General features: G+C 70.7%; 65 protein-coding genes (2 of these 65 running past the window's edge). 19 read left to right on the top strand and 46 right to left on the bottom strand.

The window, feature by feature from the left end; translation table 11 throughout:
• From BR70_RS19990 to BR70_RS0107290, 10 genes are all read right to left on the bottom strand, one after another.
• Positions 1–1057: the 5' portion of an EscU/YscU/HrcU family type III secretion system export apparatus switch protein gene (locus BR70_RS19990; RefSeq protein ID WP_035808276.1), read on the bottom strand. The gene continues 137 nt to the left of window position 1, outside the view; 1057 of the gene's 1194 nt are visible here — the first part of the coding sequence; the start codon lies at positions 1055–1057; its stop codon lies beyond the left edge, outside the window.
• A 4-nt stretch (positions 1058–1061) separates the two neighbouring features.
• Positions 1062–1820, bottom strand: coding sequence for a flagellar biosynthetic protein FliR (locus BR70_RS0107330; RefSeq protein WP_027465542.1), 759 nt, complete (start codon positions 1818–1820; stop codon positions 1062–1064).
• Positions 1820–2095, bottom strand: coding sequence for a flagellar biosynthetic protein FliQ (locus BR70_RS0107325; RefSeq protein WP_027465541.1), 276 nt, complete (start codon positions 2093–2095; stop codon positions 1820–1822). Before BR70_RS0107325 ends, BR70_RS0107330 begins: the two co-directional genes overlap by 1 nt.
• A 9-nt stretch (positions 2096–2104) precedes the next feature.
• Positions 2105–2941 (bottom strand): flagellar type III secretion system pore protein FliP, encoded by an 837-nt coding sequence (gene fliP / locus BR70_RS0107320; protein ID WP_027465540.1) that lies wholly within the window; start codon positions 2939–2941, stop codon positions 2105–2107.
• Positions 2938–3498: a FliO/MopB family protein gene (locus tag BR70_RS0107315; RefSeq protein ID WP_027465539.1), complete on the bottom strand. Its 561-nt coding sequence runs from the start codon at positions 3496–3498 to the stop codon at positions 2938–2940. Before BR70_RS0107315 ends, fliP begins: the two co-directional genes overlap by 4 nt.
• A 9-nt stretch (positions 3499–3507) precedes the next feature.
• A complete protein-coding gene (gene fliN, locus BR70_RS0107310) occupies positions 3508–4212 on the bottom strand; it encodes a flagellar motor switch protein FliN (protein WP_027465538.1) in 705 nt (234 codons plus the stop codon).
• A complete protein-coding gene (locus tag BR70_RS0107305) occupies positions 4212–5090 on the bottom strand; it encodes a flagellar motor switch protein FliM (protein WP_027465537.1) in 879 nt (292 codons plus the stop codon). The genes fliN and BR70_RS0107305 overlap by 1 nt, the downstream gene beginning before the upstream one ends.
• 143 nt (positions 5091–5233) lie before the next feature.
• Positions 5234–6163 (bottom strand): OmpA/MotB family protein, encoded by a 930-nt coding sequence (locus tag BR70_RS0107300; protein WP_027465536.1) that lies wholly within the window; start codon positions 6161–6163, stop codon positions 5234–5236.
• 2 nt (positions 6164–6165) lie between these two features.
• Entirely contained in the window at positions 6166–6990 is an 825-nt protein-coding gene (locus tag BR70_RS0107295; RefSeq protein WP_027465535.1) for a motility protein A, read from the bottom strand.
• A 1-nt stretch (position 6991) separates the two neighbouring features.
• On the bottom strand, positions 6992–7288 hold the full coding sequence (locus BR70_RS0107290; RefSeq protein WP_027465534.1) for a flagellar FlbD family protein: 297 nt from the start codon (positions 7286–7288) through the stop codon (positions 6992–6994).
• Between the two features lie 128 nt (positions 7289–7416).
• Here BR70_RS0107290 and BR70_RS0107285 point away from each other — a divergent pair, with 128 nt between their 5' ends.
• From BR70_RS0107285 to BR70_RS0107245, 8 genes are all read left to right on the top strand, one after another.
• Positions 7417–8496, top strand: a complete 1080-nt coding sequence (locus BR70_RS0107285) for a hypothetical protein (protein ID WP_027465533.1) — start codon at positions 7417–7419, stop codon at positions 8494–8496.
• A gap of 109 nt (positions 8497–8605) precedes the next feature.
• The gene (locus BR70_RS0107280) at positions 8606–9445 is read left to right on the top strand and encodes a DUF4397 domain-containing protein (RefSeq protein ID WP_027465532.1); all 840 of its coding nucleotides are present in this window, start codon (positions 8606–8608) and stop codon (positions 9443–9445) included.
• 29 nt (positions 9446–9474) lie between these two features.
• Positions 9475–10092 carry a class F sortase gene (locus BR70_RS0107275; protein ID WP_027465531.1) on the top strand — a complete coding sequence of 206 codons (618 nt, stop codon included), beginning with the start codon at positions 9475–9477 and terminating at the stop codon, positions 10090–10092.
• 68 nt (positions 10093–10160) lie between these two features.
• Positions 10161–10706: an RNA polymerase sigma factor gene (locus BR70_RS0107270; RefSeq protein ID WP_027465530.1), complete on the top strand. Its 546-nt coding sequence runs from the start codon at positions 10161–10163 to the stop codon at positions 10704–10706.
• Positions 10703–11497, top strand: coding sequence for an anti-sigma factor (locus tag BR70_RS0107265; protein WP_027465529.1), 795 nt, complete (start codon positions 10703–10705; stop codon positions 11495–11497). Before BR70_RS0107270 ends, BR70_RS0107265 begins: the two co-directional genes overlap by 4 nt.
• Positions 11498–11607: 110 nt before the next feature.
• Entirely contained in the window at positions 11608–13176 is a 1569-nt protein-coding gene (locus BR70_RS0107260) for a helix-turn-helix domain-containing protein (RefSeq protein WP_027465528.1), read from the top strand.
• A gap of 214 nt (positions 13177–13390) precedes the next feature.
• Positions 13391–14524 (top strand): DUF475 domain-containing protein, encoded by a 1134-nt coding sequence (locus BR70_RS0107255; RefSeq protein ID WP_027465527.1) that lies wholly within the window; start codon positions 13391–13393, stop codon positions 14522–14524.
• A 137-nt stretch (positions 14525–14661) separates the two neighbouring features.
• On the top strand, positions 14662–16263 hold the full coding sequence (locus BR70_RS0107245; RefSeq protein WP_027465526.1) for a Na+/H+ antiporter: 1602 nt from the start codon (positions 14662–14664) through the stop codon (positions 16261–16263).
• Between the two features lie 121 nt (positions 16264–16384).
• Here BR70_RS0107245 and BR70_RS19985 read toward each other — a convergent pair whose 3' ends face one another.
• Positions 16385–17038: a GlxA family transcriptional regulator gene (locus BR70_RS19985; RefSeq protein WP_197019640.1), complete on the bottom strand. Its 654-nt coding sequence runs from the start codon at positions 17036–17038 to the stop codon at positions 16385–16387.
• Positions 17039–17096: 58 nt separating this feature from the next.
• Here BR70_RS19985 and BR70_RS23195 point away from each other — a divergent pair, with 58 nt between their 5' ends.
• The 3 genes from BR70_RS23195 (at position 17097) to BR70_RS0107225 (ending at position 18148) form a co-directional block, all read left to right on the top strand.
• Positions 17097–17492 carry an isochorismatase family protein gene (locus BR70_RS23195; protein WP_051596715.1) on the top strand — a complete coding sequence of 132 codons (396 nt, stop codon included), beginning with the start codon at positions 17097–17099 and terminating at the stop codon, positions 17490–17492.
• 89 nt (positions 17493–17581) lie between these two features.
• Positions 17582–17737, top strand: a complete 156-nt coding sequence (locus tag BR70_RS19975) for a hypothetical protein (RefSeq protein WP_017887460.1) — start codon at positions 17582–17584, stop codon at positions 17735–17737.
• A 120-nt stretch (positions 17738–17857) separates the two neighbouring features.
• Positions 17858–18148, top strand: coding sequence for an ArsR/SmtB family transcription factor (locus BR70_RS0107225; RefSeq protein ID WP_027465525.1), 291 nt, complete (start codon positions 17858–17860; stop codon positions 18146–18148).
• Between the two features lie 25 nt (positions 18149–18173).
• Here BR70_RS0107225 and BR70_RS0107220 read toward each other — a convergent pair whose 3' ends face one another.
• From BR70_RS0107220 to BR70_RS0107125, 20 genes are all read right to left on the bottom strand, one after another.
• Positions 18174–18863 (bottom strand): cation efflux transmembrane domain-containing protein, encoded by a 690-nt coding sequence (locus tag BR70_RS0107220; protein ID WP_027465524.1) that lies wholly within the window; start codon positions 18861–18863, stop codon positions 18174–18176.
• Positions 18845–19171 (bottom strand): Cd(II)/Pb(II)-sensing metalloregulatory transcriptional regulator CmtR, encoded by a 327-nt coding sequence (cmtR, locus tag BR70_RS0107215; protein WP_027465523.1) that lies wholly within the window; start codon positions 19169–19171, stop codon positions 18845–18847. Before cmtR ends, BR70_RS0107220 begins: the two co-directional genes overlap by 19 nt.
• Before the next feature lie 23 nt (positions 19172–19194).
• A complete protein-coding gene (locus BR70_RS23190) occupies positions 19195–19368 on the bottom strand; it encodes a hypothetical protein (RefSeq protein WP_155896813.1) in 174 nt (57 codons plus the stop codon).
• Between the two features lie 172 nt (positions 19369–19540).
• Positions 19541–20716, bottom strand: coding sequence for a flagellar hook protein FlgE (locus BR70_RS0107205; RefSeq protein ID WP_027465522.1), 1176 nt, complete (start codon positions 20714–20716; stop codon positions 19541–19543).
• A 90-nt stretch (positions 20717–20806) separates the two neighbouring features.
• Entirely contained in the window at positions 20807–21250 is a 444-nt protein-coding gene (locus BR70_RS0107200) for a flagellar hook assembly protein FlgD (RefSeq protein WP_027465521.1), read from the bottom strand.
• Positions 21251–21275: 25 nt separating this feature from the next.
• Positions 21276–22697 (bottom strand): flagellar hook-length control protein FliK, encoded by a 1422-nt coding sequence (locus tag BR70_RS0107195; RefSeq protein WP_027465520.1) that lies wholly within the window; start codon positions 22695–22697, stop codon positions 21276–21278.
• Positions 22694–23431, bottom strand: a complete 738-nt coding sequence (locus BR70_RS23850) for a C40 family peptidase (RefSeq protein WP_027465519.1) — start codon at positions 23429–23431, stop codon at positions 22694–22696. The genes BR70_RS0107195 and BR70_RS23850 overlap by 4 nt, the downstream gene beginning before the upstream one ends.
• Positions 23428–23859, bottom strand: a complete 432-nt coding sequence (locus tag BR70_RS0107185) for a flagellar FliJ family protein (RefSeq protein ID WP_027465518.1) — start codon at positions 23857–23859, stop codon at positions 23428–23430. The genes BR70_RS23850 and BR70_RS0107185 overlap by 4 nt, the downstream gene beginning before the upstream one ends.
• Positions 23859–25202, bottom strand: coding sequence for a FliI/YscN family ATPase (locus BR70_RS0107180; protein ID WP_027465517.1), 1344 nt, complete (start codon positions 25200–25202; stop codon positions 23859–23861). Before BR70_RS0107180 ends, BR70_RS0107185 begins: the two co-directional genes overlap by 1 nt.
• Positions 25199–25870, bottom strand: a complete 672-nt coding sequence (locus BR70_RS0107175; protein ID WP_027465516.1) for a FliH/SctL family protein — start codon at positions 25868–25870, stop codon at positions 25199–25201. The genes BR70_RS0107180 and BR70_RS0107175 overlap by 4 nt, the downstream gene beginning before the upstream one ends.
• Positions 25863–26903, bottom strand: a complete 1041-nt coding sequence (fliG, locus tag BR70_RS0107170) for a flagellar motor switch protein FliG (protein ID WP_051596782.1) — start codon at positions 26901–26903, stop codon at positions 25863–25865. The genes BR70_RS0107175 and fliG overlap by 8 nt, the downstream gene beginning before the upstream one ends.
• An 8-nt stretch (positions 26904–26911) precedes the next feature.
• Positions 26912–28582 carry a flagellar basal-body MS-ring/collar protein FliF gene (fliF, locus tag BR70_RS0107165; protein WP_027465514.1) on the bottom strand — a complete coding sequence of 557 codons (1671 nt, stop codon included), beginning with the start codon at positions 28580–28582 and terminating at the stop codon, positions 26912–26914.
• Complete coding sequence (gene fliE / locus BR70_RS0107160) at positions 28582–28923, bottom strand: flagellar hook-basal body complex protein FliE (RefSeq protein WP_027465513.1); 342 nt, start codon at positions 28921–28923, stop codon at positions 28582–28584. The genes fliF and fliE overlap by 1 nt, the downstream gene beginning before the upstream one ends.
• A complete protein-coding gene (locus BR70_RS0107155) occupies positions 28923–29318 on the bottom strand; it encodes a flagellar basal body rod protein FlgC (protein ID WP_027465512.1) in 396 nt (131 codons plus the stop codon). Before BR70_RS0107155 ends, fliE begins: the two co-directional genes overlap by 1 nt.
• Positions 29315–29659: a flagellar basal body protein gene (locus tag BR70_RS0107150; protein WP_017886135.1), complete on the bottom strand. Its 345-nt coding sequence runs from the start codon at positions 29657–29659 to the stop codon at positions 29315–29317. Before BR70_RS0107150 ends, BR70_RS0107155 begins: the two co-directional genes overlap by 4 nt.
• 503 nt (positions 29660–30162) lie before the next feature.
• The gene (locus tag BR70_RS0107145) at positions 30163–30489 is read right to left on the bottom strand and encodes a hypothetical protein (RefSeq protein ID WP_027465511.1); all 327 of its coding nucleotides are present in this window, start codon (positions 30487–30489) and stop codon (positions 30163–30165) included.
• Positions 30479–30952 carry a flagellar export chaperone FliS gene (gene fliS / locus BR70_RS0107140; RefSeq protein WP_027465510.1) on the bottom strand — a complete coding sequence of 158 codons (474 nt, stop codon included), beginning with the start codon at positions 30950–30952 and terminating at the stop codon, positions 30479–30481. Before fliS ends, BR70_RS0107145 begins: the two co-directional genes overlap by 11 nt.
• A gap of 11 nt (positions 30953–30963) precedes the next feature.
• Positions 30964–32352: a flagellar filament capping protein FliD gene (gene fliD, locus BR70_RS0107135; protein ID WP_231495661.1), complete on the bottom strand. Its 1389-nt coding sequence runs from the start codon at positions 32350–32352 to the stop codon at positions 30964–30966.
• Positions 32353–32458: 106 nt separating this feature from the next.
• Complete coding sequence (locus BR70_RS0107130) at positions 32459–33316, bottom strand: flagellin N-terminal helical domain-containing protein (RefSeq protein WP_027465508.1); 858 nt, start codon at positions 33314–33316, stop codon at positions 32459–32461.
• Positions 33317–33434: 118 nt separating this feature from the next.
• On the bottom strand, positions 33435–34250 hold the full coding sequence (locus BR70_RS0107125; RefSeq protein WP_027465507.1) for a sigma-70 family RNA polymerase sigma factor: 816 nt from the start codon (positions 34248–34250) through the stop codon (positions 33435–33437).
• A gap of 443 nt (positions 34251–34693) precedes the next feature.
• Here BR70_RS0107125 and BR70_RS0107120 point away from each other — a divergent pair, with 443 nt between their 5' ends.
• The 5 genes from BR70_RS0107120 to BR70_RS19970 all read left to right on the top strand — a co-directional run bounded on the left by BR70_RS0107120 (position 34694) and on the right by BR70_RS19970 (position 39080).
• A complete protein-coding gene (locus BR70_RS0107120) occupies positions 34694–35179 on the top strand; it encodes a flagellar protein FlgN (RefSeq protein ID WP_027465506.1) in 486 nt (161 codons plus the stop codon).
• Positions 35180–35183: 4 nt separating this feature from the next.
• Positions 35184–36605 (top strand): flagellar hook-associated protein FlgK, encoded by a 1422-nt coding sequence (flgK, locus tag BR70_RS0107115; RefSeq protein WP_027465505.1) that lies wholly within the window; start codon positions 35184–35186, stop codon positions 36603–36605.
• A 2-nt stretch (positions 36606–36607) separates the two neighbouring features.
• Positions 36608–37489 (top strand): flagellin N-terminal helical domain-containing protein, encoded by an 882-nt coding sequence (locus tag BR70_RS0107110; RefSeq protein ID WP_027465504.1) that lies wholly within the window; start codon positions 36608–36610, stop codon positions 37487–37489.
• Positions 37486–37854, top strand: a complete 369-nt coding sequence (gene fliW, locus BR70_RS0107105) for a flagellar assembly protein FliW (RefSeq protein ID WP_027465503.1) — start codon at positions 37486–37488, stop codon at positions 37852–37854. The genes BR70_RS0107110 and fliW overlap by 4 nt, the downstream gene beginning before the upstream one ends.
• A 698-nt stretch (positions 37855–38552) precedes the next feature.
• On the top strand, positions 38553–39080 hold the full coding sequence (locus BR70_RS19970) for a hypothetical protein (protein WP_051596714.1): 528 nt from the start codon (positions 38553–38555) through the stop codon (positions 39078–39080).
• A gap of 17 nt (positions 39081–39097) precedes the next feature.
• Here the strand turns inward: BR70_RS19970 and BR70_RS19965 are convergent, their stop codons facing one another.
• A complete protein-coding gene (locus BR70_RS19965; protein ID WP_035808267.1) occupies positions 39098–39745 on the bottom strand; it encodes a hypothetical protein in 648 nt (215 codons plus the stop codon).
• Between the two features lie 38 nt (positions 39746–39783).
• Here BR70_RS19965 and BR70_RS0107090 point away from each other — a divergent pair, with 38 nt between their 5' ends.
• Positions 39784–40656: a hypothetical protein gene (locus BR70_RS0107090; protein ID WP_197019625.1), complete on the top strand. Its 873-nt coding sequence runs from the start codon at positions 39784–39786 to the stop codon at positions 40654–40656.
• A 70-nt stretch (positions 40657–40726) separates the two neighbouring features.
• Here the strand turns inward: BR70_RS0107090 and BR70_RS0107085 are convergent, their stop codons facing one another.
• Both BR70_RS0107085 and BR70_RS0107080 read right to left on the bottom strand, forming a co-directional pair.
• Positions 40727–41695: a beta-ketoacyl-ACP synthase III gene (locus BR70_RS0107085; RefSeq protein ID WP_027465501.1), complete on the bottom strand. Its 969-nt coding sequence runs from the start codon at positions 41693–41695 to the stop codon at positions 40727–40729.
• A gap of 62 nt (positions 41696–41757) precedes the next feature.
• Complete coding sequence (locus BR70_RS0107080; protein WP_027465500.1) at positions 41758–42165, bottom strand: ChaB family protein; 408 nt, start codon at positions 42163–42165, stop codon at positions 41758–41760.
• 99 nt (positions 42166–42264) lie between these two features.
• Between BR70_RS0107080 and BR70_RS0107075 the strand changes: the two genes are divergently transcribed.
• Positions 42265–43236, top strand: a complete 972-nt coding sequence (locus BR70_RS0107075) for an aldo/keto reductase (protein WP_027465499.1) — start codon at positions 42265–42267, stop codon at positions 43234–43236.
• Positions 43237–43355: 119 nt separating this feature from the next.
• On the opposite strand, the gene BR70_RS0107070 is transcribed toward BR70_RS0107075, so the two are convergent.
• On the bottom strand, positions 43356–44012 hold the full coding sequence (locus BR70_RS0107070; RefSeq protein ID WP_027465498.1) for a tyrosine-protein phosphatase: 657 nt from the start codon (positions 44010–44012) through the stop codon (positions 43356–43358).
• 43 nt (positions 44013–44055) lie between these two features.
• Between BR70_RS0107070 and BR70_RS0107065 the strand changes: the two genes are divergently transcribed.
• Entirely contained in the window at positions 44056–44583 is a 528-nt protein-coding gene (locus BR70_RS0107065; RefSeq protein WP_027465497.1) for a hypothetical protein, read from the top strand.
• Positions 44584–44766: 183 nt separating this feature from the next.
• On the opposite strand, the gene BR70_RS0107060 is transcribed toward BR70_RS0107065, so the two are convergent.
• The 11 genes from BR70_RS0107060 to zapE form a co-directional block, all read right to left on the bottom strand.
• A complete protein-coding gene (locus BR70_RS0107060) occupies positions 44767–45114 on the bottom strand; it encodes a hypothetical protein (RefSeq protein ID WP_027465496.1) in 348 nt (115 codons plus the stop codon).
• A 321-nt stretch (positions 45115–45435) separates the two neighbouring features.
• Positions 45436–46260: a hypothetical protein gene (locus tag BR70_RS0107055; RefSeq protein ID WP_027465495.1), complete on the bottom strand. Its 825-nt coding sequence runs from the start codon at positions 46258–46260 to the stop codon at positions 45436–45438.
• A gap of 216 nt (positions 46261–46476) precedes the next feature.
• A complete protein-coding gene (locus BR70_RS0107045; RefSeq protein WP_155896812.1) occupies positions 46477–47352 on the bottom strand; it encodes a hypothetical protein in 876 nt (291 codons plus the stop codon).
• 264 nt (positions 47353–47616) lie between these two features.
• Complete coding sequence (locus tag BR70_RS0107040) at positions 47617–48456, bottom strand: hypothetical protein (RefSeq protein WP_155896811.1); 840 nt, start codon at positions 48454–48456, stop codon at positions 47617–47619.
• A gap of 436 nt (positions 48457–48892) precedes the next feature.
• Positions 48893–49381, bottom strand: coding sequence for a hypothetical protein (locus tag BR70_RS23185; protein ID WP_155896810.1), 489 nt, complete (start codon positions 49379–49381; stop codon positions 48893–48895).
• Between the two features lie 2 nt (positions 49382–49383).
• Positions 49384–51516 carry a hypothetical protein gene (locus tag BR70_RS0107030; RefSeq protein WP_027465490.1) on the bottom strand — a complete coding sequence of 711 codons (2133 nt, stop codon included), beginning with the start codon at positions 51514–51516 and terminating at the stop codon, positions 49384–49386.
• Entirely contained in the window at positions 51513–51872 is a 360-nt protein-coding gene (locus BR70_RS0107025; protein WP_027465489.1) for a DUF6507 family protein, read from the bottom strand. Before BR70_RS0107025 ends, BR70_RS0107030 begins: the two co-directional genes overlap by 4 nt.
• A 45-nt stretch (positions 51873–51917) precedes the next feature.
• Entirely contained in the window at positions 51918–52274 is a 357-nt protein-coding gene (locus tag BR70_RS0107020) for a hypothetical protein (RefSeq protein WP_027465488.1), read from the bottom strand.
• The gene (locus tag BR70_RS22220) at positions 52271–53332 is read right to left on the bottom strand and encodes a DUF6177 family protein (protein WP_027465487.1); all 1062 of its coding nucleotides are present in this window, start codon (positions 53330–53332) and stop codon (positions 52271–52273) included. Before BR70_RS22220 ends, BR70_RS0107020 begins: the two co-directional genes overlap by 4 nt.
• Positions 53333–53429: 97 nt before the next feature.
• Positions 53430–54704: an ammonium transporter gene (locus tag BR70_RS0107010; RefSeq protein ID WP_027465486.1), complete on the bottom strand. Its 1275-nt coding sequence runs from the start codon at positions 54702–54704 to the stop codon at positions 53430–53432.
• Between the two features lie 210 nt (positions 54705–54914).
• Positions 54915–55579 carry the 3' portion of a cell division protein ZapE gene (zapE, locus tag BR70_RS0107005; RefSeq protein WP_035808265.1) on the bottom strand. Its footprint extends 358 nt past the window's final position, so the window shows 665 of its 1023 coding nt (coding positions 359–1023); the start codon falls outside the window, past its right edge; its stop codon occupies positions 54915–54917.

Raw genomic sequence — 55579 nt, 5'->3', positions numbered from 1 at the left:
GCGTGCCGGCCGCGGTGCCGCGCGCCTTGAGCGCCATCACGAAGGACAGGACGCGGGCCACGGGCGTGTACAGGTCGACGGGGATCTCGTGCCCGAGCTCGCACGTGGCGTGCAGTGCCCGGGTGAGCGGGACGTCGCGGACGATCGGCACCCGCTCTTCCTCGGCACGGGCGCGGATCACGTCGGCGACCGGGCCGGCCCCCTTCGCCACCACCCGGGGCGCGGACTTCCCCGGCTCGTACTTGATCGCGACGGCGTAGTGGGTCGGGTTCGTCATCACGACGTCCGCGGTGCCGATGGCCTGGATCATCCGGTTGCGGCTCATCGCGAGCTGACGGGAGCGGCGCTGTGACTTCACCAGCGGGTCGCCGTCGCTCCGCTTGTTCTCGTCCTTGACCTCGCGCTTGGTCATCATCGTGCGCTTCCGGTTGCGGCGGATCACCACGAACACGTCGAGGGCTGCGAGGACGAGCCCGGCGACGATCGCGGCGCGCAGCAGGGTGCCGGACCCGGCGGCGGCGGCCTCGAGCACAGCCGAAAGCGGCAGCGAGCCGCTCGTCATCAGGACCGGCATGAGCCCCTGCACCGCGAACCACAGGACGAGCCCGACGACGGCGGTCTTCAGCAGCGCCTTCGCCCCGTTCCAGAGCGCCTGGGTGCCGAACACGCGCTTCAGTCCGGCGATCGGATCGAAGTGGTCGGGCTGCGGCGTCATCTTGCGGAAGTGCACCCCGCCCTGGGTGACGGCGGCGGCGAGCACCGCGACCGCGACGACCGCGAGCATCGGGCCGAGGGTCGCACCCATCGAACCGAGGGCATCGGCGAGCAGGGCCTGCACGGCACCGAGCTCGGGGTCCTCGATGACGCGCTGCACGGCGAGGAGCTGGTCCTGCCCGGCGGCCGCGGCGTTGCCGATCGCGGCCGGGATCATGAGCGCCGCGACGGCGATCCCGATCCACGCGCCGAGGTCCTGCGAGCGACCGATCTGGCCCTTCTCGTGGACCTCGCGCATCCGCTGCTGGGTTGCCTGTTCGGAACGTTCTCCGCTGTCGGACACGTCGTCACCCCCGTCCCGTGATCGCCTCGACGGCGTCGCCGGTCAGCGACGACACCACCGAGGGCAGGGCCATGAAGAGCGCTCCGGCGAACAGGACGGTCAGGCCGATCTTGATCGGGAAGCCCATCTGGAACGCGTTGAGCGCCGGTGCCACGCGGGTCAGCAGCCCGAGGCCGACGTCGGCCAGGAACAGCACGACGACGAGCGGACCGGCGATCTGCAGGGTGGCGAGGAACATCTGCGACATCGCGGTCACGAGCATCGACGCGAGCCCGTCCACCGCGAAGGTGCCGGTGAGCGGCACGGCGTCGAACGACCGCACCAGGCCGCCGACGATGAGCTGGTAGCCGCCCGAGGTGAAGAGCAGCGCGAGCGCGGTCATCTGGAACAGGCGGGTGAACTGGGCGCCGTTGACCTGGGACTGCGGGTCGAACGCCTGCGCGAGCGTGAACCCGCCGAACAGGTCGATGAGCGCACCCGCCGACTGCACGGCGGCGAACACCAGGAACACCAGGAACCCGAGGGACAGCCCGACGACGAGCTGGGTGAGCAGGGCGAGCAGGAACGGCCCCGTGTCGAGCTGCTCGTAGCCGACGGCGACGCGCGGGGCGACGCCGACGGCGAGCCCCAGCCCGAGGATCACCTTCACCGTGCCGGGGAACGCCCGGTACGAGAACGGCGGCGCGATGACGAAGAACGCGACGAGCCGGACGCCGGCGAGCATGGTCGCCTCCAGACGGTCGGCGTCGATGCTGAGCTCCATCAACCGGCCCCGAGCAGCTTCGGGATCATGTCGAAGGCGACGTGCGTGAACGCGATCATCTCCGAGATCATCCAGTTGCCGCAGACCACCAGGGCGATCGCGACGGCGACCGCCTTCGGCACGAACGAGAGCGTGACCTCCTGGATCTGCGTCACCGACTGGAACAGCGAGATCGCGAAGCCGACGACGAGCGAGGTGATGAGCACCGGGGCGGCGAGCTTGCCGGACACCAGGAGCGCCTGGAGCACGAGGTCGATGACGGCCTGCTGGTTCATGCGTGCCCCCTAGACAACGTGGTAGCTCTCGATGAGCGACGTGATGATGAGGCCCCAGCCGTCGACCAGCACGAAGAGCAGGATCTTGAACGGCAGCGAGATCATGACCGGCGGGAGCATCATCATGCCCATCGACATCAGGGCCGCGGAGACGACGAGGTCGATCACCAGGAACGGGATGAAGATGACGAACCCGATGATGAACGCGCTGCGGAGCTCCGAGATGATGAACGCCGGGATCACCGTCGTCATCGGCACGTCCGCCATCGACTTCGGGTTGTCGAGCCCGGCGGCTCGGGTGATCAGAGCGACGTCCTCGTCGCGGGTCTGGTGGAGCATGAAGGTGCGCAGCGGCTTCGTGCCGATCTCGACGGCTTGGTTGAAGTCGAGGTGCCCGGCCAGGTAGGGCTGCAGGGCGTCGTCGTTGATGTGCCCGAGCACCGGCGCCATCACGAACAGCGACAGGAACAGTGCCAGTCCGGCGATCACCTGGTTCGGCGGGATCGACTGCAGCCCGAGCGCGTTCCGGGTCATCGCGAGCACGACGAAGATCTTCGTGAACGACGTCATCATGAGCATCAGCGCGGGTGCGACGCTCAGCAGCGTGATGCCGATGAGCGTCACCACGGCGGACGACGGGGTGCCGTCCGGGCCGTTCACGCTGACGCTGAAGTCACCGGTCGCGGGGGCGGTCGGGGTCGCCGGGGCGGTGGGTTCGACGACACCGGCGGCGTGCGCACCGGTCGTCGTGAGCATCAGGAACCCGGCCACGACCGCCAGGCCGAGCAGGACGAGGGCGACGAGTCGACCCGACCGTGCCAGACGGTGCGGCCCTGCCGCGGTCACCCGGCCCGCCGGTTCCGCAGCGCGGCCGCGGCCTGGCGCCAGGTGTCGACCGACAGGATCGAGCCCTGCAGCTGCTGGGCGCTCGGCACGGCGCGCTGCGGGCGACGGTTGCGCGGGCGCATCGGCAACGGCGCGACGGCGCTGGTCGCGTCGGTCGCCCGGGTCACGTCGTCCGTGCCTGCCGGGAGGCCCGTGGTGGCGTCCGACTGCTGCGCGAGTTCCCGACCGAACGCGTCGGCCGACGGGGCGGGACGCACCGGCAGCGCCACCGGTCCGGTCACGATGGTGAGTTCCGGCGCGGGCGCCTGCCCGCTGGTGAGCAGGTTGACCCCGTGCTCGGACACCCCGAGGACGAGCCGCTCCCCCTCGACGTCGACCACGACGACGCTCGCCTTGCCACCGATGCCCTGCCGACCGACGACCTCGACGGTCGCGGCACGACGGCCCGACGGCTTGCCCGAGAAGCGCTTGCGGCTCGCGCGGTGCAGCACCCACATGAGGGCGAGCACGACGCCGAGCGAGAGCGCGACGCGGAGGGTGACGACGAGGGTGTCCACGTGCGGGTCTCAGACGCTCTCGGCGACGTCGAGGATGCGGGTGATCCGGACCGCGTAGTCCTGGTCGACGACGACGACCTCGCCGTGCGCGATGAGGCGGCCGTTCAGCAGGACGTCGGCGGGGGCGCCGGCACTGCGGTCGAGCTCGACGACGGCGCCGGGCTCCATGCCGAGCACGTCGCGGACCGACATCCGGGTGCGGCCGATCTCGACCGTCAGGGTCATCTCGACGTTGTTGATCCGGCCGAGGTTGCCGGCGGGCAGGTTCGCCACGACGGGCGCCGACACCGTGCCGTTCTCGCGGATCCGGATGCCGAACCACCCGGCGGGCAGGCCACCGGCGGTGAGTTCGAACACGACGGTGTCCGGGTCGGCCAGCAGTGACGCGGCCGACTCGCGGTGCGCCTCGCCGAGCACCCCGACGCCGAGGACCCCGGCCGCGGCCTCGAGCGACGGACGCAGCACGTCGGTGACGGCCACGATGCCGTGGTCGGTGCCTCCGGCGGCCGTGATCGACTCGAGGTCGGTGAGCACGAGCGCCAGGTCGGCCGACAGGCCGCCGACGAACGAGGCGACCACGGCGTCCGTCGCCGCGTCGAGCACGACCGGTGTCGCGCCTCCCGGCAGGAGCACCGCGGTCAAGGGGGCGGCCGTCGGGAGCTGCGCCGCGAGCGACTCGGCCGCTGCGGTGTGGAGGGTGGTCGATTCGGTCATCAGTGCTGCTCCGTGCTCGTGGTGGTGACGACGATGCCGGCGAGGCGCGAGCCGTTCGCGCCGACCGCGGCGGTGCCGACGGGTTCGCCGTCGACCGCGATGGTGAGGGGCCGGTGCTGCGGGTGCGGCAGCGGCAGGACATCGCCGACGGCGAGCCGCAGGACCTGCGTCGGCAGGACCGCGGCCGGGGCGAAGCGCAGGCTGACGCCCACGGGCACGCTCTCGAGCTGCGCGTCCAGCAGGGCTCGGGCGTCGGCCGGCGACACGTGCGCTGCAGCCTCGCCGAGCTGCGGCAGGACGGCCTCGGCCGGCAGGGCCAGCGTGCCGGGGGCGATGCGGTCGCCGACCCGGATCGAGAACGAGGCGACGATCATCAGGTCGCCCTTCTGCGCGGCCTGGGCGAACTGGCTGTTGAACTGGAACCCGCCGACCGCGACGTCCTGCGCGAGCAGCCCGCCGAACGAGTAGCGGAGGTCGTCGAGGGCGTCCTCGACGATCTTGCGGACCAGGGCCTGCTCGATGGGCGTGAAGGTGCGGTCCGGCGTCGGCAGCGGCTTCGAGGCGCCCAGTGCGTGCGACACCCACGTGAGCGCGGCGTCGAGCGGGACCTGCAGCACGCCCTTCGGGGTCAGGCCGGTGATCGGCAGCAGCACCATGCCGGTGAGCGCGGGCAGCGACGCGGCGTACTCGTCGTACGTCGTCATCTCCACCTGCTCGCAGGTGACCTGGCTGACCGCGCGGACCTTCGCCGTCAGCTGCGTACCCCACTGGCGCGCGAACGTCTCGAAGGCGAGCTCGAGGACCCGGGCGTGCTCACGGGCCAGCGTCGACGGGCGCGCGAAGTCGTACACCTCGGGCGCTGGCAGGGTCTCGGTCACGGGTGCGTCTATCGGTCACCTGTGGGGCGCCCGTCAGTGCTGTACCCCGTAGTGGGGCGGTGGCGTCAGCGCTGGTGCGCTCCGCGCGGTGCGTGCCTCAGCCCTGCTGCGCTCCGTGTCCCGGCCCCGCTGCGCTCGGTGTCTCAGCCCTGCTGCGCTCCGTCCTGTGCCTTCGCCAGCGCCGGCATCAGCGCGCTGACGTCCTGGTCGGCGTTCGACAGCACCACGATGTCGACCCGGCGGTTCAGGGCGAGGTCCCGGTCCGTGCCACCTTTCGCCAGTGGCCGGCTCGACCCGAACCCGACGCTCTGCACGTGCTCGCCGGGCATCCCGCCGCGCTCGACCAGGTCGCGCAGGACCCCGGTCGCCCGAGCCGCGCTGAGCTCCCAGTTGGTCGCGTACGGCGCCGTCGAGTTCCGCTGGTCGGCGTGCCCCTCGACGCTGACGTCGTGGTCGGAGGTCTTCAGCACCGGCGCGATGGCGTCCATGATCGACCGCGCCTGGTCGGACAGGTCCGCGCTGTTCGTGCCGAAGTACGTCTCGCTGCCGATCAACCGGACGATCAGGCCGCGGGCGTCCACGGTGAACTGGACGTTCTCGCTCTGGCCCGCCTTCGCCAGGTTGTGCTGGATCGCACGCTCGAGCTTCGTCAGGTCGTCGAGCTCGCGCTTCGCCTCGGCGAGGTCCTGCTTCGTCGCCGTCGTCGGCACCACCGTCGACGCGGGGTCGACGTTGGTGTCCTTCGTGCCCGACGAGGCGGTCGAGTGGTCGGCCTGGGACTTGTCCGTCGAGTAGCCGGAGCCGTCCTCGACCTGGTCCTTCGTCACGACGGTGCCGCTCGCGGTGTCGATCTTCTGCGAGTCGACCTCGCCGAAGCCGGTGGCGAGCGACTGCTTCAGCTGGATGTACTTCTCCTGGTCGACGGTGGACATCGCGAAGAGCACGAGGAACATGCACATCAGCACCGTGATCATGTCCATGTAGGACGCCATCCAGCGCTCGTCGGGGTGCTCGGCCTCGTCGTGGGACTTCTTCGCGCGACCGCGGCCGCGGCCCCGGGGGTTGGCGCTCACGGTCAGGCCGCCAGCTGCTGGTCGTCGGCCGCGTCGGCCTTCTTGCCGGCCTTGCCGGCCTTGCCGCCCGTGTCGGCGCGGGCGGCGGGCGGGACCATGGCCTTCAGCCGCTCACCGAGCAGACGGGGCTGGCTGCCGGCCTGCACCGCGAGCAGCCCCTCCATCAGGAGCGTCTGGCGGTCCGACTCGAGCTGGGCGAGCTTGCGGAGCTTCCCGCCGATCGGCAGCCACATGAAGTTCGCGGTCAGCAGGCCCCACAGGGTGGCGACGAACGCGCTGGCGATCAGCGGTCCGAGCTCGTCGGGCTTGCCGAGGTTCGCGAGCACGTGGGTCAGCGAGACCACGGTGCCGATGATGCCGACGGTCGGGGCGAAGCCGCCGAGGCCCATGAAGAACGCACTCGCGCTCCGGGTCGGGGCCGCGTTCGACTCGATCTCGTCCTCGAGCAGGATCCGCAGCTCGTCGCCGTCGGTGCCGTCCGCGATGTTCTGCAGCGCCTTCTTCATGAACGGGTCGTCGTGCTTGTCGGCCTCCTGCTCGAGGGCGAGCAGGCCGTTCGCGCGGGCGGTCTCGGCGAGCCCGACGACGTCGTCGATGACCGACGCCGGCGGGGTGACCTTGCCGGTGAACGCCTTCGGGACCGCCTTGAAGCTGGCGATCGCGTCCTTCAGCGTGGTGCTGGCGATGCCACAGCCGATGGTGGCACCGAACACGAGCAGCATCGGGGCGGGCAGGAAGAGTCCACCGAGCTCGACGTGCTCCATCTGGACCATGCCGAACAGGGCGCCGAAGGCGAGCAGGATGCCGATGATCGTTGCGATGTCCACGTCAGCGACCCCCGTCCAGCGCGCGACCGTGCTGCGTGGAGCGGAGCGCGGCGACCGGGGCGAGCGTCGGCTGCGGGCCGGTGTTCGTGCGGGGGGCCTGGTCGGTGCCGTAGGCCATGCCGACGATGCGTGCGCGGTACGCGGCGATCAGGTCGATGACGTCGGCCATCGACTCCCGCACGATGTACTTCGCACCGTCGACCATGATGAGCGTCGTGTCCGGCGTCTCCTGGATGCGCTCCACGAGATCGGGGTTCACAGCGAATCCGCTGCCGTTCAGTCGTGTGACGACGATCATGGCCCGTCCTGGTTCTCGATCGTCCCGCCGCCGTCCGTGGGGCGGGATGCGGGCCCGTCCGTGGGCCTGCACGGAGGACTATCGGCGGGTGCGACGGGTGCGTTAGCGGCCGTCACTAGCCTGGTTCGGTGATCGATGCCTCGGACCTGCTCGCCCACCCGCGTGGCCGGCGCTTCTGCCTGGAGCTCGTCAGCGGTGTCCAGGACCCCGACGACCCGGCCGCCCTACAACTCGGCGACCTGCTCTTCTGGGCGGAGCACCACCTCGGCGTCGAACGCGGCGACGACCGAACGCTCTTCGGCATCGGTGGTGCGGTCGAACCCGATCCGGCTCCGAACCTGGCAGCGGTGGCGAGCGCACTCGCGGCGGTGTCCCTGCCGTCCGTGGGCGAGGACGACGTCGTGGTCGCACTCGAGTCGACTGCGGAGAGCGCGCTGTGGTGGCAGCAGCCCGATGCGCTGGACGCGCTCCTCGCTCGGACGGAACTGCTGGCCGCGCTCCGGCGGCTCGCTCAGTGGGCGGTCGACAGCCCGGTCGTGCGCCGGCTCTCCGACCCGCAGGGCGGAGCATGGAGCGTCGAGTTCGACGAGGGCGACCAGCCCCGTCGTCCGAGCGCGGAAGCGGCACTGGCCGACTGGGCGCTGGAGCTGCGGGACGAGATCTCCGAGGGAAGTCCGGGGACCGGCAGCGGGGTGTGGTGGACGACGCCGCCGTGGCCGCTCGCGCAGCACACGCGAGCGCCGTTCCCGTCCGCCGGGCCGCTGGCGCTCTGGGCGGTCGAGGACTCCTTCGGGCAGGAACGCGCCGTCGTCTCGGCGGTGCCGGCCGATGCCACGGCGCGCGTGTGCACCGTCGAGGGTCCCGCCGACTGGGCCGCGCTGTGCCGGCGCTGGCCGCTCGACGTGACGGGGACGACCCGAAGGAACGACTGGGCCGTGGCGACCGGACGGCAGGGCGACTGGGTGCTGCCGGACTGGTCCGCGGCGGCCACCGAGTACGACGTCGTGCACCTGACCGTCGCGGGCTGGTTCCGCACTTCCGGGCTCGCCGTGCCGGTCGACGGCAGCCGCGCGAGCGTCGTCGCCGGGTGGACGCCGGACTCCGCGTACCGGCTCACCGACCTGGGAGCCGGGGACGAGGCCGTCACGGGCGATCCGGAGACCTGGTCGCGTCCGGGCAACGCAGGGGTCTGGCGCCGTCTCAGCTGATCCCCAGGAAATCGCTGCATCCGATCGGGGTGCTCCGGCGGTAGTGGGGGTACGACGTCGAGGACGACGTCGTCCGCACCGGCCCGGACAGGCCCGAAGGAGACACGTCATGCGCAAGACACTCGCCACCGGCCTCAGCGCCGGTGTCCTGTTCGCCGCCGCCGCGGCCGTACTGCCCGCGACCGCTGCGACCGCCGCCACCGGCGAGGCGACGCTCTCGGTCCTCCACGCCGTGCCGGACGTCACCGTCGACGTCTACCTCGACGGCGAACGTGCCATCGACGACTTCACCCCGGGCACCCTTGCCGGCCCCATGATGGTGCCGGCCGGTGCGCACCAGCTCGCGATCACCGCCTCGGACGCCACCGATGCGTCGAAGCCGATCATCGGCCCGGCGGACGTCTCGTTCGACGCCGGGGGCAACTACACCGCCGTCGCCCACGACGCCACGGACGGGTCACCCACCGCCACGGTGTTCACCAACGACACCTCGGCCGTCGCGGCCGGCCAGGGACGCCTGGTCGTCCGGCACGTCGCCGCCGCACCGGCCGTCGACGTCCTCGCCGGTGGGAAGCCCGTCGTGTCGAACCTGTCGAACCCCGACGAGCAGGCTCTCGAGCTGCCGGCCGGCACCGTGTCGGCGACCGTCGCCGCCACCGGGACCACCGACCCCGTGATCGGCCCGGCGGACGTCGCGGTCACCGCGGGCTCGTCGACCATCGTCTACGCCTGGGGCAGCCTGGACGACGACAACCTCGCCCTCGCCACGCAGACGATCGCAGACCTCGGCGGCACGCCGAACGGCGTCCCTGCCGGGAACGCCGGTCTCGTGGCCACGAACGACCAGGACCCCCTGTCCCTGGTCGGCGCAGCGGCGGCCGCACTGGCCGCCGCTGCCGCGATCGGGGCCGTGGTGCTCCGCCGCCGGCACACAGCGACCCGCCGCTGAACGTGCCACGCCCAGTGCGGTCCGCCACGGTGACGCTCGTCGTCGCCGTGGCGGCCGCCGCCCTGACCGGGTGCTCGTCGGCCGGGACCACCCCCGGCGGGCAGCCGTCCGTCCTGACGACCACCACCCCCACACCGGTCCCGTCGGCGTTCTCGACCGAGGTGCCACAGCAGGCCGCCACGATCCCCCCGGTCCGGGACGCCCCCGCCCCGACCACCATCACCGTCGACCACGCCGGCATCAGCGCGCCGGTCCGTCCGGAGGGGGTCGACGAGGACGGCGCGATGGCGCTCCCGCCCGACCCGGCCGCCGCGGGCTGGTACCGGTTCGGTGCCGCACCGTCGTCCACCGAGGGCACCGTCGTCATCGCGGCCCACGTCGACGCGGTCGGCTACGGCATCGGCCCGTTCTCCCGGCTCGGCGACGCCCCGTCCGGCACCCGGGTCACCCTGACCGACGCGGACGGTGCCGAGACCGCGTGGCGGATCGACTCCGTCAGCATGCTCGAGAAGCAGGGACTCCCCTGGGGTGAGGTGTTCCGTGACGACGGGCCCCGACGGCTCGTCCTGGTGACCTGCGGCGGGACGTTCGACACAGCCACCGGACACTACGAGAGCAACCTCGTCGTCACCGCGGTCCCGGCCTGACCGTGGCGACGATCCGCCCCCTACGATCGGACCGTGGTCGACGACGACCGCGCCAGCGACAGGAAGACGTGACGACCATCCTCCCGGACGACAGCGAGCTCTCGGACGCGTTCCGCGCCGGGGGCGAGCACGCCCTGCGAGCCGTCTACGAACGGTGGTCGTCGCTCGTGTACTCGCTGGCCCTGCGCGCCCTGGCCGACGCGGCCGCCGCGGAGGACGTCACGCAGCAGGTCTTCGTGAAGGCCTGGCAGCGCAGCACGAGCTACGACCCCGGCCGCGCCCCGCTCGGCGCGTGGCTGGTCGGCATCACCCGGAACTGCATCGCCGACGCGCAGAACGAGCGCCGACGGCACGCCAGCGCCGCCGACCCGGACGTGGTCGAGGAGACCACTCCGGCGCCGGAACCGGCCTTCGACCTGGCCGAACGCGCACTCGTCGCCGGCGAGCTCGAGCGGCTCGACGAGGTCCCACGGCGCGTGATGCGACTGGCGTTCTACGACGACCTCAGCCATCGTGAGATCGCCGACCGGCTCGAACTGCCGCTGGGCACCGTCAAGAGCCACATCCACCGAAGTCTGGCTCGGCTCCGAACACGTCTGGAGGTGATCGAATGAAGCACGTCGACGACGAGACGCTGGCGATGCTCGCGGTCTCCGACCAGGTCGCGACCGACGACGTCGCCGAGCACCTGGCGTCCTGCGACCGGTGCCGCGACGAGGTGGCCGCGCTGCAGCGGGTCGCCGCGGTGACCCGGGCGTCCGAGGACGTCACGCTGGCCGCGCCCCCGGAGCACGTTTGGGACCGGATCGCGGCCGAGATCGCCCGGACGCCACAGGCCGCGGCGCCGGCGACCGATCCAGGACGAGCGGCTGAACGCGCGTCCGCCGCCACGCCGTCCGACGGGCAGCACCACGCCGTGGCACGCCGACACCGATCCCGTCCGCGTCGTCGCCGTGTCCTGGCGCTGGTGATCGCCGGCGTCGGTGTCCTCGCCGTCGTCCTCGGCATCGGTGTGGCGTCGGGGGTCGTCCCCGGACTCCCCCGCGGCGACACCGAGACCGTCCTGGCGAACACCGAGCTCGCCGCACTGCCCGGTTGGTCGGGGACGACCGGCCGCGCCGAACTCGAACGTGACCAGGACGGTCGGGTGACCCTGCTCGTCGACCTGCACGGAGAGCGCGGTCGCTCCGGCACCGGTCCGCTGCGCGAAGTCTGGATGATGCGGTCGGACCTCGGCGGACTCGTGAGCGTCGGCTACCTCGACGGTGACCAGGGCCGCTTCACGGTGCCCGACGGCGTCGACACCGCGGAGTTCCCGGTCGTGGACGTCTCTGCCGAGGCCGACGACGGCGACCCGGCGCACTCCGGCGACTCGATCGTCCGGGGCACCCTGACCGATCCCTGAGCAGTTTCGTCCCCCGAAATTCCCAACTGTGACGTATTCGAGACCTCAGGACGCGCAACGGGTGTCGATCTTCCATCGGTTTATCTCATGAGCGTGTTAGCGTGGCGCGCATGACCGACACCACCACCGTCGTCTCGCCGGCATCTCCGGCGACCGCAGCACCCCTCCGTGAGGTCGGCGCCCTGATCCGGGGCGCCCGCAAGGGCCGCAGCATGACGCAGGCCCAGCTCGCCGAACGCGTCGGCACCAGCCAGAGCGCGATCAACCGCATCGAGCAGGGTGGGCAGAACCTGTCCCTCGAGATGCTCACCCGCATCAGCGACGCCCTCGACCAGCAGATCGTCTCGATCGGCGGCGCCCCGCAGCGCGCCCACCTGCGCGTGCAGGGCGGCCGGAAGCTCAGCGGCTCCATCGCGGTGAACTCGAGCAAGAACGCCGCCGTGGCGCTGCTCTGCGCCTCGCTGCTCAACCGCGGCGTGACCCGTCTGCACAAGGTCGCCCGGATCGTCGAGGTCGACCGCATCATCGACGTGCTCCGCAGCCTCGGCGCGAGCGTCACCTGGTCGGAAGACGGCGAGACCCTCGAGATCGTCGCCCCCGACGACCTGCACCTCGACGCGATCGACGCGGACGCCGCCCGCCGCACCCGCAGCGTGCTCATGTTCCTCGGCCCGCTCAGCGGCCGGTACGAGTCCTTCCGCCTGCCCTACGCCGGCGGCTGCGACCTCGGCACCCGCACGGTCGAGCCGCACCTCATCGCGCTGCGTCCGTTCGGCGTGGACGTCGAGGCGACCTCCGGCTGGTACGAGGTCGACGTCGCGAACCAGGCCGTCCCCACCAAGTCGGTCGTGCTCACCGAACGCGGCGACACCGTGACCGAGAACGCGATCCTGGCCGCCGCCGCCCGCGACGGCGAGACCGTCATCCGGAACGCCAGCCCCAACTACATGGTGCAGGACCTCTGCTTCTTCCTCGAGCTGCTCGGGGTGCAGATCGAGGGCATCGGCACCACCACGCTTCGCATCACCGGCAAGAGCAAGATCGACGAGGTCGTGGACTACTGGCCGAGCGAGGACCCGGTCGAGGCGATGAGTCTGCTGACCGCCGGCATCGTCACCGCGTCGACCCTCACCGTGACGCGTGCGCCGATCGAGTTCCTCGAGATCGAGCTCGCGACCCTGGCCGAGATGGGCCTGCGCTTCGACGTCAGCGAGGAGTACGCAGCCGCCAACGGCCGTACCCGCCTCGTCGACATCACGGTGCACCCGTCCGAGCTGCACGCGCCGATCGACAAGATCCACGCGATGCCGTTCCCCGGCCTGAACATCGACAACCTGCCGTTCTTCGTCGTGATCGCGGCCATGGCCGAGGGCACCACGCTCGTGCACGACTGGGTCTACGAGGGCCGGGCGATCCACCTGCTCGACCTCACCCGCCTGGGCGCGAGCGTCACCTTGCGTGACCCGCACCGCCTCGACGTCACCGGCCCGACGCACTTCTCCGGGGCCGAGATCAGCTGCCCGCCGGCACTGCGGCCTGCCGTGGTGATCCTGCTGGCGATGCTCGCGGCGAAGGGCGAGAGCGTCCTGCGCAACGTCGGCATCATCGCCCGTGGCTACGAGCAGCTGCAGGAGCGGCTCAACTCGCTCGGTGCGTCCATCGAGACGTTCCACGACTGACGCTGAACCCCCGCTAGACACCGGTGTTCGCCGGTTGAACACGCGCAGACCGCGGTTCTACACGCGAACACCGGTGTTTTGCGTTTCCCCCGACCGGCCCGTCCCCGCAAGTGGGGACGGGCCGTCACCCGTTCTGCGGAGTCCCCACGGGCCTCCAGGCCGATGCCCAGGAGCGCTCCATGCGCCGCCCAGCCCGACCGTGCTGGATGGGCAGATGGCCACGAGATCACTCCTGACCGTCCCCCTTCTCATCACCGTCGCGGCCGCCGCGGCGGCCTGGCTGGTGCTCGGCCCCGCCGCAGCGCTCGCCTTCGTGGCCCTCGCGTTCCTCGAGATCGCGATGGCCGCGGACTCGTCCGTGCCGATGGCCGGCATCGCCGGCCGGCTGCACTCCCCCGCCCGGCGGCTGTTCCTGTCGCTCGGCATCGTCGCGGGCGTGCTCGCGATGCGCCTGCTCCTGCCGCCGGCCGCCGTCGCGGTCGGCGACGCGACCGACCCGGCCAGCTCGGTCGAGGAAGCCGTCTTCGCGCCCGGCTCGTTCTCCGCGCACCTGGCCGAGGTGCGTCCCGCCCTCGCCGCCTTCGGCGCCGCGTTCATCTGGCAGGTCTTCGCCGAGTACCTGTTCAACACCGACCGCGCGTCCCGCAGGTCGTGGCTGGGCAGCCTGGAGGCGCGGCTCGCCTCCGTCGCGCGACCCCGCGTCTGGTCGCTGGTCACCGCTGCGACAGGGGTCGTGGTGACCTCCGTGCTCGTCGGGTCGCGTTCCGGGTGGGCCGCCGGTGCGCTGCTGCCGGTCGCGCTCGGCGGGGTGGCCGGCATCGCCGCGTACCTCGTGTCGAAGCGGACCGCGTCGTGGGCGCTGCGCAGCGGCCCCGTCGGCGGCGCGTCGGACACGGCGTCGATCGGGGTCGGCCGCGGTGCCTGGCGCATCCACCTCTACGCGTCGACCGTCGTGTTCGAGCGGGGGCTCGTCGTGTTCATGCTGTTCGAGATCCTCGACGGCGTGTACAGCCTGTCGGGGTCCGGGCCGCTCGGATCGGACGGGCTCGGGGCCCTCGAGCAGGCCGCCGTCGCCATCGGGGCGATCGGGGTGGGCGCGGTGTTCCTGGCCCGCCTGACCTCGCGGGTCGACCAGGCTGCGGGGCTCAAGCGGCTGCGGTACCTGAAGGCCGGGGCGGCGTACGTGCTCGGGGTGCTGTCAGTGCTGCTGTGGGCGAGTCTGCTCGTGCCGATCCCGGGCGTCGTCGTGGGGTGGTTCGGGACCGTCGTGATCGGGTCGGCGCTGGTGAGCTCCCTGCCGTGGCGCGCGTGGTGGCGGCGGGTGGTGCGGCGGCCGCGGGCGGTGTGATGCTGCGGCTCGTGACGGGTCGTGCGGCGTGGTGCGGCGCGTCGTCCGGGTGTGGTGCGGCGCGTCGTCCGGCTGTTCTGGAAGGATCCACCGTGGATCGGCGTTGACTGGCGGGTCGGACGACGATCGGAGTGCACGTGCTGGGACCGGAACTGGTGGTCGTGCTCGGCCTCGCGATCGCACTGACGGCGGCCGTGGCCGACCGGATCCGGATCGCACCACCCGTGCTGCTCCTGGTCTTCGGCGCGCTGCTCGGGCTCGTGCCGGAGTTCGCGGACGTCGAGCTCCCTGCCGAGGCCGTGCTGCTGCTGTTCCTGCCGGCGCTGCTCTACTGGGAGAGCCTGACGACGTCGCTCCGCGAGATCCGGAAGAACCTGCGCGGCATCGTCCTGATGGGCACCCTGCTCGTCGTGGTGACCGCCGGTGCCGTCGCCGTGCTGCTGCACCTGCTCGGGATGCCGTGGGGGCCGGCCTGGGTGCTCGGCGCCGCGGTCGCCCCGACCGACGCGACCGCGGTCGGCGTGCTCACGAAGATGCTGCCGCGGCGGAACGTCACGGTGCTCCGCGCCGAGAGCCTGGTGAACGACGGCACCACCCTCGTCGTCTACGGCATCGCGGTGGCCGTCACCGTCGGCACGCAGGAGCTCACGTTCTGGGGCGTGTCCGGCATGCTCGTCCTGTCCTACATCGGCGGGGTCGCCGCCGGGCTCGCCGCCGCCTGGATCGGGACGATGGTGCTGCGGCGCGTCGACACCGTCGTGCTCGAGAACCTCGTCACCCTGCTCGTGCCCTTCGCAGCCTTCCTGGCCGCCGAGGCCATCGGCGCCTCCGGCGTGCTCGCCGTCGTGGCGGCCGGCATCGTCGTCAGCCAGGTCGGCCCCAAGCTCGACCGCGCCGAGACCCGACAGCAGGTGCGCGCGTTCTGGTCGTTCCTGACCTTCCTGCTCAACGGCGCGCTGTTCGTCCTGGTCGGTATCGAGGCGATGGTCGCCGCCCGCGCGCTCGACCCCGCCGACCTGCTGCGTGGGACCGGGATCGTCTTCGCGGTCGCGGTGCTGCTCGTCATCGTGCGGTTCGCGTTCCTCAACGCCGCGGGCGGGACCATCTGGCTCGTCACCCGGCGCACCGGCGGGGAACCCCGCGAAGGGCACCGCGACCGGCTCGTCAGCGGGTTCGCCGGGTTCCGGGGCGCGGTGTCGCTCGCCATGGCCGTCGCCGTGCCGCGCACCCTGGAGTCCGGCGGAGACTTCCCCGAGCGGGACCTCATCGTCTTCGTCACCGCCGGCGTGGTCATCGTCACGATCGTCGGCCAGGCCCTCGTGCTGCCGGCCGTCCTGCGCCGCGCCGCGCTGCCCGAGGACGAGTCCGTCAGCGAGGAACGTCGCTACGCCGAACGCACCGCCATCGAGGAGGCGCTCGATGCGCTCCCCCGCCTGGCACGGTCGACCGGAGCCGATCGTGCCACCGTCGATCGCCTGCGGAAGGAGTACGAGGCACACCTCGACGTGATCGAGGCCCGCGAGGGGGACGACGACGACCACCCCGCGCTGCAGCGGCACGACAACGCGGTCGCCCTCGAGCTCGCACTCGTCCAGCACAAGGCGAGGACCCTGTTGCGCCTGCGCGACGCCGACGAGATCGACGACCTGGTGCTGCGCCAGGTGCGTGCGGGCTACGACGCGGAAGAGGCGCGGTTGGATGGCATCGAGTCGGTGGCGTCACCGCCCACGTCGTCGTAGGGCGCTCCGCGCACACCTGGTCGAAACGGGCGTACCCGGTCTGTCGTTCTGACCAGGTACGCCCGTTTCCCGTCCCCATTGCAGCCGTCATGGGAAGGAACGCACTCGCTCGGCCGGCCGGTCAGGGCCGCGCGTCGAACCGTCGGCGGTAGCTCGAGGGTGTGCTGCCGAACGCCGCGGTGAAGTTCTGCCGCAGCGTGACCGGGTTGCCGAACCCGCACGCTGCGGCGATCCGATCGACAGGCAGGTCGGTGGCCTCGAGCAGCCGACGGGCCTCGTCCAGACGGCGACTCCGTACCCAGGCCGCCGGGGTGGTGCCGGTCGATGCCTTGAAGGCCCGGACGAAGCTACGGCGGCTCATGTGGGCCGCCGCAGCGAGTCGGTCGACGCCGAGATCCTCGTCCAGGTGCTCGACCGCCCAGGCCGATGCCGTCGCCACCGGGTCGTCGCCCAGACGCTGCACGACCGGGCGCTCGATGTACTGGGCCTGCCCGCCTTCGCGGTGCGGCGCGACGACCAGGCTCCGCGCGACCCGGTTCGCCGCGTCGGCGCCCAGCCGCGTCCGCACGACGTGCAGGCACGCGTCCAGCCCGGACGCCGTGCCCGCCGAGGTCAGCACGTCACCGTGGTCGACGTAGAGCACGTCGGCGTCGACGGTGACGTCGGGGTGAGCGGCGGCGAGCCGGTCGACCTCGCGCCAGTGCGTGACGGCGCTGCGTCCCGCGAGGAGCCCGGCACCGGCGACTGCGATCGACCCGAGGCACAGACCGGCCACGACCGATCCCCGCGCGTGCGCGTCGACGACCGCCCGCTCCGTCGGTGCCGGCAGGCGAGTGCCGTCGTCGGTCCAGGACGGCACGAAGCAGTTCAGCTCCGTCTTCGCCCACACGGACCTGCTCGCCTGGCTGCAGGAGCGGTCGATCGACACGGTCACCCTGGTCGGCTTCATGACGAACAACTGCATCATCGCCTCAGCTGCCGAGGCGGAAGCGCTCGGCGTCTCGGTCGAGGTGCTGTCCGACGCGACCGGCGCGATCAACATCGTCAACGCCGGCGGGGCCGTGTCGGCCGAGACGGTGCACCGCACGCTGATGGCGCTGTTGCAGTCAAACCTCGCCGCGGTGGCACCGACCGCGGAGTGGACGTCGGCACTCACCGCCGGAGTCGCGATCCCCGGAGACGCGCTGCCGACGTCTGCCGTCGCGGGAACCCAGCGGTTCCCCGGCTGACATCCGTTCTCATCTATAAATGTATTGCAACTTCTGCATGTTTGACTTACGCTGAGGGCATCCCAACCGACGATCAGCAGGAGGTCACCATGGCCGAGCACGAGAACAGCGCAGAGCACACCGTCGCCGAGCACACCCACCAGGACGGCTGCGGCCACGAGACGGTCCAGCACGAGGACCACGTCGACTTCGTCCACGACGGACACAAGCACGCCCAGCACGGCGACCACTACGACGAGCACTGATCTCCTGATCAGCGCAGGCCCGTGATCAGCACCGATCGACGGACCTGCACGACGGCCCCGACGCACCGCGCCGGGGCCGTCGTGTTGCATGCACGTATGCGCGTGCGCTTACATGAGTCCATGTCAGACGGGATCGAAGCAGCAGCCGAACTCTTCAAGGCGCTGTCCTCGCCCGCCCGACTCCGGATCCTGTCCGCGCTGATCTCCCAGCCTTCCGACGTCGGCTCCCTCGCCGAAGCGACCGAGCTGTCGCAGCCCCTGGTGTCCCAGCACCTCCGCACGCTGCGGCTCGCGGGCATCGTGCAGGTCGAGCGCATCGGGCGGAACGCCGTCTACTCGCTGCACGACGAGCACATCGCCCACATCGTCGGTGACGCGGTCAGCCACGTCAGCGAGTCCGAAGCCGGCTGAACCGCCGGCCACAGGCAGACTCCGTTCAGCAGCAGTCGCAACCCTCGCGCTCGCGCTCCCCGGTCAGCGCCGACACCGGCTGCTTGCACGCGTCACCGCGCCAGGCTTCGAGACCCTCGCGCACGGCGAACACGACCACGACGAGTCCTGCGAGCGGATCGGCCCACCACCAGCCGAACAGGCTGTTCGCCAGCAGGCCGAGCAGCACCGCCGCCGACAGGTAGCTGCAGATCAGCGTCTGCTTCGAGTCGGCGATCGCCGACGCCGAGCCGAGCTCGCGTCCGGTCCGCCGTTCGACGAGGCTCAGGAACGGCATGACCGCCAGGCTCACCGCGGCCAGGACGATGCCGACCGGACTGTGCTCCGGCAAGCGGACACCGGTGAAGGTCAGGACGGCATCGGCGCTGACCACCAGGGCGAGCCCGAAGAACGAGACCGCGATCACCTTCAGCGCCGTTCGTTCCCGGGTCTCCGGGTCACGCCCGGCGAACTGCCACGCGACGGCCGCTGCCGACAGGACCTCGACGATCGAGTCGAGCCCGAAGCCGATCAGCGCGGTGGACGACGCCGCCGAACCGGCGGCGATCGCCACGACGGCCTCGATCACGTTGTAGGCGATGGTCGCCGCGACGATCCACCTGATCCGTCGCCGGAGCACGCCGACACGGGCCGGCGCGAGCGACACCGAAGCCGTGGTCACCGCTCGACCTCGCATCCGTCGTCGTCGGCGACGTCCACCGCCAGCACCACGTCGACCAGGGACTCCAACGCGTGGGTGAGGTTGCCGTCCGCGATCTCGTAGCGGGTCCGACGGCCCTCGGGGACGGCGACGACGATCCCGCAGCCGCGCAGGCACGACAGGTGGTTCGACACGTTCGTCCGCGTCAGCTCGAGTTCCTCGGCGAGCCGCGCCGGGTAGCCGGGTTCGTCGAGCAGCCTGAGCAGGATCCGCGCACGCGTGGGGTCGGAAAGCGCCCGCCCGAGACGGTTCAGCACGTCGTGCCGCGAGGCAATGGTCAGCATGTGCTGACCATACCCGCTCGGGGTCAGACGTCCGAGAGTCGACGCCCCGTCAGCGCGTCGTTCCAGCTCGTGCGGCGGCCGGGAGCACGCGACTCGTGCACGCCGTCGTGGCCGCGTGGTCGATCACACCGCCAGCGGTCGAAGACGCTGCAGCAGCGGTGGTCGGACTGGTGGTCGGTGTCGGGGTTCTCGCGCATCGCACCGATGAGACGTCACGACGCGCCGTTTCGTCACGAACCGGCGCCGAACTCCATGCACCACGGACGATGGTGAGCAGGAACGGTCGAGTCCCCCTTCAGCACCCGACCGTTCCTGCTCACCAAGCACCCGGCGACGCGAGCGCAGCGCCCGCGACGCGAGCCCCCGCGCCTAGCGCTTCAGGTTCGTGAGCTCCTGCAGCACCTCGTCCGAGGTGGTGATGATGCGGGCGTTCGCCTGGAACCCGCGCTGCGCCACGATCAGGTTCGTGAACTCCTGCGACAGGTCGACGTTCGACATCTCGAGCGTCCCCGCAGCGAGCGAACCGACGCCCGCCGAGCCGGGACCGCCGACCGTCGCACCGCCCGAGTTCGCGGTGGCGCGGTAGCCCGACGCCCCGGTCTTCTCGAGGCCGGCCGGGTTGGCGAACGTGGCGAGGGCGATGCGGCCGAGCGCGAGCGACGCGCCGTTCGAGAACGTGCCGGTGACGGTGCCGTCCTTCGAGATCGAGTAGCCCTGCAGCGCGCCGGCCTCGCGGCCGTTCTGCGAGCCGATCGCCGCGGTGTTGAGCGAGGCGAACCCGGTCAGGTCGCCCATGTCGACCCGGATGCCCCCGACGGCGAGGGTGCCGCCGGCGGTCAGCTTGCCGTCGGCGCCGAAGGTCAGCGAGGTCGTCGCCGTGGTGCCCTGGCCGTTGCGCCCGGTGACGTCCCAGCCGTCGGCGGTGCGCGTGTAGGCGAGCGACATCGTGTGCTTGGCTCCCGAGGCGTCGTAGACGGTGGCCTCGCGCGTGATGGTCTGGCCGACCGCGGTCTCGGACGGCAGGTTGCCGGCGACCGTGGCGGCGGTGGTGCGGACCGCCGGGGCTGCGGCGTCGAGCGGCAGCGTGATGTCGGACAGCTGGCCGTTCTCGTTGACGACGCCGTTCGTGGCCGGGTAGCCCTGCACGATCTTGCCGTCGGCGGTGACCAGGCGGCCGTCCGCGTCGAAGTCGAACGCACCGGCGCGGGTGTAGACGGTGTCGTTGCCCAGGCGGGTGACGAAGAAGCCGTCGCCCGAGATCATCAGGTCGGTCGCCTTGCCGGTGGCCTGCGCCGAGCCCTGCGAGAAGTTCGTGGAGACTCCGGCGACCTGCACGCCCAGGCCGATCTGGGCGGGGTTCGTGCCGCCGATGCCGGTCTGCGGTCCGCCGGCGCCCTGGGTCATCTGCGACAGGGTGTCCTGGAACACGGTGGTCGACGACTTGAAGCCGACGGTGTTGACGTTGGCGATGTTGTTGCCGGTGACGTCGAGCATCTGCTGGTGGGAGCGGAGGCCGGAGATCCCGGAGTAGAGCGAGCGGAGCATGGTGCGTCCTTTCGGAGAGGCAGGAAGAGCGAGGGAGAACGAGGGAGAACGAGGGAGAGCGAGGAAGTACGAGGAAGGAAGGAGCGGGCGTCAGGACGCCGGAGCGGTGGTGGTGATGCCGGAGATCACGTCGAGGGCGACCTCCTTCCCGTTCACGGTGACCGTGGGGACGCTGTTCGCGTACGACACGGCCGAGGCGGTCCCGGTGACGGACTTGCCCGAGTCGGCGTCGGTGTAGCTGACCTGCTTGCCGACGAGGTTCGCTGCGGCGATGCGCATCTGGAGCGAGAAGTTCTCGTTCCCCGTCGTGGTCTGGTTGGTGATCTGCTCCATCATCGCGAGCTGCGTCTGCTGGCTGATCATCTGGTTGGTGTCCATCGGCGAGGACGGGTCCTGGTTGCGCAGCTGCGTGACGAGCAGCTTCATGAAGACCTCCGAGTCCATCGTCTGGGACTTCTGGGCCGTCGAGTTGGCGGCCAGTGCCGCTGCCTGCGCGGTCGGGTCCACGCTGCCGGTGATGCCGTCGATGGGCATGGTGAGTTCCTGTTCGTGAGCCGGATCAGGCGAGGACGTCGAGTCCCGCGGTGCGGATGGAGGGCGTGTGGGCGGTGGGCTGCGCGCGCGGGGTGACCCGCGCCTCCAGGCCGGGGTCGCCAGGCAGGGCACGCGCGGCCGGACGCTCGTCGCGACCCGGCGCGTCCTGCGGCTGGTTCTGCGACGACAGGTCGAGCGTGGTGCTCACACCGGTGCCGGCCGCGTCCCGCCGCAGGTCCGGCAGGACCTGGCGGACGGCCTCGCGGCCGGCGTCCGACGCGGCGAACAGCTCGACGTGCATGCCGTGTGCGGTGACGTGCGCGCGGACCGTGACCGGGCCGAGGCTGTCCGGCACGACCTGCACGGTGACGACGTGCTCGCCGGGGCCGGCCTGTGCGAGCGAGAACACCGGTCGCGCCAGCTGCTGGGCGAGCGGTGCCGGGGCCGGCGCGGTCGTCGCGGCGGGCGCGGCGGTCGGCGTCGTCGACATGACGAACGGCGTCTCGCCACCGCGGCTGGGGGCGACGGCCGGGAGGCCCGGATCACCCGGCGTCGACGCCTGCTGCTCCGTCCCGTGGCCGGCTCGGGAGCCGGTGCCGGCTGCCGGGGCGGCCGTGACGACCGGCGCCTGGCCCGGGGCCACGGTGGCGGTGTCGCCGTCGGTGGTGCGGGTGGCGGCGGGGGCCGCGATCGCGGGAGCGGCCGCCGGGGCGGTGGTCGCCACGTCGGTCGCGGCTGTGGTCGCCGAGACAGCGGTCGTCGCGGCTGTGGTGGTCGCGGGGGTGGCGCCCGCGACGATCGTCGCGGCGGCGGCCGGAGACGCGGTGCCAGCGGGCGACACGGCGGTGGTCGCCGTGCCCGTCGTCGGTCCGGCAGCGTTCTGGCGTGCACCACCCGATGCCGGTGTCTGCTGCGGGGCCGCCGTGGCGGAGGCGGTGGTCGGCGCCGGGGTCGACGGGACCGGCGTCGAGGTGTGCTCGTTGACCGACGCCGGTGTCGCGGTCGTTCCGGCGGTCACCCCCGTGGCCACGGCGACGTGCTGGTCGCCAGCGGGCGTCTCGGCGGCGCCGGTGACCGACTGGTCCCCCGTGCCAACCGCGAGGCCCGCCGGAGCGATCGGTGCGGTCACGGCCACGAGTCCGGCGGCGAGCAGCTCCTGCGCGTCGACCGACGGGGAACCGGTCGCGGGCACCGACTGGTCCGACGCGGACGCGGACGTGGACGCAGACGGCGTGGCGGCGGTGCTCCGCGTCGCGGCCGAGCCGTCCGCCGTGCGGCCGTCGGTGTCGTCCCGCCCGGCGGCACCGTCTCCTGGGCGCCGCTCGGTCGCGACGGCGGCGGTCAGTGCCGCGCCGAAGGACCCGGCAGCAGCGGGGTCGGACGAAGCACCCCGGGTGGAGCCCGGTGCGGTGGCCACGGACGGCTGGGGGGCGATGGTCAGGCTCATGCGGCGCTCCCGGACTGCATCATGGACAGCAGCGCGGCGGTCTGCAGGTCGGTCGCGGAACGCGCTGTCGAGGCGGTCGGCGCGGCGACGGCCGCCGGGGCCGCCTGTGCGGGGACGATCCGGCGGATGGTCGCGATGTCGCCCTGGGAGTACCAGTTGTCGACGATTCGGACGTCCTTGCCGGGGCGCGGCGCGTGCAGCACCTTGCCGTCGCCGACGTAGATGACGACGTGGCCCTCGCCCTTCGGGATGATCAGGTCGCCGGGCTGCGCGTCCTTCAGGGAGCCGACCTCGACGCCCATCTTCGCCTGGTCCGGCACGACCCGGGGCATCGTGACCCCGAGGTCCTTGAAGACCGTCTGCACCAGGCCCGAGCAGTCCATGCCCGCGGTCGTCTCCCCACCGAACACGTACGGCACACCGAGGTACTTCTTCGCGTCGGCCACGACGTCGGCGCCGGTCGCACCGCTGCCGGTGGCGAGGGTTCCGGCCCCGGCGTCGACCGAGGTCGCGGGGGCACGGGTGCCCGTCGCGGAGGCTGCTGCGGTCGCGCCGGCAGCGGTCGCCGCGCCGGTCGTGCCGTCGGCGGTGGCGAGGGCGTCGGCGAAGGCCGAGGACCCCGCGGCACCGCCGGTGGCGGACGCGCTCGGGGCAGCCGTGGCCGTCCCGCCGCGCAGCGTGTCGATCTGCGACCGGATCTCCGAGATCCGGGAGAGCACCGCTTCGACGCTCATCGGGCACCACCTTCCGTGCGGCGTCGTGCCGCGATCTCGTCGAGGGCGTTCTGTTCGGACCGGAGTTCCTCGGCCGCCTGCTGCTCGGTGTGCTTGCCCTCGAGCTTCTCGAGGCCGACGGCGGCACGACGGGCGGCGGTGTAGTCCTGCTGTGCCCGGTCGGCGTCGGCACGGCGGTTCTGCACCACGGCGTCGAGTTCCTCGAGCATCCCGCGGGTCGCGGCACGTGCTGCGGCGACGGCGCTCAGGGTGGCGGCGTCCTGGATGGGCTGGGCGTCCTCGCTGTCGGCGAGGCTCCGGCGTGCGGCGATCCGGGCGTCGGCTGCGTCACGGACGCGCTCGTTCGCGGTGGCCAGCGTGGCGGCGGCACGGTCCTGTTCGGTGTGACGCAGGCGCAGGAGTCCGGCGAGCGGGAAGCGGCGGGCCATCACGACACCCCCAGCTGCTGCACGAGGCCGCCGAGGCGCTGCCAGGACGCGTCGGCGGTCGCCCGCTCGTCCATGCCCTGGCGCAGGAACGCGTCGATCGATCCCTGGTGGTCGACGGCGGCGTCCACCAGCGGGTTCGACCCGCGCTGGTAGGCGCCGACGTCGAGCAGGTCCTGGGCACCGGCACGGGCGGCCATCACCTTCCGCAGCACGGTGGCGGCGGCACGCTGCTCGGGTCGGGTGACCTTCGAGGCGACGCGGGACACCGAGCCGAGGGCGTCGACCGACGGGAAGTGCCCGGTGATCGCGAGCTTGCGGTCGAGCACGACGTGGCCGTCGAGGATGCTGCGGGCCGCGTCGGCGATCGGCTCGTTGTGGTCGTCGCCGTCGACCAGCACGGTGTACATGCCCGTGATGCTGCCGACGCGGTCGGTCCCGGCGCGCTCGAGCAGACCCGCGAGCACCGAGAACGTCGACGGCGGGTAGCCCCGGGTGGCCGGCGGTTCCCCCACCGACAGCCCGATCTCACGCTGCGCCATCGCGACGCGGGTGAGCGAGTCCATCATGAGCACGACGTCCTGGCCGGCGTCGCGGAACGACTCGGCGATGCGGGTGGCCACGAACGCGGCACGCAGGCGCATGAGCGCCGGCTCGTCGGAGGTCGACACGACGACGATCGAGCGGGCGAGCCCCTCGGGTCCCAGGTCGTCCTCCAGGAACTCGCGCACCTCGCGGCCGCGCTCCCCCACCAGGGCGATGACGTTGACGGCCGCGTCGCTCCCGCGCGCGATCATCGACAGCAGCGACGACTTGCCCACGCCGGAGCCGGCGAACAGGCCCATGCGCTGCCCGCGGCCGACGGTGGTCAGGGTGTCGAGCACACGGACGCCGAGCTGCATCGGGGTGTCGATGCGGGTCCGGGCCATCGCGCTCGGGGTGTCGTGGTCGAGCGGGACCCAGGTGACCGGTTCGCCGCCGGGGCCTTCGAGCGAGCCGCGGCCGTCGATCGGTCGGCCGAGTCCGTCGAGCACGCGGCCGAACAGACCGGATCCGGTCGGCACGAGCACCGGGCGGCCGGTCGGACGCGCCGGCGTGCCCGCGGTCACGCCGGTCAGGCGGCCGAGCGGCATGCAGCGGACGCCCGAGGCATCGGTGGCGACGACCTCGACCGCGGTCTGTTCGCCGTCCTCGGCGCCGACCGTGACGACCTCGCCGACGCGGGCGTCGAGCCCGGCGATCGTCAGCCCCAGGCCGACGGCGCTCGTGACGACACCGACCCGCTGGGGTGCGGCCCGCAGCAGCGCCTCGTCGAGACCGCGCGGACGGAGCAGCGTGGCGGTCACCGGTCGGCTCCCGTCGCGTCGACCCCGAGGGCCGTGCGGGCGCGGTCGAGCGCCGTGGCGATGCGCGCATCGAGCATGCCGTCCGGCAGGTCGACGACGGCGTCGCCGTCGCGCAGGGCGCCGTCGGCGACGACCGGCACCGGCAGGTCGAGGCCGGCGACGCGCGCGGTGTCCGCCGGGCTCAGCCGGACGGCCACCGGGACCGTGCGGTCCACGGACGCGAGCGCGCGCCGGACGGTGGCCTCCGCGCCGGACGCGATCCGGGCCTCCCGGCTGCCCGGTCCGTCCGGACCGACGACGGTCGCGTCGTGGGCGGGCCTGGAGGCGCGGACCACGTTCCCGACGATGGCCTCGGCCAGGTCGACTGCCGCGCTCGCGACCGACGCCTCGGCGTCCGCCAGGACGGGTGCGACCGTGGAGAGCATGGCGTTCGTGGCGGCGTCGAGGACCGCGATCCGGCGTGCCGTGTCGGCCTGCAGCGCGGTGACCCGCGCGGCGTGCTCGGCCTCGAGCCGGTTGCGCAGGGCGTCGGTCTCGGCCTGCGCGGCCCGCAGGCCGGCGGTGTACCCGGCCGCGTGCCCGCGGACATCCGCGCTCGACGCACGCTCGCGTCCGGCGGGGTCGGCGAGCACCGGGAAGGCGACGCGGTGCACGACGGTGTCAGTCAACGAGCTCGTCCTCCTCGGCGCGGTGCACGGTGACGACGCCCTGGGCCTCGAGCTCGCGCACGGAGCGGACGACCTCGGCACGGGCTTCCTCGACCTGCGAGACGCGGACCGGGCCCATGGCCTGCAGTTCGTCGTCGAGGAGTTCGCGGTTGCGCTCGGACACGTTCGCGCGGATGGTCTCGACGACGGGTCCGGCTGCGCCCTTCATGGCGGTCGCGAGGATCTTCGAGTCGATGCCGCGCAGCACCTGCTGGATGTCGCGGGACTCGAGCTTCACGATGTCCTCGAAGGTCAGCATGCGGGAGCGGATGTCCTCGGCGAGCTCCGGGTCGCGGGCTTCGAGCCCCTCGAGCACGGCCTTCTCGGTCGCGACGTCCGAGCGGTTGATGATGTCGACCAGGGGTGCGATGCCACCGACGACCTCGACGCTCTCGCGCGGCGACACGACGGCCCCGGCGCGCTGGCGCAGCACACCGGCGACGATGCCGACGGCCTCGGGGGTCGCACTGCCCATGGTCGCGAAGGCCTGGGCGACGTCGGTGCGGACGCGCTCGTCGATCCCGGCGAGCACGGCACTGGCCTGCCCGGGGCCCAGGTGGGCGAGCACGAGCGCGATCGTCTGCGGCAGCTCGCCCTCGAGCAGGGAGATGACCTGGCCGGGTTCGGCGTCGTCGAGGAAGTCGAACGACTGGCCGGCGAGGTTCGAGGCCAGACGGTCCATCACGCCGGCGGCCCGCTCGGCACCGAACGACGCCTCGAGCAGCCCGAGGGCGGTCTCCCTGCCGCCGCGCTTCTGGAGCCGGCCGCTCATCGTGATCCGGTGGAACTCCGACAGCGTCTGGTCGACGACGGTGTCCTCGACGCGGCGCATCCGGACGATCTCGGCGGAGATCTCCTCGGCCTCCATCTCGGTGAACTGCTTCATCACCTCGGCGGCGCGGTCGGTCTCCATCTGCATGAGGATGAGCGCGACCTTCTGCGCACCGGTCAGGGCACGGTCGCTCGGACCGGAACCGCCGCCGGGGCTCGGCATCAGCGCGCTCACACCGGTGCCCGGTCGTCGAGGAGCCCGCGCAGGAGCTCGGCGGTGCGCTTCGGGTCGCGCTCGGCCAGGGCGGAGATGTCCTGACGGCGGCGCTCGGCGGTGATCTCCTCGGTCGTCAGCACCTCGGTGGGGGCGTCGCCGCCGGGCATCGCCGACAGCACCGCGGTCGGGGCGTCACCGGCACCGAGCGTCGCCCGGTCGTCGACGCCGTCCATCGCGAGGGGCAGCTGGAACGTCTCACCGGCGAAGGCGTCGAGCTCGCCGAGGTCGACGGCCTCGCGCTCCTGCTTCCGGTTGCGGCGGGCGACGAAGAACATGATCGCGATGACGGCGAGGACGATGCCGATCACGATGCCTGCGGTGCGGATCGACGACCACAGTGCTTCCTGCTGGTCGGCCTTCTGCTGGGCCTCGAGGGCCTTCGCGGCCTGGTCGGAAGCGCTCGTGTCGAAGTCCATCATCGCGACCTTGACCTGGTCGCCACGGTTCCGGTCGACACCCGCGGCGGCGGACACCAGGTCGTTGATGCTCTGCAGGTTCGCGTTCTGCACCGCGTCGGCCTTCGAGTTCAGCGCGACCGAGATGGTCTGCCGGTCGAGCCCGCCCGAGGGGATCTGCGTGGTCTCGGTGGTGTGGTCGACGGCGTTGTTCTTCGTCGCCGATTCGTTCTTGTACCCGTCGTCGCCGGTGCCGCTCGTCGCGGTGCCGTTCGGGACGGCGATGTTGTCCGGACCGAGGACCCCGGTCGCGCCGGTCCCCGCACCGGCGCCGGCGCCGTACTCCTCGGTGGTGCTCGACTCGTTCAGCGCGACCGGGCCCGACGTGGGAGACGTGTAGCTCTCGGACGTCCGGGTGCCGGACTCCTGGTTCATCGTCCCGGAGACCACGACGGTCGCGTTGCCGACGCCGAGCGTGGTGTCGAGCAGGTCCTGGATCTTCTTGCTCGTCGCCGCGTCGTAGTCGGCGGCCTGGTCCGCGCCGCTCCCGGTCGCACCGGTGCCGACGGCGGACAGGGTCTGGCCCTTCGCGTCGACGACCGAGACGTCGGTCGGCTGCATGCCCTCGACCGAGGCGCTCGTCAGGTGCACGATGGCCTGCACCTGGTCGGTGCTCAGCTGCGTGCCGTTCTCGGTCGCGATGAACACCGACGCGGTCGGGTCCTTCTCCTCGGAGACGAACACCGACTTCTCCGGGATCGCGAGCTGCACGGTGGCGGTCTGCACGCCGTCCATCGCACCGATGGTCTTGGCGAGCTCGCCCTCCATCGCGCGCTTGTAGGTGACGTCCTGCTGGAACTCCGAGCTCGTCACGCCCATCTTGTCGAGCAGCGAGTAGCCGCCCTCGTTCGACGACGGCAGGCCGTTCGACGCCGCCTTGAGCCGCTCCGAGTACACCTGCGCCTGCGGCACGAGGATCGTCGCGCCGCCGTCGGTGAGCTGGAACGGCACACCGTCGGTCTGCAGCTGGTCCGTGATGGAGCTCGCGTCGGCCGCGGCGAGCCCGGTGAAGAGCGGGGCGTAGGACGCCTTGCCGAGCCAGGACGCGAGGGCGATCCCACCGAGCACGAGTGCCGCGATCGCCAGGATCGCGATGGTGCGCTGGGCGGCGGAGAAGCCCTTCACGTAGGCGCTGAGGCGCGCGAAGACGTTCTTGACGGCGACGGGCATCAGGCCTGCATCCTCATGATCTCGTTGAAGGCGTCGACGCCCTTGTTGCGGACGGCGGAGACGAGCTCGAGCGTGACCTGCGCGCGGGTGGCGGCGATCGTGGCGTCGTGGATGTCGTCGAGATTGCCGGTCACGGCCTTGAGCGCGAGGGTCTTCGAGTCGCTCTGCAGCGACTGCAGTCCGTCGACGGCGTTGCCGAGGCTCGCGGCGAACCCGCTGCCGTCGGTCGTCGCGCCGGCGGCACCGGTCGCGTTCGTGCTGTCGCTGGACGTCCCCGACACACTCGTCAGGGCGTTCGTCATCGCGTTGGTGGTCACACCGTTCACGGCGTCGATGGGCATCAGTTCTTCCCGATCTGCAGTGCCGCCTCGTAGGCGGTCTTGGCACGGTCGACCACGGCGGCGTTCGCCTGGTAGCCGCGCTGGGCCATGATGAGGTCCGCCATCTGCGTGCCGAGGTCGATGTCGGGCATGCGGACGTAGCCCTCCTCGTTCGCGAGCGGGTTGTCCGGGTCGTAGGTCACACGGCCGGCGGCGCTGCCGAATGCCGCGCCCTTGATGTAGGCGCCGGAGACGCCGTTGCCCTCCTGCACCTCGACGTAGCGCGCCTGGAACGCGGTGTCGTCCATCGACTTCACGGTGTTCGCGTTGGCGATGTTGTCCGAGACGGCGTCGAGCCACTTCCGGTGCACGGTCAGGCCGGTGCTCGCGATGCCGATCGCGTCGAAGGTCGTCACGAGTTCGTCCGCATCGCCGCACGGACGCTGGTGAGCTCGGAGTTCATCGCCTGCGTGGCGAACTGGTACCGCAGCACGGTGTCGATGTTCGACAGCGTCTCCTCGTCGAGGTTGACGTTGTTGCCGTTCGTGTTCGTCGGCTCGAGGCTGCGCGCCATCGTCGGCGTGGTGGCACCGTCGCCGTCCACGATCGACTTCGCCAGGGCGTCCTCGAACTGGACCTTCTCGGCGTGGTAGTTCGTCGTGTTGATGTTCGCGATGTTGTTCGCGATCACCTTCTGGCGCATCGACAGACCGTCGAGTGCGCTCTGCAGCGCGACGCTCGTCACGGAATCGAACACGAAAGGGTCCCCTCGTCAGGCGTCGTCGGTGCGACGTCGCCGTGCGGTGGTGGCCGATCCCTGGCCGAACTGGTGAGCGATCCGTGCTCGAGTGGCGCTATCGGAGTCCGTCGTCCGCCGCGTTAGGCGTCGCCCCGAACGGGGGGCGGGGGTGCGGGTGCGGCGTCGGTGTGCGGTGTCGCCCGTTGCGCGCGCGGACAGTTGCACGCGCACGGGAGCGACACCGTCGACGTCGTACGACATCGACATCGTCGCCCCGTGCACGCGCCACCAGTTGCACGCGCGCGGAAGCGACGGAGCCGACGTCGTACGACAACGACGACGTCGCCCGTTGCGCGCGCCAGCAGTTGCACGCGCGCGAGAGCGACAGGGTCGCCGTCGTACGACGACGACATCGTCGCTCCGTGCACACGCTGCCGGTTGCGCACGCGGGCAGTTGCACGGGCGCGGAAGCGACAGGGCCGCCGTCGTACGACGACGACATCGTCGCCCGCGGGCGCGGGTCAGGCGGAAGCGTCGAGGTACACGGAGCCGCGGGGCTCGCGCGTGGCGTCGACGGCGCGCAGGGCACCGAGGTGCTCCAGCGTCGAGCGGCGGTCCGCCTCGAGCACCGTCATCCGGTCGCGCTGCGCGGCGAGCAGCCGGGAGGCCCGTCCCACCAGGTCCCGCGGCAGCGGTCCCAGCCCGGCCGGCTCCGACCACCCGGCCACGGCCGTGGAGTCGGCCGCCTGCCCGGCGGCGTCGTGCTCCAGGGAGGCGAGCAGGGCCTCCCATGCGGCTCGTCCGTCCGGCTGCTCAGGCGACAGCTCTGCGGACGGATCAGGCGACACCGAGGGCTCCCCCGGTCGGCTGCTGCGTGGTGGGCGTCGCGGGCAGCGACGCGGCTGCCTCGTGCCACGACTGACGCAGCGGCTCGAGGATCCGGATGCAGTCACGGGTGGCCTGCACGTCGCGGTGCACGTTCGCCGTGATGAGCGAGGTGGAGGCGTAGTTGTAGACGGCGAGCAGACCCTCGCCGCCGTCCCAGACGTCGATCCGGAGGGTGCTCGAGAGCTCACCGACGATCGCCTGGGCGTGCAGGAGCTGCTCGCGGGCCGCCTCCCAGTCGGCGGCGACCTGCGCGGCCTCGGCACGGTGCAGGTCGAGCAGCAGCCGGTCGTAGAGCATCGTCACGAGCTGGGCCGGCGTCGCCGACAGCACGGCCTCGTTCGTGTACTGGGCACGACGCTGGTCGGTGACGGTGCGCGGCTGGGCGGCCTGGCGGAAGGCGGCTGCCTGGAAGTCGAAGGTCATGGTCGTTCCCGTCAGCTCGACGTCGAGGCCAGCTGGCCGGCGAGCCAGCTCGACTGCGACTGGAGCTTGCTGAGGCTGGTCTCGAGGGATGAGTAGAGGGTCTGCAGCGCGGCCCGGCGCCTCGTCAGCCGGTCGGTCCAGCTGTCGATCTGGGTGTTGAGGTCCTTGGCGACGGCCTGCTGCCCGGTGATGGACGTGGTGACGGAGCCGTCGTACTTGTCGGAGGCGGCGCTGGCCGCGGCACCGACGTTCGCGGCGACGCCGGAGAGCATCGCCTGGGTGGCCTTCGGATCGGCGGCGAGTGCCTTCTGGAAGACCTCCGGGTCGAAGGTGAAGCTGCCGTCCCTCGTGATCTCGATCCCGATCGTCGACGGCGACTTGCCGTCGACGGGGGCGGACATCGTGCTCGTGAGCCGCTGCACGGCGTCGCGGGACGCACCGTCGCCGAGCAGGACGCCGGCCTTCGTCGTCGTGGTGCCGGACGTCGCGCTGGTCGAGCTCGACACCGCGGTGTTCGTCTTGTAGTAGGCGGCGACCGCGTTCATCGCGTCGACGAGCCCGGAGGCCACGGACTGGGCCTTGGTGGTGTCCTGCGCGACCGTCACGGTGACGGGTTCGGTGGTGGCCTTCGACACGGTGACGTCGAGCCCGGGGACGAGCCCGGTGAAGGTGTTCGTCGCGCTCGTCACCGTCTGCGCGGCGGCGGTGCCGGCCCAGAGGGTGACGCTGGCGTCGGTCGCCGTGGTGACGACGGCGGCACCGGTCTCGGTGAGGACGTTCGTCGCGGTGCCCGCTGCCACGTCGTCGGCGCCGCCCCGGTACACCTGGAAGCCGCCGGCTGCCCCGGTCGTGGCGGACGTGAGCTGCAGGCGGTAGAGCTTGCTGCCGTCGGCGTCGGTGCCGGCGGAGACCTTCGTCGCGGTGACGCCCGCACCGGACTTGTTCAGGGCGGACACGGCGTCGTCGAGCGAACCGGACGCCGGCGTCACGGTGGTCGACTTGCCGTCCGCGCCGACGATCGTGATCGGCTGCGCACCGGTCGACCACGTCGACATCGCGGCCGTGACCCCGACCTGTGCCGAGGCGGTCGAACCGACGGTGAAGCTGATGGAGCCGGCGGTCGCCCCGGTACCGGTGACGGCGGTGACGCTCGGCGCGGTGCTCGTCGCGGCGAAGAGGTCGAGCGACGAGGCCTTCGCGGCATCCGTGGCCTTCGTGGCGAGCCCCTGGATCAACCCGTTGAGCGTCTGCAGTGACGAGATGAACGAGTTGGTGGTGATGAGCTTGTTCTTGAGCAGGGTCTGCGGGACCCCCTCGACGCTCATCAGCGAGTTGATGAGGTCGGTCGTCTTGAGACCGCTGACCAGACCGTCGATCGCGAGGCTGCTGCTCGAGGACACGGACGAGGACATCGTCGACACTCCCTGGCGTCGTGGAGGTTGTCAGGATGGTGGCGTCCGTCCTCCGGGACACCCGATCGGGCCCGGAGGACGGACGTCGTGATGGCTAGCGCAGGAGCGAGAGCACGCCCTGGGTGCTCTGGTTCGCCTGCGCGAGCATCGAGGTGCCGGCCTGGCTCAGGATGTTGTCGCGCGTGTACTTGACCATCTCCTGCGCCATGTCGACGTCGGTGATGCGCGAACCGGCAGCGGTGAGGTTCTCCTTGGCCACGTTCGTCACGTTGATGGCGTGGTCGAAGCGGTTCTGGACCGCACCGAGGTTGGAACGAGCCTCCGAGACCGACTTGATCTGCGCGTCGAGCTCGGTCACCGCGAGGCGAGCGTTGTCGCCCGTGGTGAAGTCGAGCGCCTTGACCGCCGTGGCGACCTTCGAGACGTCCGCGCCGGTGAGGTCGACGTCGATCTTGCTGGCGTCGGAGCCGTCCGCGCCGACCTGGAACGTCAGCTTGCCGGTACCGGGACCGGCAGCCGTGGTGGAGGCCTTGCCGTCGAGCAGCTTGATCCCGTTGAAGTTGGTCGAGTCCGAGATGCGCTGCAGCTCCTCCTGGAGCTGACCGACCTCGGTCGTGATCGCCTTCCGCGAGTCCTCGTTGTTCGAGTCGTTGCCGGCCTGGACAGCCAGGTCGCGCATGCGCTGGAGGATCGAGTGGGTCTCGGTGAGGCCACCTTCAGCGGTCTGCACGACGGAGATGCCGTCCTGCGCGTTGCGGGCGGCGACCGTGAGGCCACCGACCTGGGACTTCAGCCCCTCGGAGATCGACAGACCGGCAGCGTCGTCGGCAGCACGGTTGATGCGGAGGCCGGTCGAGAGCTTCTCGAGGGACTTCGACAGGTCGTTCTGCGTCGCGTTGAGGTTCCGGTACGTGTTGAGTGCCGAGAGGTTGGTGTTGATGGACATACCCATGGTGGTTTCCTCCGTGAATGTGGGTCGTGCGTCGGCCCGTCCGTGGGCTGACATGGATGACTCTCGGCCGGTTGCCGGGAGCCGTTAGGGGATCGGCGGAGAAGTTTCCGCCGACGTCTCAACTCGCCGCGACGGCCGGGCCGGACGCGGCGTCGTGCACGGCACGGGCGACACCGGCGGCGGCGTTCGTGGCGACACGGGCGAGGTAGGCGCTGCGGCGGGCCGCGGTGGTGCGGCTCGCGGGCTCGACGGTGGTGCCGTCGCCGTAGTGGGCGGCGAGACCGTCGTGGAGCAGGCGCATCGCCTCGGAGCGCTGCTGCGAGACGGCCGAGTGCGTGATGCCGAGCTCGGCGGCGACGTCGGTGACCGAGCGGTCGCCGAAGTACACGGCCTCGACGATGAAGCGCATCCGCTCCGGCAGGGCCTCGACCGCGGCGCGGAGGTACCGGCGCTTCTCGGTCTCGAGCAGGTCGTCCCCGGGGAGCGGCAGGTCCGCGGCGACGAGGTCGTGCACGGTCTCGTCGAGCGGCGCGACGGTCCGGGCGGCGTCGCTCATCGCGTCGACGGCGGTCTGCTTGTCGACGCCCATGGCATCGGCGATCTCCTGGGCACCGACGCTCCGACCGAGGCGTGCGGACAGGGCCTCCTGCGTTGCCAGGGTCTCGCGGATCCGCTTCCGGGTGCCGCGGGAGGCCCAGTCGGCCGAACGCATGTCGTCGGCCAGCGCACCGGCGATCCGGGTGCGGGCGTAGGCGCCGAACGGCACGCCGAGGGTGGGGTCGAAGGCCTCGGCGGCTGCGACGAGTGCGAGCGATCCGACGGCGGCGAGGTCGTCGCGGTCCAGGTGCGTCGCCCGGGAGCGGACGTCGGCCACGATGTAGCCCACGAGCGGGAGGTGCTCCACGATCATCGCGTTGCGTTCGGTGCGGTCCATGCTGTTCCCCTGGTCGACCTGACGTGTGTCGGCTCACCCGTCCGTGGGCGCGACGGACGCCGGCCTCGGATGGCCGGTGCGTACGCCGAAGACCCGCCCGGGTCCCTCCGAGCGGTGCACCCCGCATCGTTCCCGAGCGGTTCCGGGTGTCCCCCGGGGTGCGTTCTGAATGTATCGGCTGGCAATGCGCTGAACAGGTGCACAACCGTCCCCAGTGCGGGGGTGTCAGGCGCCGTTCCGGGTCGGCATTTGGGGGGACCCGGGGTCGGGAACGCCCGTTCTTGTCCCCCGACGGGGGTCATCGGGTCACAGAGTCGACGAGTACGGGGGACGGCACTCGGCCGCCGGGGCTTACGGTCGCGGTCACGGAGTCGATAGGTCCCGGTGTCCGCAGGATGACGGACCGGGGACCACCCCGACGAACCACCACCTGGGAGGAGCTGATGAGCGTGAACGACCTGTCCGCCGTGCTCTGGCGCGAACGCGAGCTGCTCGAACTGCTCACCTTCAAGCTCGAGGAGGAACAGCTCCTGCTCACCGCGGGCCGCTCCCGCTGGGTGTCGCACGCCAGCCGCGAGGTCGAGCAGGTCCTCGACCGGCTCCGCAGCACCGGTCTCGAGCGCGCCGCGCAGAGCGCCGAGGTCGCCGAGGAGTGGGGCGTGGCCGCCGACGCTCCCCTGCGCGACGTCGTCGCCGCGGCACCGAACGGGCCGTGGGGCGAGATCCTGTCGTCACACCTCACCGCGATGGTCGAGCTGACCACCCAGATCGGTGCCCTCCGCGACGAGAACGACCGGTTCCTCCGTGCCGCCGCCCAGGCCACCGAGGAGACCCTGGCGGGGACCGTCACCGGCGCCGCCACCTACGACGCGAGTGGCACGTCCGGCGCAGGCCAGGACGGCGCCCGCCTGTTCGAGGGGACGCTGTAACACCGTGGTCAGCACCTTCGGATCCCTCGCGACCGCCTACTCCGGCCTCGCAGCCGCCCGTGCCGGCATCGACGTCACCGGCCAGAACATCGCGAACGCCGGCACCGCGGGCTACACGCGGCAGCGCGTCACGCAGAACTCGATCCCCGCGACCCAGACCGGGTTCATGCGGGGCACCGCGGCCCTCGCCGGCCAGGGCGTCTCGGTCGACGGCATCGCCCGCCTGGCGTCCCTGACGCTCGACGCCGGTGTCCGCGTCGCCGCAGGTTCGTCGGCCTACGCCGATGCCCGCGCCACGGCGCTCTCCGCCCTCGAGACCGGGTTGCACGAGCCCGGCAAGGACGGCCTGAGCGCCAAGCTCGACGCGTTCTGGTCGTCCTGGGGCGAGCTCGCCAGCCACCCCGACGACCCGGGTGCCGCAAGTGCCGTGCTCGGGGCCGCCGGCACCGTCGTCGCCGCCCTGGCCGCCGGCTCGAAGGCCGTCGACGCGCAGTGGTCCTCGGTGCGCGGCACCCTGACCGGGCAGGTCGCCCAGCTGAACGGCGCCGCGGAGCAGGTCGCCGACCTGAACGGCCGGATCCGCACCGCGCTCGCCTCGGGCGGCAACGCCAACGAGCTGCTCGACCAGCGCGACCAGCTCACGCAGCAGATCGCCACGCTCGCCGGCGGCACCACCCGGACGAACGCCGACGGCACGGTCGACGTGCTCCTCGGCGGCAACCCGCTCGTGCAGGGCACCGACGCCCGCTCGGTCGCCCTCGGCGGCGGCGAACGTCTCGCCGACGGCACCGCGGTCACCCTGACCTGGACCACCGGCACGGCCGGGGCGGTCGGACTGGGCGGCGGGTCGATCGGTGGCGCCCTCGCGGTCCTCGCACCCGCGTCCGGCACCGGCACCGGCGGCGCACTCGCCGAGGCCTCCGCGTCCTACGACGCCGTGGCCACGCGGCTCGCCACGACCGTGAACGCCCTGCACGCCGCCGGGACCACCCCGGCCGGCACCACCGGCGCCCCCTTCTTCTCCCTGGCGGCCGGTGTCCCCGCCGCCCAGGCACTCGGCGTCGTCCCCACGGACGCCGGTGGGCTGGCGACGCGGAACGCGGCGGGGGAACTCGACGACTCGTTCGCCGACGCGCTCGCGCGACTCGGGGCGTCGTCGGACGGCGCCGACCAGGTCTGGGCGACGTTCGTGGCGGGGGTGGGCACCGCCTCCAGGTCGGCCACGTCGGAATCGACGATGACCGGACTCGCGCTCACCAACGCGCGCACCCAGCAGCAGTCCAGCGCCGGCGTCGACCTCGACGAGGAGAACGTCAACCTGCTGAGCTACCAGCACGCGTACCAGGGCGCGGCGCGCGTCCTGACCGCGGTCGACGAGATGCTCGACACCATCATCAACCGCGTCGGACTCGTCGGGAGGGGCTGATCGTGATCACCCGTGTGACCACCCAGATGTCGATGGCGGCCGCCTCGGCCCGGCTGCAGGCCGGTGCCGCGCGGGTCGCCGAGCTCACCGACCAGGCCACGACGCTGCGTGCGATCCAGAAGCCCTCGGACGACCCGGTCGGCACCGCGTCGTCGATGCAGGTGCGCAAGGAGCAGGCCGCAGCCGCGCAGTACTCGCGGAACGCGAACGACGCCGCGGCGTGGCTCGCGACCACCGACAGTGCGCTGTCCGGCGTGTACTCGGTGCTCAACAACGTCCGCGACCTCACGGTGCGGGCCGCGAACTCCGGCACCATGAGCGACACCGACCGCGACGCGTTCGTCACGCAGTTCCGGTCGCTCAAGGCCGACCTCGAGGCACGCGCCAACACGACCTACGGCACCCGTTCGGTGTTCGCGGGCTCGTCGACCGCCGCTGTCGCCTACGACCCCGCGACGGGTTGGGCGGCATCGGGCACCGACGTGTCCCGTCGGGTCGGCGACGGCACCACGGTGCGGGTCGACACCACCGGCACCGCGGTCTTCGGCTCCGGCGACGACTCGGTGTTCGGCATGATCGACTCCATCGTCAGTGACCTGCAGAACGGGGTGAACGTGAACGCTCGCATCGGGGACGTCGACACGGCGCTCGGGACCGTCCGCGGTGCCCAGGCCGACGTCGGCGTCCGGCACGCAGCCGCCCTCGCGGTACAGGACTCGCTGAAGTCCGCGACCGTCTCGCTCGAGAGCCGCCGCGCCGACATCGAGGACGTCGACCTCGCGAAGGCCGTCCTCGACCTGCAGGTGCAGCAGACCAACTACCAGGCAGCCCTCGCCGTCACCGCGAAGGTCCTGCAGCCGACCCTGATGGACTACCTCCGATGAGCATCTCCCTGACCTTCGCCGTCCCGCCGTTCGGGCTCGCTCCCGCCGCGGCCTTCGAGCTCTCGCCGGTCGACGGCGCCGAGGGGCTGTTCACGCTCGTCGGCGACGACGCACGGCTGTTCCTGCTCGACGCCGCGGTGCACCTGCCGTCGTACGCGCCGGAGCTCACCGACGAGCAGGCCGCCGGGCTCGGGTTGACCGACCCGGCCGATGCGATGCTGCTCGTGGTCGCGAACCCCGGAGCGTCCGGCACCACGGTGAACCTGCTCGCGCCGATCGTCGTGAACGCCCGGACGGCCGTGGGCGCGCAGGTCATCCTCGAGGAGCAGGACCTGCCGCTGCGGGCGGAGCTCGCGCGGGTGTAGGTGGGGGGCTTCGGGGGCGGGGCCGGTCGGGCCCGGTCGACGCGGAACGACACTGTCGACGTCCTACGACATCGGTGCTGTCGCACCTCCGCGTCTGCAACAGTTGCGCACACGTGACAGCGACAGAGTCGCCGTCGGACGACATCGACATCGTCGCAAGTTGCGTCCGCCTCATCCCTCCACAGCCTGGAGGCGCGGTTCGTCATCCACAGATCGGCTCACCGTCGCCCCGTGGTCGGTCCCGGCGATCGATGGTTGATCCATGGACGACCGCGCACGCACCATCCCCCTCATCCGCACGACCGGCAAGCCCAGCGCCGAACGCCGGGCACTGCAACGCCGGGTCCGTCGGGGCGAGTTGGTCGCGGTACGTCCGGGGGTCCTGGTCTCCCCGTCGTCGGTCGTCGGACTCCGGCCCGAGGACCACCTGTTGCTCCTGGTGCGCGCAACCGCGCCGATGATCCACAAGCCGAGGGCCTTCGCGCGCTCGGCTGCGGCTGCCGTGCACGGACTCCCCTTCGTCCATGCCCCTCCGGCGAAGGTCGACGTGGTCGATCCGCGCCGCGAACGCTCCGACACGTCAGCACATCTGCGGCTCCATCCCGGACCGCTCGTCCGCGAGCCGACGCCCAACGCGCGGGTGGGCCGGCCTGCCCGCGACCACCCCCGCGGAGATCGACGGAGCGCCCGTCACGTCATTGGCACGGACCCTCGTCGACATCGCGGGTTCGTCCACCCTCGAGTTCGCGCTGCCGATGATCGACCAGGCGCTCCACGATCGGCATCTCCTGCCCGAGGTCCTGCTCGACGAACTCGCCGCGACGGGGCCCACGGGCCACGACAAGGCAGGGATCGCCGTGGGGATGGGCTCGGCGCTGTCGGGGTCACCGGCGGAGTCAGTGTGCCGCGTGCGCTTCCGCGAGATCGGGGTGCCGGAGCCGGTGCAGCAGCACGTGTTCGCCCGGGCCGGATCGGCCACGGCGATCGTGGACTTCTGGTTCCCCGACCAGGGCGTCGTGGTCGAGGTCGACGGCCGCGCGAAGTACGAGGACCCGGCGCTGCTCGACGGGCGATCCACCGCGGACGCGCACTGGCGCGAGAAACGTCGTGAGGACTTCATCCGGTCGTTCCCCGAGGTCCGTGTGGTCGTCCGGCTCTCGTGGTCCGACCTGATGCAGCCCGACCGGGTGCGGGCTGCCCTCCGGCGCGCGGGTGTGCCGTGCTGAGGCTGCGTGTTCGACGATCAGCGCGGACGACGCGGCGCGTCCGGGTGGTACGTGCGCTGACGCTCGATCCTCGGCCGATCGGACGCTTCACCGGCGTGCGCCACCCCACCGACCACGACCTCACCGAGTCCCACGCGGACACCACGCACCGGCCCCACGCCCTTGACCACGCCGCCGCGGTGGTCGGGGTCGGGCTCCCGGTGGTCGCCGCCGTCCGCCAGTTCGACGTCTCGCAACGAGACCGGCCCGAGCACCTGCGCGCCCGAGCCGATCCGCGCCGGCCCCTCGACGAGACACCCTGCCGTCAGGCGAGCCCGACCACCGATGACGACGTCGGACCCGTCGGCCACGATGGTCACCGGGCCCGGGCCGAGTTCGGCACCCTCGCCGATGTGCACGGCCGACGCCGACGCGACGACGGTCACGGGTCCGGGGCCCAGGCGGGCACCGGCGGCCAGCGTGATCACCCCATCGTGACGGGTCTCGAGCGTCGTGGACGGGTACAGCTCCACGCCGGGCAGGACCGACACGCCCACCCCGATCAGGACGGACGCGGGATCGAGCACCCGGACCTCGGGCGCGAGGGCGGCCACCTGCCGGACGGTCAGGAACCCGGCCGCACGACGAGCGTCGTCGAGGGGTCCCTGCTCCGGATCGGTGTCCACCCAGCGAGCCTCTCACGTGCCCGGCGTACGGTGAACGCATGGCCCGTGCCCCGAAGGACCAGTCGATCGTGCCCCTGCCGACCGCACCGGTCTCCCCCACCTCTTCCGACCCCCGAACGCAGCAGGTCCAGCCCTCGGGCTGGGCCAAGTGGCTCGATCGGGTCATCAGTGTGCAACGCCCCGTCGTGGTCGCGCACGTCAACGCGATCCGTCGCCGCAAGCCCGACGCGACCCCCGCCGAGGTGATCCAGATCCTCGAGCGGCAGTACCTTGCCGCCGTCACGACCGGCGGTGCCGCGGTCGGTGCGAGTGCGGTGATCCCCGGGGTCGGGATGGCAGCTGCGCTCGGACTGAGCGGCGCCGAGACGGTCGGGTTCCTCGAGACCACCGCCCTGTTCGCACAGTCGGTGACCGAGGTGCACGGCATCGCACTGGACGACCCGGAGCGCGCCCGCACCCTGGTGATGGCGATGATCCTCGGCGCACCGGGCACGCAGCTCATCAAGCAGCTCGCCGGACAGGCCGCCGGCGGTCAGGCCCGGACCGCCTTCTGGGGCGAGATGGTGACGTCCTCGCTGCCGAAGCAGGTCGTCAACGGCATCGGCGGACAGGTCCGTGACCAGTTCATCAAGCGCTTCGCCATCCGACAGGGCGGCTCGGTCCTCGGCCGCGCGCTCCCGTTCGGCATCGGCGCGGCCGTCGGCGGTCTGGGGAACCACGCCCTGGGGCGCAAGGTGATCCAGGCGTCGCGGACGGGGTTCGGGATGCCGCCGGCGGAGTTCCCGATCGTGTTGACGGTCACACCGGCTGCCGAGAAGACCCGGCGCGCGCTGCCGTGGAAGCGCGGCGCGGGCAACGACCAGGACCTCTGGACCGAGCCGGGCCAGGACGCCCCCCGCTCGAAGCGTTAGCGGGACGACCGAGCAGGGCCCGGGCGCGGTTGCTCAGCAGCCGAGCCCGGGCCGTTCGTGCAACTGCGCCTCAGAAGGACCGCACCGGCGTCGTCACGACCTGCCCGGCGTGGGCGAACCCTCCACCGAACCCGAACAGCAGGGCCGGCACCCCCTCCGGCAGGTCGCCACGTTCCCACGCCTTCGACAGCCCGAGCGGCACACTCGCGGCCGAGGTGTTCCCGGACTCGACGACGTCGCGGATGACGAACTTCGACTCCCCACCGAGCGCGGTCACGAGCGGCTCGATGATCCGCAGGTTCGCCTGGTGGAACGCGAACACCTCGATGTCGTCCATCGAGAGCCCGGCGGCCTCGACGACCTTGCGGGCGTGCCCCTCGGCCTCGGTGATGGCCCACCGGTAGATCGAGCGGCCCTCCTGGTTGAACCGCCCGGGCGAACCCTCCACACGGACGGCGTCGAGCAGGTGCGGCACGCTCCCCCACGACACCGGGCCGATCTCGGGCGTCTCGGCGACCCCGAGCACGGCGGCACCGGCCCCGTCACCGACGAGTACGCACGTCGACCGGTCGGTCCAGTCGGCGATGCCGGACAGCACCTCGGACCCGATGACGAGCGCGACGTCGGCCGAACCGGTGCGGATGGACTGGTCGGCGAGCCCGAGCGCGTACTCGAAACCGCTGCACGCGGTGTTGATGTCGATCGGCGCCGGGCCGTTCGTCATGCCGAGAGCGGCGGCGACCCGACCTGCCGTGTACGGCGCGCGGTCCTGGTGGGTGGTGGAGGCGACGATGACGAGTCCGACGGCCGAGGGTGACACCCCGGCGTCGGCGAGGGCACGGCGTCCGGCCTCGATCGCCATCGACGTCACGGTGTCGTCGGGCCCGGCGATCCGACGCGTCTGGATCCCGGTGCGGGTGCGGATCCACTCGTCGTTCGTGTCGACCATCGTCGAGAGCTCGTCGTTGGTCAGGACGCGTTCGGGCTGGTGGTGTCCGAACCCGAGGATCCGGCTGCCGCGGAGTGCTGGGATGTTCATCGTCGGCACGTTACCCCCTCATTCCACCGCCGCATGCCGATCGGGGAATGGAGACCACCGCATCACTTCCGCGCCGCTGCAGTCGCGCGGTCGTTCGCCTTGCCGATCGCCTCGACCAGCTCGTCCTTGGTCATCTTCGAGCGGCCGCTGACGTCGAGCCGCTTCGCGACGTCCATCAGATGCGCCTTCGAGGCGTTCGCGTCGACGCCGCCCTCGGTCTTCCCCGAAGAACGCGAACCGGAACCGCGGGAGCCAGCGGCGCCGGAGTCGGACGGCCCGGAGGACTCCTTCTCCTCCCAGTGGTCGCCGACCTTCTCGTACTCGTGCTTCACGGCGGCGAACGCCGTGCGGTGCGCCCGCTCGCCCGGGCCGTACGTCTCGTTCGCCGAGTCCAGTGTCTTCTCGAAGACCTCCTGCGCGTGCTTCGGTGACCGCTGCAGGGTGCTGGGGATCTCGTCCTTGGCTGGCATGACTGCTCCTCTCGAGTGGTACCCCCTGACTACTCCCCACCCCTCGACCGGTACTCCCAGGGCCTGGCGCCCGCAGCGCGTCACGAGTAGACCCGTCTCATGGACTACACACACCTCGGACGGACAGGGCTGTCGGTCTCGCGCGCCGTGCTCGGCACGATGAACTTCGGCCCGGAGACCAGCGAGGACGACTCGCACGCGATCATGGACCGGGCCCACGAGCTCGGCGTCAACTTCTTCGACACCGCCAACGGCTACGGCGGCTCGGTGGGCAAGGGCGCCACCGAGGAGATCATCGGCCGCTGGTTCGCCAAGGGCGGCGGACGTCGCGAGAAGACGGTCCTTGCCACCAAGGTCTACGGCGAGATGATCGACTGGCCGAACGGCGGCAAGCTCTCGGCATACAACATCCGCCAGTCGCTCGACGCTTCGCTGCGCCGCCTGCAGACCGACCACATCGACCTGTACCAGATGCACCACGTCGACCGGGACACCCCGTGGGACGAGATCTGGCAGGCCATGGAACTCGCGGTCGCGCAGGGCAAGGTGCTCTACGTCGGCTCGTCGAACTTCGCCGGCTGGCACATCGCCCAGGCGCAGGAGGCCGCGAAGCACCGCAACTTCCTCGGCCTCGTCAGCGAGCAGTCGATCTACAACCTCGTCGTCCGGGACGTCGAGCGCGAGGTCCTGCCCGCCGCCGGCCACTACGGCCTCGGCGTGATCCCGTGGTCCCCGTTGCAGGGCGGCCTCCTCGGCGGCGTGATCGAGAAGACCGAGAACGGCTCGCGTCGCCTCTCCGGCCGCAGCGCCGAGTACGTCGACTCGCACCGTGACCAGCTCACCACGTACGAGTCCTTCGCGAAGGAGCTCGGTCACACCCCGGGCGAGCTCGCCCTCGCGTGGCTGCTGCACCAGCCCGGCGTCACCGCGCCGATCACCGGCCCGCGAACGATGGAGCAGTGGGAGTCCGCGGTCCGCGCGGTCGACATCCGCCTCGACCAGCGTGCGCTGGACCGGCTCGACGAGATCTTCCCGGGGCACAAGACCTCGCCGGAGGACTACGCCTGGTGACGTCGCCGACGGAACCAACGGGTCGCTGACGCGACCATCTGCCTGGAGGCGCGGTGCGGGTCGGACCCGCACCGCGCCTCCAGTGCGTGGTCACGTCCAGACCGCGACCAGCGTCGCGATCAGAGGCGCGCGATCTCGTCGTCCTGCAGGCCGATCGCCCGCAGGTGCGCGTGGACCGAGCCCCAGCGACGCTCGACGTGGTCGATGACCGTGGTCATGATCTCCGGAACGCACCGTTGCGCGACCGCGGTAGCCTCGGGGTCGGCGCTCGCTGCGCGTTCCCGCGCGAAGCGGTCGACGAGCCGGTCCGCACTCATGGCGTAGTCCTCACCGATCGCGTCGATGTCCGCGCCCCAGTGCCGTGCGAGCAGCGCGCTGACGATCCCGGTGCGATCCTTCCCGGCCGAGCAGCAGACCAGCACGTCGCCGTCGGTGGCCGCGACGGCGCGGAGTGCTTCGGCGATCCCGGTGCGGTGCCGGTCGAGCCAGTCGATGTACTGGTCCTCGAGGGCGATGGCCTCGGCTGCCGACTCCAGCCCCGACGACGGATCGAACATCGGGACGCCTCGGTAGCGAGGCGACGCCGCGAGCGGATGCGGCACGGCGGCGGTCTCGTCGACTCGGCGGAGGTCGATCACCGCGTCGAGGCCGGGCGGGTAGGCGTCCGGTCCAACCGGTTCGGTGTTCGCCCGGTACACGGTGCGGGGGTGGTCGGCCTGGAGGGCGGTACCGCCGACGGGGCGGAGGTTGGTGAGGGCGCGCGACGTCGTGGTCATGCTTCCACTCTGCCGGGGACGAGCCGTCTGCGAGGATCGAACCATGAGTGAACACACCGAACTCATCGTCGCCCTCGACATCGCCGAGCGTGATCAGCGACGAATGGCTGCCGACGTGAACGATTGGCTCCGCGCGTCCGGCTGGAGCGTCCGATCGGCGTCCGCGAACGGGCTGGATGCCCTCGGTGCGCACGCGGACTCGTTCCGTGAGTCGACGTGGAGCAGCGCACCGTCAAGCGCGATCCTCTGCTCCGTCGAGGACTCGATGTGGGACGCGGTCAGCGACATGGAAGGTCCGCGCTGCTGGCAGTGCGACAGCGAAATCGCCGACGAGGACATCTCGCTCCTCGGCGACTGGATGTCCGGCCCAGAACCGGTGTTCACGTGCGGCCAGTGTGGAGCAGTGGCCCTCGCCGGCGACATGAACGTGGCGAGCAGTGTCGTGTTCGGGAACCCAGGAATCACGATCGAGTGTTTCGGGTACGACGGCATTGCCCTCGCGCGGCGGCTGCTGACCGAGGTCCGTGGATCATTCGCGAATCGATGGGCTTATGTGCACCGCCAACGGTGACCTCGTCTCGAAACTGGCGTGGCCCTGTCGTCCCGGCGCTCACGTGGAGGGCGGTAGCGCTCTTCGCCACCCCCGTGACCGTCCGAGCGCCGTGATGGCAACGTTCAGCTCAATGCCTGAGAACGTCGCTAGTACGAAGGGCAGGTCGTGTTCGGAACTCGGTCGAGTCCGAGTGCTCACCATTCAGTCGAAGACCTTCGGAACCGCGCCGTCGGCGAGCTCCTCTACTCGCTTGCCGACTTCGCGCAACAACGCCCGACATGACCCGGAACCAAGGCGGTAGTTCGCGTTCATCCGACGAAGAAATGCGTCCACCTCCCGACCCTCGGCGCCGTCGGCACCCAGCGAGACGAACTCCTTGGACATTCCAGCAAGCTCTTCGCGGCTGAACCCGTCGATGTAGAAGTCGACGTAGTCGGCAACGGACGAGTAGTCATCCCACCAGTATTGGTAGAGGTTCTCCAGGAAGCCCCCAAGGAGAGGAATCGCTTCGGAGTAGTTTTCGTACCCGATCTCGGTCAATCCAGTCATGGCACCCTCCGAGCCGTGTCGGGTACGCGGTCCGGACCACGAAACCGCCTGGACTGTTCTTGTCCCACAACAACTGCATCCACATCTGCTCCTCGTCTGCGAAGACCCCATCACCGAACCGTCGTTCGATCACCTGATCGAACGTCGCGGTGATCGTGAGAATCCTGGGTTTGGGCTTGGGCTCCATGTTCAACCAGTTCGAGATCTCGTCGGCTCGGCTCTCCAGGGTGCGGCCGATCAATCGGTTGAGATCGTCCCCAGGGAGACGGAATCCGTCCCGTCGGGCTCGGCGTTCACACCCGAAGCTCAGCCGTCCGCTGATCAGGATGCCGACTGCGCGTTGAGGAGTTCTTGACTGGCAAGAGCTACGAGCGGACGCATCAGGGCCTCGACATTGACCTCGTCATCGTCGAGCGCCGCGCTCGTTGGCTCCGCTGCATCCGCAGTCGACCCCGGTCGGAACTCGATCAGTCCGCCCTCGGACGCCTCACGACAGAGGCGCAAGACCTGCCCGACGCGCGTCGAGCCGACGAGTTCGCTGGAGACGACCTCAGCAACTTGAGCTGCTTCCACTGCAACACCGTCGTCATCGCTACCGGCCTGGATGGCGTCGCGGATCATGTCTCGAACGATCATCCAGTTCTCGCTGCTCGCGAGCGGCGCGAGCACTGGCTGCCAAGCATCCACGAAACGAAGCGGATTGGCTGCGAGGCGCTGGACGAGCCACTCCGGCGTGGTCGTGGTATCCCGCGGGTACTGCTTGAGATCTTCGCGAAGCTGCGTGGTCTCGACGCGCTCAGATTGCACGATGCTGCCATCGAGACCGACCTGGACCGGCCACAGCGGCTCAGTGTCCCAGTCGAAATCGAACCGATAGGCTCCGGAGCTCTCGACCTGGAGTCGCCCCGTGAACCAAGCGCCGTGGTCCGCATCAGACATGAAGGCTCGAAGATCCTTCCAGGCTTGCCACTCCGCCAGACCGGCGGGAGGGCCGAAAGTCACCCCGCTCGCGGTGAGCACCGCCCGCTGCAGTCGCGACGAGACACCAAGGTTCACAAAGACTGAAGTCGCGCGCGACCACGCGCTCGGCATGCGGTCGAAGGTCAAGATCGCAAGGCGATTCTGCGAGCCGTGCAGATCTTCCACTGAGTTCGACCTTTCAGTCCTCAGGCGCACGGTCGGCAACCTTGATGCCCTCTGCCTCCCAGAGCACCTGGAGGGACTTTGCGAGGTCAACGAATGCTTCCCACGTGCTTCGTGGAGCGAACCGGCGGTCTCGGAGACACTTGCGAAGACGCTCCGCCGTGGCGTGCGCGTCATCGGGCGCGATGTCGGGCGCGAGGATCTGCTGCCGGTCTTCAGTCACGTTCCACCGCCGGTGAGCGATCCCCCATCCACGCCGGGCAAACGCACCACGCTGCGCTCGAACCCGACCAGCCCCTCGAGCGCGTCGCGGAATTGGGCGATCTGCGGTGATAGCTGCGGATACTCAATCAGTGCCTGGCCCGCGTTGGCAGAAGGGTCGATTCCGCGCCACACGTGGTCTCGAGTGGTTTCCTCGCTCGGAATCACCGCCACGATGGATCGAAGCCGGCCCGCATCGACTTGGTTCAAGACGTCCTGGAGGAGGCCATCGGCAACCTCATCGTCATCCAGCAGGTCGAGTTCATCGTCGAGGATCGCTTCACGTAGAAGCCGCTTCACGCCTTCAGCGATGACCATCCAGTCGGAATTCTCCTGCATCTTCAGCATCGCGCTCGGCCACACGGCGTCTCGGAATTCCGGAGCCGGCAGGGACTGCAATTCCTCGAGCCATCGCGGCGTCATCTCCGGAATTCGCGGGTACCGGAGGAGATCAGCAAGCAACTCGGAGCGCTCGATGTCTCGGCCCTGCTGAACTGCCCCACCCGTACCCACACTGCTCGGCCAGACAGGGCGCTCATCCCACTCGAAATCCATGCTGTAATGACCGTCGCTCGACACCTTCAGGTGACCGGTCAACCATGCTCCGCGGTCGGCACCGGCCATGACGCCGCGAAGCCGCGACCAAGCACCGTAGAGCTCGATTGCGGGCGTGGGACGCTGCACAGACTGACCGTCAAAAGTCGAAAGAATGCCGTTGAGCTGCTGGGTGTTCGCGACCTCGACGAAAACGTCACGACAGGTCGCCCAACCTTCACCAAGTGTTCGCATCGTCAGCGCAGCTACTTCATTCTGCGCAGCGAGTTCAGCTTCCATCGATCCCAAGAATCGGCCTCCGTGTCAAAAACTTAAGAAGTCGTTGCTATCAATGCCTCGATGGATGCCGCTAAGCCAACGGCCGAAACACGTGAGTTACGACTGCGTTCGCGAATTCCTTGAGGAACACCCGCCCACCCAACCGTGTTCGGATCTTCCGTCTCTGCTGACAGCGCTCAGGATCTCGCCGCGGTCCTTGACAGCAAGTTTCTCAAGCGACGAATTCCTGAAGTCGTACCAGAAGGAGTGGTCCCGGAGCTCATCTCAAGACTTCACGACGTTCGCGATCTCCTGGTCCGCGAGCTGGTCGATGAGCGACAGCAGCACGACGACGTTGCGATGGAACGCTTGGTCGTTGCAGATCGCGTCTCGCGACGGGCCACCCTCGTCCGAATTCAGCTGCGCCGGCTCGTCGACCACACCCGCTGCCGCTGCATCTCGGAGCAAGCGCATCATCTGACTGACCCGTGTCGATGCCAGCAACTCACTGTAAACCGCTTCGGTGATCACATCACGTTCCAGTACGGCATCTCGATCATCGCCGAGCAGCTGGATCGTGTCACGGACCATTTCCCGGACGATCGACCAGTTCGGGCTGCTCCCGAGCGGCTCGAGTCGGGCGTCCCACCTGTCGGAGAAGTGCAGCGGAGATGCGCCGAGACGCTCGACGAGCCATGGTGGTGTCGTAGCCGCAGGCCGCGGATGCATCACCATGTCTTCTCGCAATTCCGAATTCTCCACCGGCAATGAGTCCACGAGCTGTCCATCGATGTCGATCAGCAGTGGCCAGCGGGGCTCGTCGTCCCAGGAGAACTCGAACTGGTAAGAACCACTTGAATCGAGGCGCAGGCGCCCTGTGAACCAGGCACCCTGTTCTGGCTCGGCCATGACTTCGCGCAGACGACTCCACGCCTCGAATTCCGCGAGGTCAGCGGGAGGGGTGTGAATGACTGCAACACCAGTGTCGACGGCCCGCTCGATCCGCGCGGTCACGCCGAGACTGACGAAGACACTCGTCGAACGTTGCCACCCTGATCCCAGCCGGTCGAACGTGAGAATCGCGAGCGCATTCTGTTGGTCGATGACGTCAGATACAGAACTCAAACCGCGAGGCCTCCGGCCCTTGTTGCCGCCTCATGCGAGACGTGGTTCGTGACGCGGACTTGTTGCAGGTGCTCGACACCGTCCCGTCCCCAGTGGATCAAGAATATCGACCCACGATCAGCGCGACCAACATACTGTATCTCGCGGCTCAGGTACACCGAGGTGTTCGGATCTTCCCGCAGCATCTTGGAGATGGAGTTCTCCACCCTCCGGACTGCTCCCAGATTGACACTTCGGCCGTGTTCCGGAATGAGATTCACGCCGTACGGTGAACCGCCATGGCCGGCCGACAGCATTGCCCGCCATGGTCTTCGGCGAGTCGGTCCGGACCGCCAGCCAGCCGCTGCTCATCAGCGTCGCGCACGCGCTCGCGCTCGCTGAGCGGGTGGCGGCGATCGATCATCGCTTCACAACGACCTGGGCGGCACCGTCTACTTCAGTCGAACTCGACGCGGAGATCCGAGGCATCCCAGATGTCTTTGATCCTCAAGCCAAGGTCTCGGAACCGTTCGTCCGCGGGTATCGGCAGATCGATTTCTACCGCCTCACCAAAGCGGCGAGCACGAAAGTCTAAGACGAACTCGTTCGGTTTGTTGATGATGGTCTGGAACGCCGCACCAGCCGTTACCGATGCATGCAGCATTGACCCACCCGGAATCGCTGAAGCCAATGAGAGGGTGAATCCCCGTGCCGGTTCCGCAACGCCGTCGACTTTGTACGGCGACGAAGCGACGAGTCCCGACCATGACCTCTCATCTGCACTATCGATGTTCCGATCGTGGAACGTCCATATTCCATCGAACACAGGCAGCGCAACTTTGATCGCGGCGGAAGTCTCAACCAGACGAGCAGCGATCACGTCCGCAGACTCGGGCCTTGCATCCCAGTCTGCCACGAGGTACCAGTCGGTGACATTGGTCTGCACGCTTACCATCCCTTGAAATCGCGAGGCATCTCGATGTATTCTACCGATACATTCCTCAGTCGTCGAATCGCGTGGGCGAATTCTGCTGCGATATCCGGATCCCGAGTGAATACCCATCGCAACTGCACGTTTGGGTCCTCAAGCGCGTTAAGTTTGGCCATGGCCGACTTGGCCCATCCCTCGATCATCTCTGCCTTCCGGGCCGGCGACAGGCTTTGCAACCAGCCGTAGTTGCCCTTCACCTCGGTGACAGTCGGGCGCCCATCGACAATGCTGAAGTCATCGAGCTTCAACGGGTGAGTCGGATGTGCTTGATTCGGCACCTCGTACTCGGGGATCCGCCCGTCGGGCAGCGATTTGATCCCCGTCACCCACTCCTGGTCGAGCATCCCCTTGCCACCCTCGATGCGCTCGCTTGCGATCCAATGTCCAACGTGGCCATGCTCGGCCGCTCCGATGGTGGGCTGCAGGTCCCGTGCGGTGTCCGGCGGACGGAAACCAGTCCGAGATTCCATTTGTGCATGCTCGAGTTCCCGCGGAGAGTCAGCGATGTGTCCGCGCGCCCCATTTGACGGATCAAGGGCACCGGCACCATCGCCGTGAGCGATTCCGGGAGACGCAGCGGGGTCGACCCCTGATTCCGTCCCAGCGTGAGGCATCGATTCCTGGCCCACGGCCGGTCGCGGCGTCGTCTCACCCTCCACCCGATCCGCCACCGAGTGCAACCAGTGCCCACCCGAACCCGGATGCCCCACCTCGATGTGCGGCCGCCCGACCCCCACCCCGAACCCGTCCGGCGTCGCCATGGCGTGCTCGACGCTGACCTTCACGGTGGGGATCCTGTCCCCGAGCCCTCGGAGTGCATCCGCGAACCCGCCACGCCCGCGCGCCAGCAGGTCCGAGACTCCCGACAACGCCTTCCCCGGCAGGCTCGACAGCGCATCCCCGACCCGCACGATCGTGGTGCCGGCGGCCGCGACCTTCGAACCGATCGCCGCGAGCTTGCTGCCGTCGGCCCCGAGCACCGCGAGCCGCGACCCGAGCGCCGCGACCTTCGCACCCGCGCCGACCTCGCCCGCGCCGGGGATGAACAGCGTGCCGATGTTGAACGCGGCACCACCGGCGGCGTGGGCGGGGTCGTCCCGCCAGTCCTCCGGCGACCCGACGAAGCCCTCGACGAGGGTCTTCTGCTTGTCCATGATGTTCCGCGCGGTGTCACCGACGACATCCGGCAGGACGCCCTTCGGCAGCGCCGCGGCGATCAGGAGCGGCGGGCTGCCCATCAGGACGATCAGCCCGAGGGACTCCGCGAAGCCCTTCCAGGACTGCGCCGCCCAGTCGCCGTCACCCCACTCGCCGGTCTGTGAGTTGTACCCGATCAGTCCGCCGAGTCCCTCGACCGTGCCCTTCGCGGCGTCGTACACGCCGGAGTCGAACGATTCCTGGCACGACTGGTCACCGCGCCCGGTGCTCCCCCACGGCATCGGTTCGTTCGCCTTGACCGCGGCCGTGTAGTCGACGGCCTGCACCGGCGCCAGGCACATGTCGGTGCGCAGCCCGTTGATCGCGTTGACGCATTCCGCGGACGCGGCGGAGAGCTTCGTCTCCTGCTCGGCGACCTTGGTGAGCAGCTCGTTGTTCTCGTCGACGTACGGCGTGTACTGGTCCCACGGCAGGTGCACGTCGTCGAGCACCTCGCCGAAGTTCTGGACGAGCCCGACGATGCCCTGGTTGGCCGGGTGCTCCGGGTCCCACGGGCCGACGGTCTTGCCCTTCAGCGCCTTCTCGACGAACGTCGCGGCCTCGGCCTTCAGCTCGACGAGCCGCTTCGCGATGGGCGCTACCGCCGTCGCGTAGTCGCCGATGAACGTCGACGCCTTCTGCAGGGTCGCGGCGAGTGCGGCGGTGTCGGTCTCGACGCCGTCCATGACCGCGAGCAGTTCGGTGGAGTCCGGCGTGGTGTAGCTGCTGCCGAGCTTCGCCCAGGCGGTCTTCACCTCGCCGCCGCGCGTCTCGACGTCGGTGGCCGACGTCGAGAACGCCGTGCCGGCGGTCTCGACCTTCGCCGCGTCGATGTTCGCGCCGGGGATCGCGTCTGGGTCGATCAGGCCGTCGGCGCGGCACTGGCCGCTCACTGGTCACCACCCAGGTCGAAGGCCGAGAAATCACCGGTACTGGAGGCCCGGATCGCGTTGGTCTGCGCCGTCGCGGCCATCTCCTCGTCACCGTGGTAGTAGGCGAGGGTCGCGGTGGCAGCGCCGGCCAGACCGGCGGTGATGTGGTTGCCCACGCGGGTCAGGAGGGCCGAGTGGCTCTCGATGAGTGCCGCGACGGCGCCGGCAACCGCCTGGTCGTCGCCGACGGCGGTCGTGAGCGCCGCGTGCGCGTCGGCGAGACCGTCGAACGCGGTCGAGAGGTTCGTCGCCGCGGTCTCGGTGTCGGTGAGCGTCGTCTGCACGCCCGCGGGCTCGATCTGCCAGCCGTTCCCCATGGCTCCCCCTGGTCGTCGTCCCGCTCGGTCAGAGCGATCGCGTGGTCAGTGCACGGCTCGGGACGCAGCCGTTCCCCCGGCGGCGTCCGCGATGCTGTGCACGATCCGCTCGGCCGTCCCCCGGAACGGGGGTTGCGCGGCCGTGTGGATCTCGGTCAACCATAGCCGATCACCCGCCACCGACAAGGGTCCGGCGAGCAGCCGCTCCGCGTCGGTGACGCTGTCGAGCCGGCGGGACTGGAAGAGCGTGAGGAGCACCACCCCGTCGTCCGACACGAGCTGCAACGCATCGCCCGCCCAGAGCTGGCGGATGCCGGTCGTCGGGTCGACCGCGGCGGCTCCGGTCAGCACGGCTGCGGCGTCCACGTGCTCGGCGGTGAGGATGGTCCACTCGGCGCTCATCGGTCCGCCCCGAACCCGAGCAGTTCGACGGCACGGGGGCCGAGCGCGGTGCCGAGCTCGGCGAGCCGCCGCCAGCGGGCCTCCACCTCGGCGCCCCCGGTCAGCCCTGCGGTCGGCGGCGAGAAGTCGAGCAGCAGCGACGGCACGCGCGGCGTCCCGACCGGCGTGGCACCCACCGGCAACGAACCGGCGTCGACGCCGAGGTCCCGCACGGCGGCGGCACCCACGACCGCTCCGAGGGGGACGGGCATGCCGCGCTGCCGAGCGGCGAGGGTCGCGTCTGCGTGCCCGCCCGAACGCCACGCCGTCGCGAGCAGCACGCGCTGTCGACGCGCGAGGTCGGCCAGGACGTCGACGACCGGACCGTCCGCCGGAGGCGAGTCGTTCCCGGGGACCGGCACCGTGCCTCCCGGCCGCGGCAGTGCCAGCCGCGTCTCCTCGGTGACACCCGTGGCGGACCGTTCGATGCGGAGCTGCACCGCAGCGACGCCGCCGTCGACCGGGGCGACGGCGACGAGCCGGGTCGGACGGGGCGCGCGGCCGCGGGCGAAGTCGGTGACGGCGCCGACGCTCCAGGCGAGCGTGGCCGGCTCGACCGTGCCCCAGGCGGTGGGCGCGCTGCCGGCGAGTCCCTCGAGCAGGAGCTCGGCGGTGCGACCGATGCCGGCCTGCTCGGTGGCGGGGTGGTGGACGGACACGATCAGCTCGACCCAGGGGACCTCGTCGGCGCCGAGCCGGGTGGTGCGCTGGGAGGCCTGCGGGGCGAACATCGCGGTCGCGACGTCGTCGACGACCTCGGTGGAGCCGGCGGCGCGGTAGCGGTCGCCCTCGCGGACGACCCACGCGCTGCTCGTGCGCCGGAGCATCGCGAGCATCGCCGGGGTGAGGCGGCTGGTGGGCGGGGTGAGCAGCACGAACGCGAGGTCGGCGGCCCGTGTCTCGAGCACGAGCCCCATCCGGGCGGAGGACAGCGACACGATCGCGGCGTCGGTTTCGGAGACGACGAAGCCGGGCCCGACCGCGTCGACGAGCGGGTGCGCGAGGGTGACGTCGTCCACGCCGGAACCCTACCGGCCGGGGATGGTCCCGCACACGACGACGGGCCCCGCGCTGCTGTGTGCGCGGGGCCCGTCGTCGTGCGGTGGTGGAGCGTGTCTAGCGGACGCTGACCGGGCTGTCGTCGGTCTGCTCGTAGAGGACGTAGCCCTCTTCGCCGTGGACCGCGGTGTCGATGCCGGCGACCTCGTCCTCGGTCTTGACGCGGAAGCCCATCGTCTTCTCGATGACCCAGCCGATGATGAAGGCCAGGACGAACGAGTACGCGCCGACGGCACCCGCTGCGGCCGCCTGCTTGCCGAGCTGCTCGAACGAGCCGGAGTAGATCAGGCCGGTGTCGTTGGCGAAGAAGCCGAGGAACAGCGTGCCGAAGACGCCGCCGACCAGGTGGACGCCGACCACGTCGAGCGAGTCGTCGAAGCCCAGGCGGTACTTCCAGTCGATGGCGAAGCAGCAGACGATGCCGGCGAGGAAGCCGAGCAGGATGCCCCAGCCCGGGGTGAGGTTGGCGCAGGCCGGGGTGATCGCGACGAGGCCGGTGACGGCTCCCGAGGCGGCACCGACGGAGGTCGCCTTGCCGTCCTTGAGCTTCTCGACGAGCAGCCAGCCGAGGACCGCGGCTGCGGGAGCGGCGAGCGTGTTGATCCAGGCGAGCGACGCGACGCCGTTCGCGGCACCGGCGGAGCCGGCGTTGAAGCCGAACCAGCCGAACCACAGGATGGCGGCGCCGAGCAGGACGAAGGGCGGGTTGTGCGGCTTGTGCGCGCCCTTGGCGAAGCCGACACGCTTGCCGAGGACGATCGCCAGGGCGAGACCCGCCGCACCGGCGTTGATGTGCACCGCGGTGCCACCGGCGAAGTCGATGACGCCCCACGTGGCGGCCCAGCCGGAGGTCAGGTTGAAGACCCACGAGGCGACCGGGAAGTAGACGACCGTGACCCAGATGCCGGCGAAGACCATCCACGCGCCGAACTTGGCGCGGTCGGCGATGGCGCCGGAGATGAGCGCGACGGTGATGATCGCGAACGTCGCCTGGAAGCCGACGAACGCGAGGTCGGGGTAGGTGGCGGCGAGCGTGGTGGCCTGGGACTGTTCGAACGCCTGGCCGAGGCCGATCTGGTTCCAGTCGATGCTGAAGAAACCGACGACGCCGCTGACGGCCGTGTGCGGCCCCGTGTTGGCGAAGGCGATCGCGTAGCCGTACAGCACCCAGAGGACGCCGACGAGCGCGATCGCACCGAAGGACATCATCATCATGCTGATGACGGACTTCGCCTTCACCAAACCGCCGTAGAAGAAGGCCAGGCCGGGTGTCATGAACAACACCAGCGCAGCCATGATCATGATGAAGCCTGTCTGGCCCTGATCAAGCATCTGTTCACCTCTCGATTGCACGAGCGGCTCTTGGACCGCCTCGGGTGTCACCGAGTCTGGCGAGGCGAGGTTTCACGAGGGAGCACGAACTGTTTCGCGGATGTAACGCGACCGCGCCGTTTGTAAACGTCGTGTTTCCGCCGGCCCGATGTCCCCTGCGCGAGGGGCAGGAGACCGCCGTGGACAGATCGGTCTGACGGCGAGGGGTCCTCAGGCGCGGGTGAGCGCCACCACGCGGGACGCCGCGCGCAGGTACTTCTTGCGGTAGCCGCCCTCGAGCATCGCGTCGGGGTACACCTGGTCGAGCGGGGTGCCCGAGGCGACGATCCGCACCTGCGCGTCGTACAGCCGGTCCACCAGGGCGACCCAGCGCAGCGCGTCGGTCTGGTCGGTGAACGCCCGGACGTCGGTGAGCCCGACGGCGTCGAGGTCCTCGACCAGCGCGACGTACCTCGAGGGGTGCACGGAACCCAGGTGTGCGACCACCGCGCCGAAGTCGTCGAGCGTCACGGAGCCGGACGGCAGCGCGGCGGGCACGTCGGACACCACCTGCGCCGACTCGTCCACGGCACGTCGGCGGTAGTCGAGGCCGTCGATGCGCATGGTGTCGAAGCGGTCCGACATCGCCTGGATCTCGCGCAGGAAGTCCTGCGCGGCGAAGCGTCCCTCGCCCAGCGCTCCCGGGGGCGTGTTCGACGTCGCGGCGAAGCGGGTGCCGGTCTCGGTCAGTTCCTTGATGAGCCGGGTCATCACCATCGTGTCGCCCGGGTCGTCGAGCTCGAACTCGTCGATGCACACCAGTGCGGTGCCGCGGAGCAGGTCGACCGTCCCCTGGAACCCCAGGGCGCCCACGAGCGCGGTGTACTCGATGAAGG

This window comes from Curtobacterium sp. UNCCL17 (assembly GCF_000686685.1).
Lineage (GTDB): Bacteria > Actinomycetota > Actinomycetes > Actinomycetales > Microbacteriaceae > Curtobacterium > Curtobacterium flaccumfaciens.
Note: the sequence above shows the minus strand (reverse complement) of the source record. Positions and strands in the feature narration are given on the sequence as shown.

Bases quoted from the DNA above. Each gene is read 5' to 3' on its own strand.
- BR70_RS0107330 (WP_027465542.1), bottom strand. From the start codon at position 1,820: ATGGAGCTCAGCATCGACGCCGACCGTCTGGAGGCGACCATGCTCGCC.
- BR70_RS0107325 (WP_027465541.1), bottom strand. From the start codon at position 2,095: ATGAACCAGCAGGCCGTCATCGACCTCGTGCTCCAGGCGCTCCTGGTG.
- fliN (WP_027465538.1), bottom strand. From the start codon at position 4,212: ATGACCGAATCGACCACCCTCCACACCGCAGCGGCCGAGTCGCTCGCG.
- BR70_RS0107290 (WP_027465534.1), bottom strand. From the start codon at position 7,288: ATGATCGTCGTCACACGACTGAACGGCAGCGGATTCGCTGTGAACCCC.
- BR70_RS0107280 (WP_027465532.1), top strand. From the start codon at position 8,606: ATGCGCAAGACACTCGCCACCGGCCTCAGCGCCGGTGTCCTGTTCGCC.
- BR70_RS0107265 (WP_027465529.1), top strand. From the start codon at position 10,703: ATGAAGCACGTCGACGACGAGACGCTGGCGATGCTCGCGGTCTCCGAC.
- BR70_RS0107260 (WP_027465528.1), top strand. From the start codon at position 11,608: ATGACCGACACCACCACCGTCGTCTCGCCGGCATCTCCGGCGACCGCA.
- BR70_RS0107255 (WP_027465527.1), top strand. From the start codon at position 13,391: ATGGCCACGAGATCACTCCTGACCGTCCCCCTTCTCATCACCGTCGCG.
- BR70_RS19975 (WP_017887460.1), top strand. From the start codon at position 17,582: ATGGCCGAGCACGAGAACAGCGCAGAGCACACCGTCGCCGAGCACACC.
- BR70_RS0107225 (WP_027465525.1), top strand. From the start codon at position 17,858: ATGTCAGACGGGATCGAAGCAGCAGCCGAACTCTTCAAGGCGCTGTCC.
- BR70_RS0107220 (WP_027465524.1), bottom strand. From the start codon at position 18,863: ATGCGAGGTCGAGCGGTGACCACGGCTTCGGTGTCGCTCGCGCCGGCC.
- cmtR (WP_027465523.1), bottom strand. From the start codon at position 19,171: ATGCTGACCATTGCCTCGCGGCACGACGTGCTGAACCGTCTCGGGCGG.
- BR70_RS23190 (WP_155896813.1), bottom strand. From the start codon at position 19,368: ATGCGCGAGAACCCCGACACCGACCACCAGTCCGACCACCGCTGCTGC.
- BR70_RS0107205 (WP_027465522.1), bottom strand. From the start codon at position 20,716: ATGCTCCGCTCGCTCTACTCCGGGATCTCCGGCCTCCGCTCCCACCAG.
- BR70_RS0107200 (WP_027465521.1), bottom strand. From the start codon at position 21,250: ATGCCCATCGACGGCATCACCGGCAGCGTGGACCCGACCGCGCAGGCA.
- BR70_RS0107195 (WP_027465520.1), bottom strand. From the start codon at position 22,697: ATGAGCCTGACCATCGCCCCCCAGCCGTCCGTGGCCACCGCACCGGGC.
- BR70_RS23850 (WP_027465519.1), bottom strand. From the start codon at position 23,431: ATGAGCGTCGAAGCGGTGCTCTCCCGGATCTCGGAGATCCGGTCGCAG.
- BR70_RS0107185 (WP_027465518.1), bottom strand. From the start codon at position 23,859: ATGGCCCGCCGCTTCCCGCTCGCCGGACTCCTGCGCCTGCGTCACACC.
- fliG (WP_051596782.1), bottom strand. From the start codon at position 26,903: ATGCCGAGCCCCGGCGGCGGTTCCGGTCCGAGCGACCGTGCCCTGACC.
- fliF (WP_027465514.1), bottom strand. From the start codon at position 28,582: ATGCCCGTCGCCGTCAAGAACGTCTTCGCGCGCCTCAGCGCCTACGTG.
- fliE (WP_027465513.1), bottom strand. From the start codon at position 28,923: ATGCCCATCGACGCCGTGAACGGTGTGACCACCAACGCGATGACGAAC.
- fliS (WP_027465510.1), bottom strand. From the start codon at position 30,952: ATGACCTTCGACTTCCAGGCAGCCGCCTTCCGCCAGGCCGCCCAGCCG.
- BR70_RS0107130 (WP_027465508.1), bottom strand. From the start codon at position 33,316: ATGGGTATGTCCATCAACACCAACCTCTCGGCACTCAACACGTACCGG.
- BR70_RS0107125 (WP_027465507.1), bottom strand. From the start codon at position 34,250: ATGGACCGCACCGAACGCAACGCGATGATCGTGGAGCACCTCCCGCTC.
- BR70_RS0107120 (WP_027465506.1), top strand. From the start codon at position 34,694: ATGAGCGTGAACGACCTGTCCGCCGTGCTCTGGCGCGAACGCGAGCTG.
- fliW (WP_027465503.1), top strand. From the start codon at position 37,486: ATGAGCATCTCCCTGACCTTCGCCGTCCCGCCGTTCGGGCTCGCTCCC.
- BR70_RS0107090 (WP_197019625.1), top strand. From the start codon at position 39,784: ATGGCCCGTGCCCCGAAGGACCAGTCGATCGTGCCCCTGCCGACCGCA.
- BR70_RS0107085 (WP_027465501.1), bottom strand. From the start codon at position 41,695: ATGAACATCCCAGCACTCCGCGGCAGCCGGATCCTCGGGTTCGGACAC.
- BR70_RS0107080 (WP_027465500.1), bottom strand. From the start codon at position 42,165: ATGCCAGCCAAGGACGAGATCCCCAGCACCCTGCAGCGGTCACCGAAG.
- BR70_RS0107075 (WP_027465499.1), top strand. From the start codon at position 42,265: ATGGACTACACACACCTCGGACGGACAGGGCTGTCGGTCTCGCGCGCC.
- BR70_RS0107070 (WP_027465498.1), bottom strand. From the start codon at position 44,012: ATGACCACGACGTCGCGCGCCCTCACCAACCTCCGCCCCGTCGGCGGT.
- BR70_RS0107065 (WP_027465497.1), top strand. From the start codon at position 44,056: ATGAGTGAACACACCGAACTCATCGTCGCCCTCGACATCGCCGAGCGT.
- BR70_RS0107060 (WP_027465496.1), bottom strand. From the start codon at position 45,114: ATGACTGGATTGACCGAGATCGGGTACGAAAACTACTCCGAAGCGATT.
- BR70_RS0107045 (WP_155896812.1), bottom strand. From the start codon at position 47,352: ATGGAAGCTGAACTCGCTGCGCAGAATGAAGTAGCTGCGCTGACGATG.
- BR70_RS0107025 (WP_027465489.1), bottom strand. From the start codon at position 51,872: ATGGGGAACGGCTGGCAGATCGAGCCCGCGGGCGTGCAGACGACGCTC.
- BR70_RS0107020 (WP_027465488.1), bottom strand. From the start codon at position 52,274: ATGAGCGCCGAGTGGACCATCCTCACCGCCGAGCACGTGGACGCCGCA.
- BR70_RS0107010 (WP_027465486.1), bottom strand. From the start codon at position 54,704: ATGCTTGATCAGGGCCAGACAGGCTTCATCATGATCATGGCTGCGCTG.